Genomic DNA, 56,536 nt, shown 5'->3' on the forward strand with positions numbered 1-56,536 from the left:
GTCATCGTTGCCGCCGCCGGCAACCGCGTGGGCGGCAACGTACAGGTGGGGGCGCCGGCAACCATCCCGGGCGTCCTGACGGTGGCAGGGCTGGACCGCAAGGGTGCTGCCAGTGTGGACGCCTCATCCCAGGGCATCAGCATCGGCGTGGCCGCGCCGGCGGAAAACCTGATCGGCGGCATGCCCGCCGGCGGCTATGCGGAATGGGCCGGCACCTCCGGTTCCACGCCCATCGTGTCCGGCGTGGCGGCGTTGATCCGCTCCAAGTGGCCTGAAATGACAGCCAGCCAGGTCATCAACCGGATTGTCACCACGGCCAAGGACGCCGGTGCGCCGGGCAAGGACCCCATCTACGGTTATGGCGTGCTCAACGCCGAGGCGGCGCTGAAGGATGACGTGCCCGAAACCAAGGTGAACCCGCTGGGTACCGTAGCTGACTGGATTAGGGTCCACCGCCGGGGTGAGCCCGCCGCCAGCACGCCCGCTGTAGCACCCGGCGACAGCCCTACGAGTGCGCCGCCCACGCTCCCAGCTGCCACGATACCCGTGGCCGAGGCCCCGTCCCGGCTGGACAGTGCCGTACCGGCGATGGTGGTCATCGGCTTCGGACTGCTGTTCGCGGCCATCGTCGCAGGTGCCGCATTCCAGCTTCGAAGGGCATCCCGTAATCCCCGGCGCATGCCCGACGAACCGGAGACCGGGGTACTGGACGCGGTGGACTCCGGCGGAACGTAACGGGCGGCCATTAGTTAGTGAAGATTTTCACAAACTAATGTATTCTTAAATCATGGCAACAACCCCACAGCTCCAGGACCGTCCCAGGGTACTCGTCGTCGGCGGCGGGTACGTCGGCCTGTACGTAGCCCTCAAACTGCAGAACAAGATCGCGAATGCCGGTGGCATCGTCACTGTCGTTGATCCGCTGCCCTACATGACTTACCAGCCCTTCCTGCCGGAAGTAGCCGGCGGAAACATTGAGGCGCGCCACGCTGTCGTCTCCCACCGCCAGCACCTGAAGCAGACGGAACTCATCCAGGGCCGCGTCACGTCGATCGACCATGCGAACCGGACAGCCGTGGTTGCCCCTTCCGACGGCGGCGCGAACTTTGAGGTGCCGTACTTCGACGTCGTCATTGCCGCTGGCGCCATTACCCGCACCTTCCCGATCAAGGGCCTGGCGGACAAGGGCATCGGCCTCAAGACCATCGAGGAAGCCGTTGCACTCCGCAACAAGGTCCTCGAGCGGATCGAAGCCGGTTCCACCATCACTGATCCCGCAGCACGCGCCCGTGCCCTCACCTTCGTGGTGGTTGGCGGCGGCTTCGCCGGCATCGAGTGCATCACCGAGATGGAAGACCTCGCCCGCGCGGCCGTCAAGAACAACCCCCGCGTCAAGCAGGAGGAAGTCCGCTTCGTCCTGGTTGAAGCCATGGGCCGCATCATGCCCGAGGTCACGGCCAAGCAGGCCGACTGGGTCGTTGAGCACCTGCGCAGCCGCGGCATCGAGGTGCTGCTGAACACCTCGCTGGACAGCGCCGAGGGCTCCCTGAAGCTCATCAACCTTCCGGACAAGACCCCGGCACAGGAATTCGAAGCAGACACCCTCGTCTGGACTGCCGGCGTGCAGGCCAACCCGATGGTCCGCTCCACCGACTTCCCGCTCGAGCCGCGCGGACGCGTCCGCGTCCTTCCGGACCTGCGCGTCGCGGGTGACGAAGGCATCATCGAGAACGCCTGGGCTGCCGGCGACATCGCCGCCGTGCCGGACCTCACGGGCAGCGGCCTGCCGGACGGTACCTGTGTACCGAACGCGCAGCACGCACTTCGCCAGGCCAAGCGCCTCGCCAAGAACCTGTGGGCCTCCCGCTGGGACAAGGAGCTCAAGGACTACAAGCACAAGAACCTGGGCGCCGTTGCCGGTTTCGGCGAATGGAAGGGCGTTGCCAACATCAACCTCCTGGGCCGCATCGGTCTCAAGGGCCCCCTGGCCTGGCTGGCGCACCGTGGCTACCACGGCCTGGCCATGCCCACGGTTGAGCGCAAGATCCGCGTCATCTTCGGCTGGATCCTCTCCTTCATCATGGGCCGCGACACTACGCAGCTGATCGACCTGGACAACCCGCGCGGCGCATTCGTCGCCGCCGCCGCTCCGGCACCCAAGCCGGCTGCAGCTCCGGCCGCACCGGCCGCTGAAAAGCCGGCTGAGTCCGGCAGCGCCGGAAGCAACAGCCAGCAGAAGCAGACCGTGTCGGCTGACAACAAGTAGCACGCGAAAGCCGTCGACGGCGGCCGTTCCCGGGGGAACGGCCGCCGTTGTTGTTTAATGGCCCCATGACTGGTGAAAAGGACATCCGGACCCTCTTGGCATCCATCCACCCCATCCTGCGGGAGGGTGAGTACGTCTACGCCCTCTGGCCGTACGGCAGACCGCTTGTTGCCGGCATCGAAGCCGCCGTCCGGGAAGCGGAAGGCCTCACGGTGGTGCTGCCGCGGGCGGAGGCGGACAAGCTGGAGCTTCCCTACGACTTTGTTGCCGCGTGGATCACGCTCGAGGTGCATTCATCCCTCGAAGCCATTGGCCTCACGGCTGCAGTCAGCGCGGCGCTCACGGACGCCCGCATCAGCTGCAACGTCCTGGCCGGATTCCACCACGATCATCTCCTGGTTCCGGTGGCCGACGCAGACCGCGCCCTGGAGATACTCCACGAATTTGCGGCCGAAAGCTCGGACCAGCCTGCGCCCGAGCTCGTCCTGCGCAGTGAGCGGCCGGAGGACAGACCGGCCATACTGGAGCTGACGGCGGCGGCCTTCTCGGTCTCGCCGGCAACCGGGCTCCCCGTCGACGGCGAACCCGTGGAAGTCGGGCTGCTGAAGGAACTCTTCGACTGCGAAGAGTATCTGCCCCAGTTCAGCATCGTTGCCGAACAGGCAGGCGAAGTGGTGGGCCATGTCATCAGCACCCGGGGTTGGGTGGGTGACCTCGAGCTGCTGGGCCTTGGCCCCATCGGAGTGGTGCCCCGGCTGCAGCGCCACGGCATCGGCTCCGCACTCATGCAGGAAACCGTGTCGCGTGCCAATGCCGCGGGGGAGCGGGGGATTGCCTTGCTGGGCGGCCCGGAGTATTACTCCCGTTTCGGATTCGTGCCGTCGGTCTCCCTGGGCATCGAACCGCCGGAGGAGCGGTGGGATGAACACTTCCAGCTGCTCCCGCTAGCCGTTTGGCCCGGAGGTGTCCATGGAAGGTTCCGGTATGCCGCGCCCTTCGAACGGCTCTGACGGGATACCATTGACCGGGCGCCCCAGTAGCCCAATTGGCAGAGGCAGCGGACTTAAAATCCGCGTGTTGTGGGTTCGAGTCCCACCTGGGGTACTTTCCTTTTCTTGACGCGCCGTCCTTCCGTGCGCCCTCCTCCGGCGGGATCATGCCGCTTTCCTGCACCTCCGCATCGTGGTTTCCCATATGCAACGACTGTTATAAGGATGTGACCATAGTCACTTATGTTCGCGTGAAAATTGCACTAGCTTGAAGTTAAATCAGGAACACCTGGTAATTCGCATCAAAGGCCGTTCGCACCTTTCGATCGAGGAGACTCTAAATGATTTCACTCCCCCAGGCGGCGCCCCGAGTCGCTAAGCTGACAGCGCTTAGCATCGGCGTCGCCCTTCTGGCTACGGCTTGTGGCGGTTCGTCCACCCCGAGTTCGACAGGCTCCACCACCCCGGCAGCCTCTGGCATTGCGTGCCCGGCGCCCAGCGCCAGCGGCGGCGCCACCACCGCGCCAGGTGCCGGCGGCTCGGTTCCCGCCTCGACCACCACCACCGAAACACCGCTCAAGATTGGATCGCTCCTGCCGACAACGGGGTCGCTGGCGTTCCTCGGCCCGCCCGAAATTGCCGGCGTCAACCTTGGCATCAAGGAAGTTAATGACGCAGGCGGCGTACTGGGCAAGCCCGTTGAGGTTATCCACCGCGACTCCGGCGACACCAAGACGGACATCGCCACGCAGTCCACCACGGCACTGCTCGGCAGCGGCGTCAGCGCAATCGTCGGTGCTGCGTCCTCAGGCGTTTCCAAGACCGTCATCAACCAGATCACCGGTGCCGGCGTTATCCAGTTCTCGCCGGCGAACACGTCCCCTGACTTCACTACCTGGGATGACAAGGGCCTCTACTGGCGCACGGCTCCCTCGGACGTGCTGCAGGGCAAGGTCCTCGGCAACTACATGGCGACCTGTGGCGCACAGACCGTGGGCATGATCGTCCTGAACGATGCGTACGGCACCGGCCTGGCGAAGAACGTCAAGTCCGCTTTCGAAGCTGCCGGCGGCAAGGTTGTGGCCGAGGAGCTCTTCAACGAAGGCGACTCGCAGTTCAGCAGCCAGGTGGACAAGGTCATCGCCTCCAAGCCCGACGCCATTGCCCTGATCACCTTCGACCAGGCCAAGAGCATCGTTCCCCTGATGACCGGCAAGGGCATCAAGGCGACCCAGATGTTCATGGTGGACGGCAACACTTCAGATTACAGCAAGGATTTCCAGGCCGGCACGCTGAAGGGCGCCCAGGGCACCATCCCGGGCACCTTCGCCAAGGATGACTTCAAGAAGAAGCTGCTGGCCATTGACCCGGCCCTGAAGGACTACAGCTACGCAGGCGAGTCCTACGACGCCGTCAACCTGATCGCCCTGGCAGCCGAGGCCGCCAAGAGCACCAAGGGCACTGACATCGCCAAGCAGCTCAAGGCAGTATCCGAAGCCGGCGAGAAGTGCACCGACTTCGCATCCTGTGTCACGCTGCTCCGCAACGGCAAGGACATCGACTACGACGGCCAGTCCGGTCCGGTGTCCTTCTCAGACGCCGGTGACCCGACGGAAGCCTACATCGGCATCTACGAGTACCAGGATGACAACACCTACAAGCCGTCCAAGGAAGAATTCGGCAAGCTGTAAAGCCGCCTCAACCTAGACAGCACGAAAGCCCCCGTCCAGCCGGACGGGGGCTTTCTGTTGCGTGGGGAACGAGTGCAGACGCCGAGCAAGTGGCTGCAGGGCGCCCGCGAGGGCAGCGCCGGTCCAGGAACACAGAAAGGGCCGCCACCACGCGGTGACGGCCCTTCTGCAGCTCCTGAAGGCGGCCTAGACTTCGTCCGCCAAGGTGCCGAGGTAGAGCTGGATGACCTTGGGGTCCTTCATGAGCTCCCGGCCGGTGCCCGTGTACGCGTCTTTGCCCTGGTCCAGCACGTAGGCCCGGTCGCAGATCTGCAGGCAGCGGCGGGCGTTCTGCTCCACCATGATCACCGAAACACCGGCACGGTTGATCTCGTGTACACGCAGGAAGGTCTCATCCTGCTTGACGGGGGAGAGGCCGGCCGACGGCTCGTCGAGCAGCAGGACGGCGGGCTCCATCATCAGTGCACGTCCCATGGCCACCATCTGGCGTTCACCGCCGGAGAGTGAGCCGGCCCGCTGGGCGCGACGCTTGGCGAGCTCGGGGAACAGGCTGGCGACGAATTCGAACCGTTCGGCGAAATCCTTGGGCCGCTGGAACATGCCCATCTGCATGTTCTCCTCAATGGTCAAAGTCGCGAACACGTTGTTGTTCTGCGGGACGAAGCCCACGCCCTTGGACACGAGTTTGTTGGCCTTCAGCCCGGTGATGTCCTGCCCCCGGACTATGACAGAGCCCGAGTGCACCTTCACCAGGCCGAACATCGCCTTCAACAGCGTGGACTTGCCGGCGCCGTTGGGGCCGATGATGCCGATCAGTTCGCCTTTGCGGGCCTCGATGCTGCAGCTGTTGAGGATGTTGACGCCGGGAATGTAGCCTGCCACCAGGTTGGTGACCTTGACGACCGCTTGTTCCGCTGCGGCCGGTGTGGCGGCCGCAGCCGCGCTGGTGGCACTCATTCGGTCTCCTTCTTCCTGGGTTCGGTTTCGTCCGACTCTCCGGCGACGACGTCGATGGCAATGATGCCGGCGTCTTCGGTGCCGACGATCGACTCCTCGTCGGCCACCAGCTCGGCTGCCAGCTCCTTGATGCCTTCAGCGTCGCCCAGGTCCACATCGTGGTGGGCGCCCAGGTATGCGTCGATCACCGCGGGGTTCTTCATTACGTCGACCGGCGGACCTTCGGCAACGATCTTGCCTTCGGCCATGACCACTACCCAGTCGGCAATGTGGCGCACCATGTTCATGTCGTGCTCCACGAAAAGCACGGTCATGCCTTCCGCTTTGAGGTTCTTGATGTGGTCCAGGAGGGACTGGGTCAGGGCCGGGTTAACGCCTGCCATGGGCTCATCCAGCATTACCAGCTTGGGCCTGACCATCAGCGAACGCGCCATTTCAAGGAGCTTGCGCTGGCCTCCGGACAGCGACGCCGCGTAGTCGTCCTTCTTGGTGTCCAGCTTGAACTTCTCCAGCAGGACGTTGGCCTGTGCGGTGATCTCCTTTTCCCGGCCGCCCCAGAGGCCCTTGAACAGGGCCTTCGAGAGCCGCTCGCCGGGCTGTTCCGAGCCACCCAGCCGCATGTTTTCCATCACGGTGAGCTTGCCCATAACCTTGGTCAGCTGGAACGTGCGGACCATCCCCATCCGGGCCACCTTGTAGGGGGAGACGCCGGCGAGGCTGTTGCCTTCGAACTGCCATTTGCCCGAGTTCGGCATATCGAACCCGGTGAGGAGGTTGAACAGCGTGGTTTTGCCTGCACCGTTGGGTCCGATCAGGGCGGTGATCTTGTGCCGGGGGATCTCGAGGTACTCGACGTCGACCGCGTTGATGCCGCCGAAGCTGCGGGTCACGTTTTCGGCCACGACGATGGGGTCCCGCTTTTTGCAGCCGGGAGCCGTTTCCCCGGCGGCGATCGGCCGGGAGTCCGTCATGTAGTCGATTTTTTCGGTATTGCCTTGTGACGGAACATTGAGTTGTTCGCTCATGCGAATGCCAGCTCCTTCTTGTTGCCAAAGACACCCTGGGGCCTGAAGATCATCAGCAGCATCAGTGCGACACCCACGAGGATGTAGCGCAGCTGACCGGCCTGGACGGTGTTCAGCCAGGTCACGGCGCCGGATTCAATGAGGCCGTAGAGGATGCCCTGGGTAAGTGACAGCACCACCCAGAAAATCATGGCGCCAACCACCGGGCCCAGCACAGTCCCGAGACCGCCCAGCAGCAGGCAGGTGTACAGGAAGAACGTCAGCTCCGTGCCGTAGTTGGCCGGCTGGACAGCGCCGCGGGGAAGCGTGAAGATCATGCCGGCCAAGGCACCGAGGACTCCGCCGATGACCAGGGCCTGCATCTTGTAGGCGTACACGTTCTTGCCGAGTGATCGCACGGCGTTTTCGTCCTCACGGATTCCCTTGAGGACGCGTCCCCATGGGCTCCGCATCAGGAGCCATACCAGCGTGCAGCAGACGATCACAAGTCCCCAGCCGACTGCTCGGATGAAGAAGTCCCTGTTGTTCATGCCGAGATAGGAGCCCTCGGGGAACGGGTTCATGGAGTAGAACCCTCCTTCGAAGGCGGCCAGGCCGTTGGCGGAACCGGTCACGGAGGTCAGCTGGTTGGTGGTGACGATGTAGCGGACGATTTCCGCTGCCGCGATGGTGACGATGGCCAGGTAATCAGCGCGCAGGCGCAGGGTTGGAATACCCAGCAGCAGCGCGAAGATCGACGAGCAGACGATGGCGATGAGCAGGCCGATGAAGAACGGCACGCCGAAGCTCAGTGTGGAGATGGCGAACCCGTAGGCGCCCACCGCCATGAAGCCAGCCTGGCCGAAGTTCAGCAGGCCGGAGTAGCCGAAGTGAACGGCGAGGCCGAGGGCGGCAAGCGCGTACGCCGCCGTCGTCGGGCTGAACAGTTCACCGGCGGCGCTGGAAAATATAAATCCGAAGTCCATGGCTGTCTCCTAACCCACGCGCTCGCGACGGCCCAGGATGCCCTGCGGCCGGAACAAGAGGACAACAATCATGATGAACAGTGCTCCCACATACTTAAGGTCGGCGGCGAGGCCGAACACGGTGGTCAGCTCCACGAAGATGCCGACGATGACGGATCCGATCAGTGCACCGAATACGGTGCCCAGGCCGCCAAGGGTCACGCCTGCGAAGATGAGCAGCAGGATCTGTGAACCCATGTCGAAGGTAACGCCCGGCCGGTAGTAGGCCCACAGGATGCCGCCGAGGGAGGCCAGCATGCCGCCGGCGACCCAGACAATCCGGATCACGTTGTCGACGTCGATGCCGGAGGCTGCCGCGAGGGCAGGATTGTCGGCGACCGCACGGGTCGCCTTGCCCAGCCGGGTCTTCAGCAGGATGATGCCGATCAGGGCGATCACGACGGCACTGATGATCAGCGACCACAGGTTGTTGGGCGAGATGGATATGGGCCCGATCTGGATCTCGGTGCTTTGTGCGTACGGCAGCTGCTGGGTGGATCCGCCGAAGTAGAACTGAATGACGTAGCGGACTGCCAGTGCGAGGCCGATGCTGACGATCATCATCGGCACCAGGCCGGTTCCGCGGCGGCGCAGCGGCTTCCACAGACCGGCGTCCTGGACGTAGCCGAACAGTCCGCCGCCCAGCAGGGCAAGGATGATCGCCAGCCAGAACGGAAGGCTCATGGCGTTGAAGGCGAAGACCAGGACAGCGCCGAAGGTAACCATTTCGCCATGGGCAAAGTTGGTGAGCCCCGTGGTTCCGAAGATCAGCGAGAGTCCGACGGAGGCCAGCGCCAGCAAAAGGCCGAAGCTGAGACCGGCCACGAGCCTGTTGAGCAGGTTCTGGCCGAAGTCCTGTTGCTGGACGACGATGCCTTTGCCGAAGGCGAAGATCACGGAGAGATTGGAAGTCTGGCTGAAGGTGACGTTACGAGGATTTTCCTGGCCGTCGGCGAGCTTAATGCCTTCGGGGAGCGTGGATTCGTCCAGCTCCACTTCATAGGTGCCCTGGACCGGGACTCCGATGGTCCAGGAACCGTTGGCGCCTGATTTTGCGGTCCCGGTGAAATCACCGCTTTTGGCGGTGATAGTAACGTCAGCGATAGGTGCGCGGGCATCGTCCCGCAGGAAGCCGCTGATGCTGTTCTGGAACTGCTGGTTCGACGGGGATGGTGTCGGCGAGGGGGTGGTGGCCTGCGATGCCGGGGCAACGACGAGCAGAATTGCGACGACGGCGGCGAAAATAGCCCCCACAGCCTTCAGCAATCCGCCGCGCCGTCTGTGCGACAGGCCTCTCGGTGTGCTTCTCAAAATGAAAACCTCCACATGGGGGTGGTCTGGGTTGCGCCTTTACAACCACTGCGAACGGAGCAGGAGACCGATCGTGGCGCCGAATATGCGGTAGACAAACCGAATATCTTGTGATGTTGGTCACCCTGCTTGGGCTTATGTTACAGCTAGCAGACGCCAAAGAAGCGCCGTGTAGGCACGCCTAAGATAGCGATCGGATAACAACCGTGAAGCCCAGCCTGAGAATTAATTCAGTTCAGCTAAAGAAAACTTTTGTTGAGTCTGCGTGTTCCTAAACAGTCGTCCCGCCTGCCGGGGGTGGGGACGGGCCGGGGAAACGTCCCCTGGCGGCGGTGGGCCATGTCACGGTTGGGTTTCGGGTGCACCCGCGGGGGAACTATCCCTGCCGCCCGTACGTGGAAATTGGTACCTTGAACTATAAGGATCACCACCTACCCCCTTTATTTGGAGGACACCCGCAATGGCACTTGGCGGAAACCCGATCTTCAACGGAAAGAATTTCCGTGGAGCCACCCAGGCACCGCCTGTTCCGCAGGCTCAGTACGGCCAGAACCCCTACGGTCAGCAGTACGGCCAGGCCCCTGGCCGCGCCCCGGGCCAGGTCATGGACGCGCAGGGCGGCTGGATGGCCCAGCAGCAGAACATGACCCATGATCAGCTGCAGCAGATGTACAACCAGCCGGCAGCCGGCCCGGCCGAAACCGGGCGGATGACTTTTGACGACGTCATCATCAAGACGGCCGCGTGCCTCGGCGTGCTGATCGCCGGCGCGGCTGTGACGCTGTTCGTGAGCATGTCGCTGGCCTCCCTGCTGATGATCGTCGGCGCACTGGGCGGCTTCGTCCTGGCGCTCGTCAACACCTTCAAGAAGCAGCCGTCGCCGGCGCTGATCCTGGCGTACGCGGGGCTGGAAGGACTCTTCCTCGGCGGGCTCACCCGCGTCCTGGACACGATGTACCCGGGAGTCGGCCTGCAGGCCGTCGTCGGAACGCTGTCCGTCTTCGCGGTGACGCTGCTCCTGTTCAAGAGCGGCAAGGTACGTGCCACACCCAAGGCCATGAAGTTCTTCTTGATCGCCATGGTCGGCTACGCCCTGTTCTCCGTGGTGAACCTCGTCATGATGATGACGGGCCTGACGAGTGAACCCTTCGGCCTGCGCAGTGGAATTATTGGCGTTGCCATCGGCATCCTGGCCATCGGCCTGGCCGCGTTCTCCCTGGTCATGGACTTCACCAGCATCGATGAAGGTGTCCGCAACGGAGCCCCGGAACGGTTCTCCTGGACCGCAGCTTTCGGCCTCACTGTCACCCTGGTCTGGCTGTACGTGGAGATCATCCGCCTGTTGGCGATCCTCCGCGGCGACGAGTAGGACCCAAGCCGGCGAACGCCGTCGTGCTTCAGTTGGAAAGGTCCCGCCAAACGGCGGGGCCCTTTCCCTTGGTGGCGAGTTTCCTTTCGGCTTAGCTAAGCCGCTCGAACACCACTGCCATTCCCTGGCCGCCGCCAACACAGAGCGTGGCGAGCCCGAGCGTGGCATCGCGCTCCCTGAGTCCGTTCAGCAGTGTGGTGGTCATGCGGACTCCGGTCATGCCGAACGGATGCCCGAGGGCAATGGCCCCGCCGTGGACGTTGAGCCGTGCATGGTCGATGCCAAGTTCACGGGCGCTGGCCACCACCTGCACGGCGAACGCCTCGTTGAGTTCCACGAGGTCGATGTCCCCGATTGCCAGCCGCGCACGCTTGAGTGCCACGCGGGTGGCTTCGACGGGGCCCATGCCCATAAGTTCGGGGGAAAGGGCGCTGACGCCCGTGGACACAATCCGTGCCAGCGGCTCCAGTCCGAGTTCACGGGCACGGTTACCGCTCATCACCACCACGGCGGCTGCCCCGTCATTCAGCGGACACGCGTTGCCGGCGGTCACCGTCCCCTCGCTGCGGAACACGGGCTGGAGCGCGGCAACTGCTTCGAGGGTGACTCCGGCGCGCGGGGAGTCGTCCAGCGTCACGACGGTGCCGTCGCGGCGGGTGTACGGGGTGATCTCGCGGGCAAAGAATTCCGAGGCTATGGCCGCCTCGGCGCGGTTCTGGCTCAGGACCGCCCAGGCATCCTGCTCGGCCCGGCTGATCCCGTAGGTGGTGGCCACGTTTTCCGCGGTCTGTCCCATTGCGATGTAGATGTCCGGCATGCGGCCGCCCAGCCGCGGATCGGTCCAGGGCGTGTTGGATGCAGCCCGCGCCTCGGTACGCCGCCGGGCTGAGTCGAAGAGCGGGTTGTGCGTGCCGGCGTCGGTTTCGCCCGCGCCGGCCCAGTTGGGGTAGCGGGACACGGCCTCGACGCCGGCAGCCACGAACGCGTCACCTTCGCCCGCCTTGATGGCGTGGAAGGCCATGCGGATGGTCTGCAGGCTGGAGGCGCAGAACCGGTTGATGGTGGCCGCCGGAACGCCGTCCAGGCCTGCAAGGATGGTGACCACCCTGGCCATGTTGGAGCCTGCTTCACCGCTCGGTTCGGCGCAGCCCAGGTACAGGTCGTCCAGGCCGGTGCCGTCCGCGCCGTGGGGATCGAAGGACGGGATCTTGTCCAGCGCGGCCGTGACCATCGCCACGGCCAGGTCATCCGGCCGCTCGTCCTTCAGGGACCCCTTGAAAGCGCGTCCGATCGGGCTTCTGGCGGCGGAAACAATGACAGCTTCTGACATGCGCCCAGCCTACGCCCGAGCTACACGAGCCGCATCGCCCCGGCCGCCGGAGTAACGGTGAATATATCCGGCTTCCGGTACCCTGCGCGGGAGAAAGCCTGTTCGACGGCGGTGCGCACCTTTTGCTCCGCCGACAGGGGGGTGAGGGCGATCGCCGCGCCGCCGAATCCGCCGCCTGTCATGCGCGCGCCGATGGCTCCGCTGGTGCGGGAGGTGTCCACCGCCAGGTCCAGTTCGGGGCACGAAATCTCGAAGTCGTCCCGCATGGATCGGTGGCTGGCATCGAGCAGGGGCCCGATGGAGCCCGGTCCGGCGCTGCCGAGCAGTTCCACGGTCTGCAGGACGCGGTCGTTCTCGGTTACGACGTGGCGGACCCTGCGGAATGTGACCTCGTCCAGGAGCCCGGCGGCTTCGTCAAGGTCCTCAACGCCCACATCGCGGAGCGCCTTGACGCCCAGCACTTCGGCCCCGAGCTCGCATGAAGCGCGGCGGGAGGCATAGCCGCCGTCGGAGTGCGAATGGGAAACCTTTGTGTCGATCACCAGCAGGACCAGCCCGGCCGGTTCGGTCTCGAACGGGACGAGCCGGACACTTTGGTCCCTGCAGTCGAGGAAGACGGCGTGGTCCTTGGCGCCGCGCAGTGAGGCGGACTGGTCCATGATGCCGGTGGGGGCTCCGACGAAGTCGTTCTCGGCGCGCTGGGTGGCCAGGACCATTTCCTCGTCCTTGAGCCCGGCGCCCGTCAGGTCGTTGAGGGCTGAGATCACGGCGCACTCAATGGCGTGGGACGAGGAGAGTCCGGCGCCGAGGGGAACGTTGGAATCCAGCAGCAGGTCAAGGCCAGGCACCTCAATGCCGCGCTCCTGCAGCGCCCAGATGACGCCGAGGGGGTACTTGGTCCAGCCCTTGGCCCGTGAACCGTCCAGCGACGCGGTGTCCGCCGTCGTCATGCCCTGGTCGCCGTATGTGGACAGCAGGCGGAGGGTCGAATCGGGGCGGACGCGGACCGCCACCCGGGCTGTCCTGTCGATGGCGAACGGGAGGACGAAGCCGTCGTTGTAGTCGGTGTGCTCGCCGATCAGGTTCACGCGGCCCGGCGCCTGCCAGACACCGTCCGGGGCGGAACCGAAGGCGTCCTGGAACCGTGCCGCGAGGTCACTGCTGCCCAGGTCGCCGTTGCTGAGTGGGGCGGTCATGCGTGTGCGCCTTCCGGGAGTGGGTTGAGTGCTGCTGCGGGAACCGTAACGGTGCGTAGCCGCTCCGCCACCAGTTCGGGGGTGGTGTCATTAATGAAAGCACCCATGGCCGCTTCGGAGCCGGCCAGGTATTTGAGCTTATCCTCCGCCCGGCGGGGGGAGGTCAGCTGCAGGTGGAGGTAGCCTGCCGGGCGCAAGAGCTCATCGAGCGGGGCCTGGTGCCAGGCGGAGATGTAAGGAGTGGGCGTGGGGTAGAGGGCATCGAGCCGTTTGAGCAGATCGAGGTACACGTGCGCCAGTTCGTCTTTTTCCTCTCCGCTGAGCGCTGCGAGGTCCGGCACTTGGCGATGCGGAACCAGGTGCACCTCCAGCGGCCAGCGGGCCGCGAACGGGACGTACGCGCTGAAATTCTCGCCCTCCAGGACCATGCGGCTTCCGTCCTCGCGTTCCGACCGCAGGAGCGAGCCGGTCAGCGTCCGCCGGCCGTCGGCGTCGTCGTAGAATTTCCGGGCGGCTGCGCCCATCACTGCCGCGCGCGGAGTGACGTAGGGGTAGGCGTAGATCTGGCCGTGCGGGTGGTGCAGGGTCACGCCGATATCTGCGCCGCGGTTCTCGAACGGGAATACCTGCTGGATGCCCGGCAGTGCGTTGAGTGCCCCGGTGCGGTGCGCCCAGGCCTCCACGACGGTGCGTGCCCGCGTTTCGCTCAGCCCGCTGAAGGACCCGGTGTGGTCGGGGGTGAAGGACACCACTTCGCAACGGCCGAAGGCCGTGCCGGTGGTTCCCCAGCCGGCGTTGCCCGGAACCGGCCCCAGCGCCGGCCCCAGCGAGGGGAAACGGTTCTCGAACACGACGGCGTCGTAGTCCGGCGCCGGGATCTCCGAGGGGTTGGCCGGAGTCGTCGGGCAGATGGGGCACTGGTCCGCCGGGGGCAGGTGCGTGCGGCTCTGGCGGTGCGCGGCCACGGCCACCCACTCGCCGGTCAGTGCATCAAACCTGACTTCGCCCGGCTCGCTCCTGGCCGGCAGCTCGCGGCGGTCGGGGGTCTCCTCCGGCCTGCGCGCACTCTTTCCGGGCGTGGCGTCATCGAAATAGAGCAGCTCCCGGCCATCGGCGAGGTTGGTGCTGGTGATGTGTGTCATACGTCTTGTCCTTTGCGAGCGGCTGCCATCGGAGCCCCGCCCTGGGGGCGGAACGGCTGGCATTTCCAATTCTCCCATAAAACGATCAAAAAGAAATAGTTTCGAACAAAAGTTAACATGCCTGCCTTGTGTGGTTCCGGCAGGATAAGGCGGCAGGCGTGAGCAGGTACGGTTGTGCCCATGACTTCGAGCACCCCTCATTCACGCCGCTATGCGTCCGGCGGCCAGTACGAGCTCCGTCGCGGTGATGCCCTGGCTGTGGTTACGGAGCTGGCCGCCGGCCTGCGGCTCTACACGCGCGGCGGCGTCCAGCTGACGGAAACGTACGGGGACGCGGACATCCCGCCGGGAGCCACCGGGATCACGCTGGCGCCCTGGGCCAACCGGGTGGAGGACGGGGTCTGGTACCTGGACGGCAGGAAGCAGCAGCTGGACATCACCGAAGTGTCCCGGAACAACGCCAGCCACGGCCTGTTGCGCAACACCTCGTACGTGCTCGTGGACGAGTCCGAGTTTTCGGTGACGCTGGAAGCCCCGATCTTCCCCCAGCATGGATACCCCTTCCTGGTCCGGCACCGCGTGCAGTACGAGCTGGCCGAGGACCTGGGCCTGGTGGTCCGCCAGACGCTCCTCAACGATTCCCAGTCGTCCGCACCCTTCGTTCTCGGGTCCCACCCCTACCTCAGGCTTGGTGACGTGCCTGCCGAGGATTTGGTCCTCACAGTGGGCGCCGGCAGCCGGCTTGTTGCGGACGAACGCCTCATACCCCGCAGCGCGGAGCCCGTCAGCGGGGAACTGGACCTGCGCGGCGGCCGGACCGTTGCCGAACTGGACATCGACGTCGCCTACACGGACCTGGTGCTCGACCGCGGCGTGGCGCGCCAGACGCTGCAGGCGTCCGACGGCCGCAGCGTGAGCCTCTGGCAGGACGAATCGTGCGGCTACGTCCATGTCTTCGTCACGGACAAGTTCCCCGGCAGGCCAAAGGCTGTGGCTATCGAGCCCATGACCGGCCCGGCAAATGCGTTCAACAGCGGCGACGGCCTGCGCTGGCTGGCAGCGGGGGAGTCCTTCACCATGACCTGGGGCATCAGCGCGTCCCTGTAGTCCGGTGCTTCCGCCAACCGTGCCTTCCGTGCCGGGGCCCGGCAGCTGGTGGCCGTGGCGGTTTCCCATCGGGGCTCAGCTGGGGAAGTATAAGGCTATGACGCCAGCAGAGGACGCCGCACCAAACCATAGCCCCGATGCTCAACCCGATGCTAAAACAGCAGGGTTGCCCGACGCCGCAGCGGCTGCCGCACCTGCGCCTCCGTTGCGGGTGCTGACGGACCGCGAACTGGACCAGGACATTCCCTACGGTGTGCGGATCGCCGCCTCGTGGGCCTGGCGGCTGGGGCTCATTCTCCTGGTCAGCGCCGCGCTGATCTGGCTGCTGAGCAAGATTAGCTTCCTCATCATCCCCGTGATGGTGGCAGCCCTGCTGGCCGGCCTGCTGAGCCCCATCACACGATGGCTCAAGGCCCGGCGGGTCCCGAGCGGCGGCGCCGTCGCCATCACCGTGCTGGGCTTCCTCGGCCTCATCGGCGGCTCCCTGGCGCTCGTGGGACGGCAGCTTGTCCGGGGATTCAGCGAACTGTGGAGCGAGGCGCTGACCGGGATCCAGCAGATCCAGGGCTGGCTGGCGGAAGGTCCGCTGCACCTGACGGCCGCCCAAATCGACCAGTATCTGCAGGACGCCACGGCCGCACTGCAGAACAACAGCAGCAGCATCCTCAGCGGCGCCCTATCATTCGGAAGCACGGCCGGGCATTTTGCTGCTGGACTCATCCTCGCCTTGTTCATCCTGATCTTCTTCCTCCTTGAAGGTGACCGGATTTGGGGTTTCCTGGTCCGGCTGCTGCCACGGAAAGCCCGCGCCGCCACCTTCGGTGCCGGCCGCAAGGGCTGGACGTCGATGGTCAGCTACGCCCGCATCCAGATGTTCGTGGCTTTTGTGGACGCCGTGGGAATTGGCGTGGGCGCAGCCATCATTGGGGTGCCGCTGGCGCTTCCGCTGGGAGTTCTGGTCTTCATAGGCTCCTTCATCCCCATCGTGGGCGCCCTGGTCACCGGAGCCGTGGCCGTGCTCCTTGCCCTCGTGGCGAACGGCTGGGTCAACGCGCTTGTCATGCTAGGGATCGTGCTGCTGGTCCAGCAGCTGGAGAGCCACATCCTGCAGCCGCTCGTTATGGGCAAGGCCGTGGCCCTGCACCCGGTGGCGGTCATTCTGTCCGTGGCGGCCGGTTCCTACCTCGCCGGAATCCCGGGCGCACTCTTCTCGGTGCCCATCCTTGCCGTAGCAAACTCGGCGATTCGATATATTGCTGCCAGAACGTGGGAACATGAAGGAGTGCTGGCTGCGGTGGGCCCGGATGTAACCGGGGACTCCGGATCCAGCCAAGACAACACCTTCAAGGATGTCTACCTTCCCGGTGCGAATCCGGGCCGCGGCAATGGAGCCGCACAGTCAACGGGTACTCCCGCCGGACATGCCGGCCCGGACGCCCCAGCCGAATTCCCCAAAGGAGACTAGTTCGTGAAAACCCTCAATAGCCTGCCCGTCACGCTGGACAATGTCCTGGAGGCGCAAAAGCTGCTTGAGGGGATTATTACCCGGACCCCGGTGGAATCGTCCCGGGCGTTGGGCAGCATGGTGGGCGGCGACGTCTTCTTCAAGTGCGAAAACCTCCAACGGGCCGGCTCGTTCAAGGTCCGCGGCGCCTACGTCCGAATGGCCAAACTTGCGGCCGAGGAGAAAAAGCGCGGCGTGGTGGCGGCCTCGGCCGGAAACCATGCGCAAGGCGTCGCCGTGGCAGCGAAGAGCCTGGGCATCAAGGCCCGGATCTACATGCCGCTGGGTGTGGCCCTGCCCAAGCTGGCGGCCACCCGCAGTCACGGCGCCGAAGTGGTCCTGCACGGGCATAACGTGGACGAAGCACTCGCCGAAGCCCAGCGCTATGCCGATGAAACCGGCGCTGTTTTTGTCCACCCGTTCGACAACGTGGACGTCGTTGCCGGCCAGGGCACGGTGGGGCTGGAAATCCTGGAGCAGATCCCCAACGTTGACACCATCCTGATGGGCGTCGGCGGCGGCGGGCTGCTGGCCGGCGTGGCGGTTGCAGTGAAGGCACGGGCCCGGGAGCTGGGCCGGGACATCCGGATCATCGGTGTCCAGGCCGAAAACGCCGCGGCCTACCCGCCGTCCCTGGCCGCGGACGCCCTGGTGCCGTTGAAGAAGGTCTCCACGATGGCTGACGGCATTGCCGTGGGCCGTCCCGGGCAACTGCCCTTCAGCATCATCCGGGAACTCGTGGACGACGTCGTGACCGTCAGCGAGGATTCCCTCGCCCGCGCGCTGATCTTCCTGCTCGAACGCGCCAAGATGGTGGTGGAACCGGCCGGTGCCGTGGGCGTGGCCGCCCTGATGGACGGCAAGATCGAGAATCCCGGCACCACGGCGGTGATCCTCTCCGGCGGCAACATCGACCCCATGCTCATGCTCAAGGTGATCCAGCGGGGCCTTTCCGCTGCAGGCCGGTTCATGACGGTGCGCATGATGCTGGATGACCGGCCGGGTTCGCTGGCCACCATCGCCCGGATCATCGCCGAGAACGATGCCAACGTCACAGGCCTGGACCACACCCGCGTGGGCGGCTCCATCAGCATGGGAGATGTGTCCATCACCGTCAACCTGGAAACCAAGGGCCACGAGCACTGTGAGCAGGTCCTGGGCGCACTCCGTGCCGAGGGTTTCCAGCCGATCGTGGTCCACTAGGGACCATGGTGCTTGACGCTTCGGGGGGACAAGCGCAAACGAGGCATACCCCTGCCGCACGCGCACAGGGCGGGCTGCTGGTGCTGGGGCTCTTCATTGTGCTGCTGTTCGCGATCGAACTGGTTAATGCTGCCACGTTCCATTCCCTGAACAGGACGTTCGGCCTCCGGCCGCGAAGCGCCGACGGCCTGCTGGACATCCTCACGTTCCCGCTGTTCCACGCCAACCTCGGCCATGTGGTCTCCAACGCACTGCCGCTGATCATCTTCGGCTTCCTCGTTTTTCTGTCCGGGCTCAGGGTCTTCCTCACGGCAGTGGCCTTCAGCTGGTTCGGCTCAGGTTTGTTAGTCTGGCTGATCGGCGGCTGGGGGATCACAGTGGGCGCCTCAGGCCTGGTCTTCGGCTTTTTCGCGTTCCTGCTGGTGCGCGGGTTCTTCAATCGCAACTGGTGGCAGATAGCGCTGTCGGTGGTCCTGTTCCTCACCTACGGCGGAATCCTGTTCGGCGTCCTCCCCGGCGTGGCAGGCTTTGTCTCGTGGCAGGCCCACCTGGGCGGTGCCCTCGGCGGCGTCGCCGCGGCCATGCTGCTGAAGCCCCGGCGCGTTCCGCAGCAACGCCAGGCGACGGAAAGATAAGCCTTAACGAACGACGCCGGCCGTCCCCGCGAAGGGGAGGGCCGGCGTCGTTCGTTATAAGGCTATTGCCGCGGTTCCGGAGCTGAAGCCCCTAGCCTGCGTACGGCTTGGCGGACATGATCTCCACCGTGATGTCCTTACCGTTCGGTGCGGTGTAGCTGAGCTTGTCGCCCTCTTTGTGGCCAACGATGGCGGAACCCAAGGGGGACTTTTCGCTGAAGACATCAAGGTCCGAGTCGCCCGCGATCTCGCGGGAGCCAAGAAGGAACGTCTCCTCGTCTCCGGCGATCTTTGCCACGACGATCATTCCGGGCTCGACAATTCCGTCGTCGGCCGGGGACTCGCCCACGTGCGCGTCGCGGAGAAGGGCGGTGAGCTGGCGGATGCGGGCCTCGATCTTGCCCTGCTCCTCCTTGGCGGCGTGGTATCCGCCGTTTTCCTTGAGGTCGCCTTCCTGGCGTGCAGCTTCGATTTTCTGGACGATTTCCGCCCGGCCGGCGCCGGAGAGGTGGTCCAGCTCTGCCTTCAGGCGGTCAAAAGCTTCCTGGGTAAGCCAAGCTGCAGTTGCGCTGTTGGTGGTAGACACGGACTTCTCCTTTTTCGTGGTCAAACAAGTTTGAGGTCAAACAAGCAAAGACCCCGCCACGGTGGCCACTTGTGGGACTCAGTAACCAGCTCAGCGGGGTAAAGGTATTGGTCCATTGTAGTCAATGCAGTGGACAAACCAAAGAAGGCCTGCGGTGTGGGTCACAGCCGGACTCCGGAAGCGGGACGGGAACTGTGGCCGGCTACTTGTTCGCGTCCGGAATCCAGCAGCTGTCCACCACGCCGGAAACTGAGAGGGACTCCGTCCGCACCACCGCGCGGTGGACCGTGGTGCGTCCGCCGTCGGCGGTGGCGTCAGCCGGGTTCGGTCCGATATCCACTACTTTCCAGCCGACCACGGCGAATTTGGAGTCCAGTGCCTTGACAGCGCATTTGACGCCGGTGGCGGGATCCTTGGTGACCTGGAAATCGATCTCCGCCTGGGTGGCGTCCGTGGTGCTGTAGCCGATGTCCTTGAACGTCACGGTTTCGGTGTTCAGGGAGGTGGAGATCCATGCCATGAAACCTATCCCGGCAGCCAGTGCAGCTATTCCGATGTTTCGCTTTGCCTTCCCGGAGAGGGCACGCTTTTGGCCCCCGTATCGATTGGCTAGGGTGGTACTTGCCGGCGCGGATGTGGCCGGCTGATCCTCGGAAGTCACCATTCCAGTTTAGTGTGGATCTGAAGGGGAAAATTCCGTCCCCGCACCCGTTGACCCGCAACCTTGAAATCCGAAGAAAGTGAGCCGTTTCAGATGACAGCGTCCGCAAGCCAGTCAAAGCCGCTCCGCCTGCTGGCCGTTCACGCTCACCCTGACGACGAATCGAGCAAGGGCGCAGCCACCATGGCAATGTACGCCGCGGCAGGAATCGACGTCATGGTGGCCACCTGCACGGACGGATCGCGGGGCGACATCCAGAACCCTGCCGTGGAGAACGAGGCGCACCCCAGGCGCGACATGGCCGGCGCCCGGCGCCTGGAAATGGATAACGCCGCCAAGGTGCTGGGCATCCGCCAGCGCTGGCTCGGGTTTGTGGACTCCGGCCTGCCCGAAGGTGACCCGCTTCCGCCGCTGCCGCCAGGCTCGTTCGCCCTCCAACCGCTGGAACGGGCGGCTGCTCCGCTGGTCAGGCTGGTGCGCGATTTCAAGCCGCAGGTGATCGTGAGCTACGACGAAAACGGCGGCTATCCGCACCCGGACCACATCATGGCCCACCGAGTGGCGGTCGAGGCCTTCGAAGCCGCCGGCGATCCGGAACGCTACGAGGGTATTGGCGAGCCCTGGGCGCCGAGCAAGCTTTACTATGACCGCGCCTTCAGCCCTGACCGCTTCCGTGCCCTCCACTTTGCACTGGAAGAGGCGGGACTGCAGTCGCCCTACGCCGAACGGCTCGCAGCTTGGCTCGAGGCTGATGCGGAAGGCCACACGCTGCCGGCCCCGACGCATCCCACCACCACGCAGATTGACTGCGGGGACTATTTTGAAGCCCGGGATGATGCGCTCCGCGCCCACCGGACCCAGGTGGACCCCCTGGGATTCTTTTTCGCCGTGTCCCCGGACATGCAGCGCCGCGCCTGGCCCTGGGAGGACTACACCCTGATCCAGTCCCGGGTTCCCGTGGAACTGCCGGAAAAGGATCTCTTTGCAGGGCTAAGATAGAGCCAAGCCCATTTCTATGACCCGTAGAAGTCAGGGCCATCAATACGTTCCACAGAAGGTTTAACCGTGCATCACTTGCTCATCGCCCTCGCGACGGCCCCGGCACCCAGCCCCACGCCGTCCCTGCGCCCGGGCCTCTCAGAAGACCAGGTGACTCCGGGCATGTGGGGCTTCATCATGACGGCCTTCTTTGTCCTGGCCACCACGCTGCTGATCGTGGACATGGTGCGCCGCATCCGCCGCGTCCGCTACCGCGCACAGGTCGAGGAAGAACGTATGGCTGCATTGGCTGCCGGAGATCAGGACACGCTGGAGGCACCGGGAACCGGCGATTCCGGCACCCAGTCTTCCGGCACCCAGTCCTCCGGCACCCAGGGCGGTGCCGGCCTCCGGACGGAATCAAACGGTGATGAAGGCCGCGGACGCAGCTAGCGGCGGAGCTGGCCAGGGGGGAGCCGGCGCAGTCCGGCCCGGCGCAACCAATGCCCTGGGCGGGGAACCTTCCGCGTACCTGAGGCAGCACGCCACCAACCCGGTCCACTGGCGGCCCTTCGGCGATGAGGCGTTCGGCTTCGCAGAGGAACGCGACGTCCCCGTCTTCCTGTCCATCGGCTATGCCGCGTGCCACTGGTGCCATGTGATGGCGCACGAATCATTCGAGGACCAGGAAACAGCGGACTTCCTCAACGCCAACTTCGTGGCCATCAAGGTGGACAGGGAGGAGCGTCCGGATGTGGACGCCGTGTACATGGCCGCAACCCAGGCCATAAGCGGCGAAGGCGGCTGGCCGATGTCCGTTTTCCTCACACCGGACGGACGCGCCTTCCACGCCGGAACCTACTTCCCGCCCCGGCCTATGCCCGGCCGGCCCTCGTTCCGCCAGGTGCTTGAGGCGGTCCGCGATGCCTGGCTGGAACGGCGTGAGGGCGTCGAGCAAAACGCCGAGTCGCTGGCACGGGGGATGGCCGAATCCCAACTTGCGGCTGCCGTCCAGTTGACCGGTTCGCCGGATCCTGTGGACGCCGGCCTGCTCTCCGAAGCAGTCCGCGTCCTGGCCCGTTCCGAAGACCCGGACGACGGCGGATTCGGCACCGCGCCGAAGTTCCCGCCGTCGCCCGTGTTGGAATTCCTGGTCCGGCACGCTGCGGTGGCGTCGGAAACCTCGGATGCGGCCACGGACATGGCGGGCCGGACGCTCGCCGCGATGGCCCGTTCGGCGCTTTTCGACCAGCTGGACGGCGGCTTTGCCCGGTACTCCGTGACCCGGGACTGGTCCGTGCCGCACTTTGAAAAAATGCTTTACGACAATGCCCAGCTGCTGCGTGCCTATGTCCACTGGGCCCGGCTCGGAGGCGATTCCGTGTTCCCCGCCAGCGAGGCGGCGGATGTTGCCGCCCGCACTGCGGACTGGATGATCCAGGCACTTGGCGTCGCCGGTGCAGGGCAAGCGGAGGCGTTCGCCTCGTCACTGGACGCCGACACCGTGGTGGACGGCCGGCACCACGAGGGGGCCAGCTACCTCTGGACACCGGCGGAACTGCAGGACGTCCTGGGACCTGACGACGGCGCCGCTGCGGCGCGGCTGATGAATGTCCGGGCCGGGGGTACCGTGACGGCGTCGGCTTCTCCGCTGCATCCGGGGTGCCGGCTCGACGATGCCGGGAGCGCCCTGTGGGACGGGATCCGGCCGCGCCTCCTGGCCGCGCGTTCCGGGCGTCCGCAGCCCGCCAGGGACGACAAAGTGGTGGCCGGCTGGAACGGGCTGGCCGTCGCCGCGCTGGCCGAAGCAGGGGCGGTCCTTGACCGGCCCGACCTGGTGGCTGCGGCCGGGCAGGCTGCCGTTTACCTTGAGCGGGTCCACTGGCAGGCTCCGGGCGCAGGGGGCCAGGGCGCAGAACCCGGCACCCTGGTGCGGGTGTCGCATGCCGGCCAGGCGAGGGGGATCGGCGGCCTGCTCGAAGACTATGCCTTCTGCGTCGACGGACTCCTGACCCTGTACGGCGTCACGGGTGCCGAGCGCTGGTACCGGCTGGCAGAAGACATCCTGGAGGCCGCCTGCCTGAGGTTTGGTGCGGACGGAACACTGGTGGACACTGCCGGGGAGTCCTCCCAGGTGTTCAACGCACAGGGGCAACGGGCCGGCCTTGAACCCTTCGACAACGCCACACCCAGCGGCGCGGCGGCGTTTGCCGGAGCCCTGCTGAGCTACTCGGCACTCTCCGGTTCAGCCGACCACCGGATCATGGCAGGAAACATACTCGCGCTGCTCCCGCCGCTGGCAACGCGTGCGCCCCGGGCGGCAGGATGGCTCCTGGCGACGGCGCAGGCCGCGCTGGCGGGCCCCGTGGAGGCCGCCGTCGTCGGACCTGCCGGCCCGGTGCGGGCGGCCCTCCACCGCGCCGTGCTGCTGTCCGCCAGCCCCGGACTGGTGGTTGCCGTGGCGGCCGACGCCGGTGGGCCGCCTGCCGGTCCTGTCCCGTCCGCCGTGCCGCTGCTGGAGGGCAGGACAGCGGCGCCCGACGGGTCGCCGCAGGTGTTCCTCTGCCGCGGGATGGTGTGTGACCGCCCGGTGGGAACCGTGGCCGAACTGCTGGAGCGGCTGGCTGCGGGTCCGCCTTAGGCGGGTCGGCCGATGACCGCGATGGCGATGGCGATGAAGTGTGCCGCAAAGGCGAACACCGTGAACGCGTGGAAGAGCTCGTGGAAGCCGAAGTGGTGGTAGCTGAAGTTTGGCTTCTTGAGCGCGTAGAAAACGGCCCCGGCTATGTAAAGAGCGCCTCCCACGCAGATCAGGACGGCGGCGGCAATGCTGGCCGCGAAAAAGTCCGGCAGGTAGAACAGTGCGCCGCAGCCCAGGGCGATGTAGATGGGCACATAGAGCCAGCGCGGCGCATGGGTCCACAGCAGCCGGAACAGGACCCCCAGGATGGCGCCGGACCAGATGACCCACAGCAGCACCACAGCCTTGGGACGTTCCAGCAGGGCCCACGCCAGCGGCGTGTAGCTGCCTGCGATCACCAGCATGATGTTGGTGTGGTCGAGGCGCTTGAGGACGATCTTGACGCCGGGCGACCAGTTGCCGCGGTGGTACACGGCACTGATCCCGAACAGCAGCACCCCCGTCACGGCGTAGACCGCAGAGGCGATTTTCAGGTCGGCAGTGGGGGCCAGCAGGATCAGGACAAGCCCCGCAGCGAGAGCCAACGGTGCGGTCACGGTGTGGATCCAGCCACGCCATTTCGGCTTGATCATCAGGAGTTCCGCGATGCGGACTGCCGCATCGTCCATCGGGCTTGATTTCCGACCGTTGCCTGCTCCCGACCCCGGGTGGGGAGTATTGCTTTCCATTGCTCAAGAATAAACTACGTTCCAGTAAGTTACTTTTCAGTAACTCCTGGGGTGGCTGAATGGTGGCACTCCGTGCACCGTGTGCCGGTTGCGGGCAGGTAGCCTAGGAATGCACTGCCGTCGTACATCAAGGAAGTCAGGTGAGTCTCCGGATGGAGTGGCCCGGGATCCTCTATGGCTTCTACGAACGCAAGCTCCTGCGCTCGCTGGACAAGGACCGAATCCCCAGACACATCGGCGTGATGGTGGACGGAAACCGCCGCTGGGCCAAGCAGTTCAATGCGCCCACCAGCCAGGGACACCAGGCAGGGGCGGACAAGATCCACGAGTTCCTCGGCTGGTGCCAGGAACTGGGCGTCAAAGTGGTCACGCTCTACATGCTCTCCACCGACAACATGAGCCGCTCCGGCGAGGAGCTGGACCTGCTGATGGGCATCATCGCGAACACCCTCGACCGGCTGGATGAGGATGCGGACATCTCCGTCCATGCCATGGGCGCACCGGAACTGCTTCCCGACTACCTGGCCGACCGGCTCAACAAGCTCACGGCCCGGACCCCGGCACATGAAAAAATCCACGTCAACGTCGCTGTGGGTTACGGCGGACGGCGTGAAATCGTGGACGCCGTCCGGGAACTCCTCCACGATGCCGTGGCCAGGGGCAAGGACATTGGCAAGCTCGCGGATGAACTTACCGTCGATGACATCTCGCGGTTCCTGTACACCCGGGGGCAACCGGACCCGGACCTGGTGATCCGTACGTCGGGGGAGCAGCGGCTGTCCGGCTTCCTGATGTGGCAAAGCGCCTACAGCGAGTTCTACTTCTGCGAGGCGCTCTGGCCGGCCTTCCGCAAAGTGGACTTCCTGCGGGCATTGCGCGACTACGCCGGCAGGCAGCGGCGCTTCGGCTCCTGACGGCGGCTTGCCTGCAGGGAAGGCGTGTCATGGCCGGTTCACGCGGAGTTCACGTGACCGCAATAAGAATCGCCGACGAATGGTTTGGGAAACAAAGCCGCGGGGAATTACGTTGATTCCATTAGCAGGCAAAATGCCGGCTAATCGGGGAGGCCAGTACATGGAGCGGATTTTCGCACCGGATGTATGGGAGGCCGGAACCGGCCTCGTGGCCGATCCGCCTCACCTATAAAATATCCGGGCGTGCGCCCCGGGGCTGGAGTCGATGTGGCTATTTCTGAACAACTGCCCGACGTCATTTCCGACCAGGGAGAGAAAGCTACCTCTCGCGCCAAGCGAGCCACCTCACAGACCGGTGCAGCGAATCATCACGCTGCGGCCGGTCTTGCTGTATCCGGCGAAAAGGCCGGAACAGACGACACTCTGTGGACCTTCGTCATCGACACCTCGGTATTGCTCTCGGACCCCCGCGCGCTGCTGCGTTTCGCGGAACACGAAGTCGTTGTCCCGATCGTGGTCATCACGGAGCTTGAGGGCAAACGGCACGACCCCGAGTTGGGATACTTCGCCCGCAAGGCGCTGAGGCTCCTGGACGACCTCCGGGTCCAGCATGGCGGGCTCGACCATCCCATTCCGCTGGGCGACGACGGCGGCACCCTCGTGGTGGAGATGAACCACATTTCCGCTGAGGTGCTGCCCGCAGGCTTCCGCGGCGGGGACAACGACAGCCGGATCCTCGCCGTCGCCAAGAACCTCGCCAACGAAGGCCGCAACGTCACAGTGGTCTCCAAAGACCTGCCAATGCGCGTCAAGGCCTCGGCCATGGGACTGCTCGCCGACGAGTACCGCAATGAACTGGTGAAGGACTCCGGCTGGACCGGGGTGGCCGAGATTGAAGCGAGCGAAGTGGAGGTCTCCACCCTCTACGGCCACGAACCCGTCTTCATTCCGGCGGCGGCAGAGATGCCCGTCAACACCGGCCTGGTGCTGCTCTCCAACCGGGGTTCCGCGCTGGGCCGCGTGGGCGCGGACAAACAGGTCCGGCTGGTCAAGGGGGACCGTGACGTGTTCGGGCTGCACGGCCGCTCCGCGGAACAGCGGCTGGCCATCGACATGCTGATGGACCCGTCCGTCGGCATCGTGTCGATCGGCGGCCGCGCGGGCACCGGAAAGTCCGCGCTGGCGCTGTGTGCCGGCCTCGAGGCCGTGCTGGAACGCCGCGAACACCGCAAAGTGATCGTCTTCCGGCCGCTGTACGCCGTGGGCGGCCAAGAGCTCGGCTACCTCCCCGGCTCCGAAGCGGAGAAGATGAACCCGTGGGCGCAGGCCGTCTTTGACACCCTCGGAGCCCTGGTCAGCCAGGAAGTCGTCGAGGAAGTCATGGACCGCGGCATGCTGGAAGTCATGCCGCTGACCCATATCCGCGGCCGCTCGCTCCATGATGCGTTCGTGATCGTCGATGAAGCGCAGTCGCTCGAGAAGAACGTGCTCCTGACAGTGATGAGCCGGATCGGCCAGAACTCGAAGATCGTCCTGACCCACGACGTTGCCCAGCGCGACAACCTGCGGGTCGGCCGGCACGACGGCGTTGCCGCCGTGGTCGAAACCCTTAAGGGGCACCCGCTCTTCGGGCACATCACCCTCACGCGGTCCGAGCGCTCGCCGATCGCGGCACTCGTCACGGAACTGCTTGAAGGTGCGGAAATCTAGTACCAGGACTAGTGAAGGGCCGTGGCCGGATTCGCCCGGCCGCGGCCCTTCGCCTACAGCCCCAGGTACTTGGCCGTGGCTTCGTGGCCTTCCACTTTCAGCGTCCAGTCGGGGCGTTTGAAGGTTTCAGGGGTCACCCGGACCCTCTGGACGTCCTGCCTGATGCCGCCCCAAGCCGAACGGGTGACACCGTTCAGCCCGTAGCCGAGGGAGCGGGAGACGCCCAGGGATTTTTCGTTCCAGGCGGCTGCCTCGGACTCGGCGACCTCCGCTTTCAGGTGGTCAAAGGCGTAGCTGACGACGGCGGCGCGCATTTCCTTGCCGAGGCCCCGGCCGTGCACGGACTTCCGGAGCCAGGAGCCCGTGGTGACTGTCCGCAGGGTGGCGAAATCCTTGGCCTCGATGTCCTGGCAGCCGATGATCCCGCCATCGTGCCAGATGCCAAGCAGCATTGTCCAGGCTTCGGGGGAAACCCCGGCGCGGCAGCGCCAGTACCACTGCGCGATGTTGGGGCCCAGCTTCTCAGCGGGAAATTCGTTCCACGGCGTGCTGAAGGGGCTGCGGCCCGGTTCGCTGATGCCCGAGAGCGCGGCTTCGACGGCCGCAGGGATGTCGTCGTCCCGGATCGGCCGCAGCACAAGCCGGGGCGTGGTCAGGGTGAGGCCCAGGGGCGGCCAGATGGCGGAGAGGTCGGTCATCAGGGAAGCTTAGCCTCTGGGCAGCGCTCAGCCGGTCACGTTCCGCGGTGAGATGTCCCAGCTGATGTGGCGGCGGACGTCCGTCAGGTTCATGGATTCCGCGAGGAAAAGGTCATCCAGCATGTACTCATCCGCGGCCAGGATCCGGAGCCAATGGCCAAGATCCTTGGATTCGTCTTCCAGGGAGCGGCTTGAAACGCACACTCCGGTGCCGAGGTCGATCCTTATGAGGTTGCGTCCAGGGCGGCACAGCGGCGCTTCGCGGTCTGAGGGCGTGTAGGCGGCGTTGGGAACCACGATGGTTTCCAGCGCAGGGCGGCCCTCGTGGTCCACGGCGGTGATGGTGCCGAGTTCCACCGCGTTCGTGTTCGGAAATTCGATCGGGACGGGGGCGTTGCCGGCCAGCTCCACCGGGTCCAGCGCCGCGGCAAAGCGACCGTTTCCGAAGCAGGGTTCGCCGTAGGCAGCCTCCGGGCGGCGCCGGACCAGTCCGCCGTCGTCGTACACGGGGGTGACCAGATGCGGAGGCAACAGCCACGACTTCCGTGTGGAACTGACGTAGAACCCGTCCTTTGAATCGTTGATGCCCGTGGTGCTGTGCAGCACCACACCGGCGGCGGACTCCAGCCGGAGGGCGCCGGGCCGGCGAAGCCACGCACGCACGGTGTTGTCGGGGTCAGCGCCGGGTCCGTCGACGTACTCGAATCGGAGGGTTTGCCATTTCCAGGGCGACGAACGGCAGAGGTTCCGGAACTTCGTGGCCATGTCTGCGGGCCTATTCTGTTGACCGGTTTCCCCCTGGCGCCTCGCGTCCCATGTCGACATATCCACAGTTTACGCGCGGGCTCAGCGGCGGGGCGGGAAAATCCAGTAGCATCCGAGGGTGATCCAACGACTGGGCGAACTTTGGGTATCCACTCCGCTGGCCTTCTGGCTGGTACTGGCGGCCTGCGCCTACTTCGGCGTGATGGCCGTACGGCTTACCGTCATCGACGTCAGGCACCACCTGCTGCCCAACAGGATTGTGTTCCCGTCCTACGCCGTGGGCGGCGTGCTGCTGCTGGCGGCGGCAGTCACCGTCCTGGTGGCCGGCGCCGACGTCGAGGCTGTGCCCGACGGCGCCGCCCGGCTTTTCGGGATCCCGGGGGTCCGCATCCTTGCAGGGGGAGTGGTGCTGTGGCTCTTCTACTTCATCCTGCGCCTGGTCTACCCGCCGGGGATGGGGTTCGGCGACGTGAAACTCGCCGGGGTGCTGGGAATGTATCTCGGCTACCTCGGCTGGGGCCACGTGTTCGCCGGTACCTTCGCCGCCTTCCTCCTTGGCGGGCTCTGGAGCCTTGGCCTGCTCGCTGCCCGGCGTGGCACGCTAAAATCCGACATTCCGTTCGGCCCCTTCATGCTGGCCGGCTCCGCCGCCGCGATGCTGCTCCTGCCTGCGGGCTGAGGCCAGCGCAGACTTTGCTGCGGTTAGGCTGAAGCTATGCCAGCACCTGATTTCGTCCTCAAACTCCGCGAAAAAATAGGCCATGACCCGCTGTGGATTCCCGCCGTGCGGGGAGTTGTCTTCAACGGGGACGGCCACGTCCTGCTGGGCCAGCGCTCAGATAACGGCAGGTGGGCCCTGATCTCCGGAATGCTGGAGCCTGGCGAGCACCCCGCTCCCGGGCTGGTGCGGGAGATCTTCGAAGAGACCGCCGTCGTTGCTGAAACGGAGCGTATGCTGTCGGTCGGCGTTGTGGGCCCCGTGACCTTCCCCAACGGCGATGTGTGCGACTTCCTGGACATCGTGTTCCGCTGCCGCCACGTCTCCGGTGAAGCGCGGGTGAACGACGACGAATCCCTGGCCGTGGGCTGGTTCCCGCTGGACGGGCTGCCGGAACTCAGGCCCGGAGACCGGGAGTGCATCCGGCGGGCGCTGCTGCCGGAGGACACCGTCCACTACGAACCCTGAGCCCCCGGCAGCGCCTTCCTTCGGTGGTTTTCTAGACTGCGGCGGACTGCCTCTCAGCTTCGAGGCGCTCCGCCTCTTCGCCGCCCACAGCCTCGCCGCGGGCCACCATGCCGGCCGTGTCGGAGAGCGGGATCTGCTTCAGGGTCAGTGCCAGCACCAGCGCGATGCCCAGGAACGGCAGCAGGTACCAGAACACAGGTGCCAGCGAATCGGCGTAGGCGTTCACGATGGCGTCCCGGAGCTGTTCCGGCAGCTGGCTCAGGGCCTGCGGGTCCAGGGTCTGCGTGGACTGCGCGGCCTGGTCGGCGGAAGCACCGGCCCCGGTGAAGGCGTTGGTCAGGGACTCGGCCAGCCGCGAGGTGAAGATGGAGCCGAACACGGCCACGCCCAGGGACGCGCCCACTTCGCGGAAATAGTTGTTGGTGCTGGTGGCCGTGCCGATCTGCTCGGCGGGCACGGAGTTCTGCACCACCAGGACGATGACCTGCATGATGGAGCCCAGGCCGGCGCCGAAGACGAACAGCTGGACGCAGATGACCCAGATGGGGGTGTCGGCGGTCAGGGTGGTCAGCCAGAGCATGGCGGCCATCGTGAGGGCGGCGCCCATGATGGGGAACATCTTGTACTTGCCGGTCTTGGAGATCCGGATGCCCGAGTAGATGGCCATGCCCATGAGGCCCGCCATCATGGGCAGCATGAGCAGCCCGGATTCAGCGGCGGAGGTCCCGGAGGACATCTGCAGGAACGTGGGGACGAACGCGATGGCTGCAAACATGCCCAGGCCCAGCGTGAAGCCGATAGCGGTGGAGTTCACGAAAATCCGGTTCTTGAACAGGCCCAGCGGAATGATGGGATCCTCGGCCCGGCGTTCCACCATGACGAACGCAGCAGCGGCCACGACCAGGCCGGCACCGAACGCCCAGGTCAGCGGCGAATCCCAGCCTTCGTCCTTCTTGCCGCCGAAGTCGGTGAAGAAGATCAGGCACGTGGTGGCCGCGGAGAGCAGCAGGACGCCGAGGACGTCGATCCGCTTCTCAGCCTTCTTGTTCGGCAGGGTCAAAGTGAACCACGCGATGGCGAACGCGGCGATGCCGATGGGGATGTTGATGTAAAAGGCCCATTCCCAGGTCAGGTGGTCAACGAAGTAGCCGCCCAGCAGGGGGCCTGCGACGGCGGAGAGGCCGAAGATTGCCCCGAGCGGACCCATGTACTTGCCGCGGTCCTTGGCCGGGACGATGTCGGCGATGATGGCCTGCGAGAGGATCATCAGGCCGCCGCCACCCAGGCCCTGGATGGCGCGGAAGATCACAAAGCCCCAGAAATCCGTAGCGATGGCGCAGCCCACCGAGGCGAGGGTGAACAGTGCGATGGCGACGAGGAACAGGTTGCGGCGGCCCAGGACGTCACCGAACTTGCCGTAGATGGGCATCACGATGGTGGTGGCCAGCAGGTAGGCGGTGGTGATCCAGGCCTGGTGTTCCACGCCGCCGAGCTTGCCCACGATGGTGGGCATCGCGGTGGAGACGATGGTCTGGTCCAGGCTGGAGAGCAGCATCCCGGCGATCAGGGCCGAGAAAATGATCCAGATGCGTTTCTGGGTCAGCAGCAGCGGCTCGGCTGCTGCCTTGGGGCTGACGGCGGTGCTCATTGGTGTCCTTCTGCGAAGAGTTGTTCAGGGAGGTTGAGGGGTTGTGAAAAGAGCAGGCGCGCGGAGGAGATGTTTTCCAGCAGCAGGTCCTGAAAGGACCGGGCGTTGTCTTCGGAGAAATAGGCCATGCTGGTGTGCCGGGCAATGCTGCCCAGGGCCACCACCGCCATCCGGACCACCGGATGGTCCGGGGCCACGCCTTCACGGGCGGCGAGGACGCGGGCAAAGTGGGCTTCCCGTTCCTCCGTGGCGCCGATAATTTTGAGCATCAGCTGGGGCTCTTTCTTGATGACGCCGATCAGCTGCCGGGTCTCCTCTTCTGAGGAACTCATCCGTTCCGACATCTTCAGTGCCAGCCCGACCAGGTCCTGGAGGAGGGTGGGGGAGATCTCGCCGGAACGCGAGCCGGCGCCGCCGCGGATGAAGTCGGTGAAGACCTCCTCGGGGAGTTCGTCGTCCACGTGGCCGAGGATGGCGTCCTCTTTCGACGGGAAGTAGTTGAAGAAAGTCCGGCGCGAGATGCCCGCCTGTTCGCACACTTCCTCGACGGTGTAGCCGTTGAGGCCCCGCTCGGCCGTCAGCGACCGCGCGATGGCGCTGATGGAACCGCGCGTGGCTGCCCGCTTGCGCTCCCGCAGGCCGCCGTCGCTAATTGCACTATTATTCACAAAGTAAAGTTTTGCACCAATTCTGGATTAGTGCAATATCTCTGCGCGAGCGGACACTTGCGACCCCAACCCACCACGGCTCCCTTTAACGCCAGCGGCCGCCCGCCTTCGCTGGGAAGGTGGGCGGCCGCTGTCGTACTTAGGCGGTGGGGACTTATGCCTTGTGAGGCGGGCGGGTCATGGACATGACGTCCAGGGCGGTGTCCAGCTGCTCTTCGGTCAAATCGCCGCGCTCCAGGAAACCCATGGCGACGACGGTCTCGCGGATGGTCAAACCCTCAGCCACGGCCTTTTTGGCGATCTTGGCGGCGTTCTCGTAGCCGATGAACTTGTTCAGCGGGGTGACGATGGACGGCGAGGCCTCGGCGAGGAAGCGTGCGCGCTCGACGTTGGCGGTGATGCCGTCGATCATCTTGTCGGCCATGACGCGGCTGGTGTTGGCCAGCAGGCGCACGGATTCGAGCAGGTTGGCGGCCATGACGGGGATGCCGACGTTCAGTTCGAAGGCGCCGTTGGTGCCGGACCAGGCAATGGCGGTGTCGTTGCCGATGACCTGGGCGCACACCATGATGGACGCCTCGCAGATGACTGGGTTGACCTTGCCCGGCATGATCGAGGAGCCCGGCTGGAGGTCCGGGATGGCGATTTCGCCGAGGCCGGTGTTGGGGCCGGAGCCCATCCAGCGGAGGTCGTTGTTGATCTTCATGAAGGAGATCGCGATGTTGCGCAGCTGGCTGGAGGCTTCGATGAGGCCGTCGCGGTTGGCCTGGGCTTCGAAGTGGTCGCGTGCTTCGGTCAGCGGCAGGCCGGTGTCGGTGGCGAGCAGTTCGATGACGCGCTCCGGGAAGCCGGCAGGGGTGTTGATGCCGGTGCCCACAGCGGTTCCGCCGAGGGGAACTTCAGCCACGCGGGGGAGCGAGGCGTTGATGCGCTCGATGCCGTAGCGGACCTGCGCGGCGTAGCCGCCGAACTCCTGGCCCAGGGTCACCGGGGTGGCGTCCATGAGGTGTGTGCGGCCGGACTTGACCACGTCCTTGAACTCCACGGCCTTGCGCTCCAGTGACTCGGCGAGGTAGCCGAGGGCCGGGATGAGGTCGTTGATCAGCGCCGATGTGGCCGCAACGTGCACCGAGGTGGGGAAGACGTCGTTGGAGGACTGCGAAGCGTTGACGTGGTCGTTGGGGTGGACCACCTTGTCGCTGCCGGCAGCCTTGAGGGCACGGGAGGCAAGCTCGGCGAGGACCTCGTTGGTGTTCATGTTCGAGGACGTGCCGGAGCCGGTCTGGAAGACGTCGATGGGGAAATCGCCGTCGTACTTCCCGGCGGCTACCTCATCGGCGGCATCCGCGATCGCCTTGGCCAGCTCGCCGTCGAGCACTCCAAGTTCTGCGTTGGCCTGGGCGGCAGCCTTCTTGACCCGGGCGAGGGCCTCGATGTGTGCGCGTTCCAGGGTTTTGCCGGAAATGGGGAAGTTTTCAACTGCACGCTGCGTCTGTGCACGGTACAGGGCGTTCACGGGGACGCGGACTTCGCCCATCGTGTCATGTTCAATGCGGAATTCTTCAGTGGAAGTCATGGGGCTAGCTTAGGGCGATTGGCGGCCGGGGCTAAAACCGTGAAGTGCCCCGGGCCGTCACTTAGAGCTCGCCGATTCCCGAAACGAGGTCCGCCCGGCCGTCCGCGAGGCTGTACGACAATCCAATGACTGCGGCCCGGCCCGTTTCAATTGCGGCGGAAATCACACGCGAGCTGTCCACCAGCCGCTGCGAGGTCTGCTTGACGTGCTCGACCACCATCTCGTTGACTTCGGTCTCGTTGTTGCGGAGGGAGGTCAGGACGGACGGCGTGATCCGCTCGACGAGGTCGCGGATGAAGCCGACCGGCATCTGGCCGGTTTCGACGGCGGACTTCGTAGCGCTGACCGCTCCGCAGCTGTCGTGCCCCAGGATCACAATCAGCGGAACACCCAGCACGCTGATGCTGTATTCGAGCGAGCCGAGCACGGCGTCGTCAATCACCTGGCCGGCGGTGCGGACGACGAAGGCGTCGCCCAGGCCGAGGTCGAAGATGATTTCTGCCGCGAGGCGGGAATCCGAACAGCCGAAGATGACTGCGAAAGGGTGCTGGTTCTCCACGAGCGAGGAACGCCGGGACGCGTCCTGGTTGGGGTGGGAGGATTCGCCGGCGACGAAGCGTTCATTTCCTTCGCGCAGTCGCCGCCAAGCCAGCGCGGGAGTCAGGTTAGTAGCCACGGGGCTACTTTACGGTGAAGGGGTGGCCGAATGTGAAACCGTGGCGGCCGGGTTACTTTCCAGTGACTTCACGACGGCGTCAGCCAGGACCGCGAACTCGTCGAGTTGCGCCGTGCCGGTCAGGACAACGGTGGTGCCTTTGTGTTCGAGCACCATGCTCTTCTCGCCTTTGCCGGTATCCCGGAGCTCCCAGTCGAGGCCGCCGGCGTTGCGGCTTCCTGTGACCGGGGCGTTCTTTGTCTGCTGGAGCAGCCACGTGGGATTTGCCCGTGCGGTCTGGACGAGGCCGATGAATGATTCCTTGGGCGTGAGGTAGCCGACCTCCCACACGGGCACCCCGCTACCCGCTCCGGACTCCCAGCGGGCGTAATTCGGACTGAATGTGTCGCCGGTCCCGGGCGCTACCGGTGTGAATCCCGCCACACCGGCCGCGTTTTGGGCGATGGCGCTGACGTCGACGTTGGGCCGGTAGCCCTCGGACTTTGGCGAGGGGTTCATCAAGACGATGGGGAGAAATGCGGCGACGCTCACGACCAGCGCGATGAGCATGCCGATGACCGAGGCGTTGGCCCTTTTCGCCGCCGCAGCGCGGATAACTGGCTTAACCACGGGCGCATCGGCAGCGCCGGCGGTGCCCGCGGGGGAGCCGGTGCCGGGCGTCTGGGTGTCGGGGGTGGACTTGTCTTGCGTTTCGCTCACGCTTCTATAGTCGCCCATGGGAAGGCTGTTCTCACATTCGTGCCGTTCCTTCGGTGAGGAAACGCCGTGTTTCACGGGGTGGTCATCCCATGACCTTCGGATGCTCCCGCGACTATGATCAGTACCAGAGGAATCACCGTGACGGACTGATACCGGCCGTACGGGTTCAATGATCGCCACTCGAAGAAGAGGTTCACGTGTCACCAGCGCCTATGACCCAGCAGTATTCCACGATTTCCCCGTCGCTTGCCGTTGGCATTGACGAGCCGGACCGCAACCTTGCCCTGGAACTTGTCCGCGTCACCGAAGCCGCCGCAATTGCCGGTGGCCACTGGGTGGGCTTCGGCGATAAGAACAAGGCTGACGGCGCAGCAGTCGACGCCATGCGCTCCTTCCTTCAGACCGTCCACTTCAATGGTGTTGTGGTCATCGGTGAAGGTGAGAAGGACGAAGCTCCCATGCTTTTCAATGGCGAGCACGTAGGTGACGGCACCGGCCCCGAGTGCGATGTCGCCGTCGACCCCATTGACGGAACCCGCCTGACTGCCCTGGGCATCAACAACGCCCTCGCCGTCCTGGCCGTCGCCGAGCGCGGCTCCATGTTCGACCCCTCCGCCGTGTTCTACATGGAGAAGCTCGTCACGGGCCCGGAAGCGGCGGACATGGTCGACCTGCGACTCCCCGTCAAGCAGAACCTGCATTTAATCGCCAAGGCGAAGGGCGTTAAGGTCAACCAGCTGAACGTCATGATCCTGGACCGGGACCGCCACCGTCCCCTCGTGGAGGAAATCCGCGAAGCCGGTGCCCGGACCAAGTTCATCATGGACGGCGACGTCGCCGGCGCCATTGCTGCGGCCCGCTCCGGCACCGGCGTTGACGCGCTCATGGGCATCGGCGGAACACCGGAAGGCATTGTGGCGGCCTGCGCCATCAAGTCCCTCGGCGGCGTCATCCAGGGCCGCCTCTGGCCCACGAGCGATGACGAGAAGCAGAAGGCCATCGACGCCGGGCACGACCTCGATCGTGTGCTTTCCACGAACGACCTCGTCTCCAGCGACAACTGCTACTTCGCAGCCACGGGCATCACCGACGGCGACCTCCTCCGTGGCGTGCGCTACTCCAAGGACAAGGTCCTGACCCAGTCGATCGTCATGCGCTCCAAGTCCGGCACCATCCGCTTCGTGGACGGCGAGCACCAGGCCAGCAAGTGGGAAGGCTACGCCCGCAAGAGCTAGTCCCTCCGCTTTTCAGCGCGAACTGGCAGCAAATGCCCTCAAATCCAACTTCTGAGGGCATTAGCTGCCAGTTCGCGTTTAAGCCTAAATCCCATCCTGTGGATAACCGTTGGCACAGTCGTATTTCGGTTGAGAATGGACCATGTCACGGACGCCGATGCCACCTCAGCTACCGCATGGATCCTTCCTCGTCACCGACGCGGATGAGCTGGGGCTCAGCCGAAAACAGCTGAGCCGCGCTGGCATCTTCACGCCGTCCCGCGGGGTCAGGCTGCCCTTGGCCAGCACCGGGAGTGCGGCCGACAACGTCCGTGCTTATACCCGCCTCGACCCGGGCTGCGTGCTTACCCACTCGGCGGCTGCCCGGCTCTGGCGCATCTGCGTGCCGGGCTGGCTGGACGCCGATTGGCGGATCCACATCGCCCGCCCGGCCGACAGCTCTAAACCGCGCCGGCGAAATGTGGTGGGCCACCAATTGTCGTTCAAAGACGGCGAAGTAATGATGTTCGACGGCGTGCGCCTCACCTCGCCTGCACGCACCTGGCTGGACCTGGCGTCGGTGTTGGGCTTCGACGAACTGGTCGCGGCCGGCGACTCGGTCGTTGTCGAACACGGCGAAGATTTTCCGCTGCCGCGTCAACCGCTTGCCGCTGTCCCCGACCTACAGCGGATTATCAGCCAACACCCGGGGATGCGCGGTGTGAAGAAGGCGCGGCTCGCCTTGGATCTGGTCCGCGTCGGAGCGGACTCGGCCCCCGAAACCATGTTGCGCCTCGCCCTGGTTCGGGCCGGACTTCCCGAGCCTGCCTTGAATGTGGTGTTGCGCAACGGTCTTGGTCATCCGGTGGTCTGGCCCGACGCGGCCTACCCCGAGCACCGTATAGCGCTTCAGTATGACGGTCTTCACCACGGCGATCCGGACCAGTACCGCCGCGACATAAAACGCCAGTCGTTGACCGAAAGCCTGGGCTGGCGGGAGCTCCGGGTCGACAAGCACGACCTCGAAGGTGATAGGCCCGCCGTCGTCGACAGGGTCAGGGCCCTGTTGGACCCGTTCGGCGCGAAGACTCTGCGGCGAACTGGCAGCTGATGCCCCCGAATGGTGAATTTGAGGGCATCAGCTGCCAGTTCCCGCTCGGGGGGAGGTCGCGTGGATCGGTTACCGGCGGGGCGGGTCAGTTACGGAGGTCGCGGAGTTTTTCGCGGGCCTTCCGGGCCAGCTGGTAGGCGCCGTAGCGGAATTTCTTCACGGGCAGGTCCCAGGTCCCCGGGTAGGCGATTTCGCGCCCCCCGAATGACTTCTTGAACCCCGTGAACCCGGCCCATTTGTGGTTCGGCTGGTCCTCCGGTGCCACACCCCAGAGGTCCACGTATTTCAGGCCCTTCTCCTTGGCATCCGCCATGAGCGTGACCAGGAGCGGGATGCCGGCGCTAAGCTTCCGGTGCGAGTCGTCCAGGGCCGCGTGGGCATAGGTACGGGTGTCGGCGGAATCGTAGGCCAGGGCCGCGGCGATGGGGCCGCCGTGGCGTTCGGCGATGAACAGAGTGGCCGCACCTGCAGGCATGAGGGAACGGGCCACCTGGCTCAGGTACTCATCGCTCTGCGGCTTGAACCCGCTCCTTTTGGCCGTCATGTGCAGGAAATTCAACAGCACGCGGATGTCCTCCGGATCCTGCGACGTCCGGAAAGTCACGTCCTTCTTGTGGATGTTCCGGTAGAGGTTCCGATTCACGGGTTTCATGGCGGCGAGGACGTCCTTGAAGTCCTGCTCCAGGTCCACGATCCAGCTCAGTTCCGGCTGCTGGCTGACCGGAGCGGGCTGCAGGCCGCGGCTCCGCAGCACGGTTCCGGACGCAGCAGCGTCGAAGCCGGCACTGACAGGTTCGATCCGGACAAAGGCTGCCCCGCTTTTCCGGGCCACCGCCACGAGAGCCGCCAGCGCGTCGTCGAACGCTTCCAGGGAAGCCGCTACCGGACCGTACGGGGCGTAGAGGACCTTCCCCGCCGGGTTCTTCTCCTCAACGGCCAGGAAGCTCCATCCGGGACCCGACTGTTCGTGGACCGTGCGCCCGAGCGACCGCTGGAAATCCGCCCACTGCGGGGTCTGCAGGAAGTACTCCACCGGATCAGGACCCGACGGCGGTGGTCACGGCAAAGGCAACGGCTCGCCCGGTGGCGCTGGCAACCGGGTGTACGTTGACCGGAGCCTCGGACGCAGGGAGGAAGGCGCTGGTCCCGCGGTCCAGGTGGAGGTCGCCCTTGGGGGAGTCCAGCAGGACCGAGCCGGACACCACCATGATCACGGCTGCGCCGGACTGCGCCAACGGAACGGCGGCGCCGTCGGGCTCCAACACGATCCGCTGCAGCTGGAATTCGCGGAACGGCGGACGGTAGAGTTCCTGGCCCAGCGCGGACACCTCAGCGTCCAGCATCGGCACTCCCACCGACTCGAACTCAACAGTGGCCAGGAGCTCGGGAACATCCACGAACTTTGGGGTGAGGCCGCCGCGGAGCACGTTGTCCGACGACGCCATCACCTCGATTCCGAGGCCGTGCAGGTAGGCGTGGATATTGCCTGCCGGGAGGTAAACGGCCTCGCCGGGCGCCAGCGAGATCCGGTTCAGCAACAGCGAGATGAGTACACCGGGATCGCCGGGGTAGTGGCCATGCAGGCTGACCGCCGTCGACAGCTCGGTCTGGTACGGGGTCATCGGCAGCCCGGCCTTGAGGGCCGCCACGAGTTCCCGCACCGCATGCGAGACGGCGTGGCCGCCGCCGATGAGCCTGGTGAAAGCAGCCTTCAGGGCATCGTGCTCAACCGGCGCGGAGAGGTCCGCCACAACTTCCAGGAACACCTGCGGAACTTCAGCCGACATCTCACGCATGGACGCTGTCAGGTGTTCAAAAAGCGCACGGGACGACGCGGCGGGGCGGAACCCGCACAGCGCCTCGAACGGTGTGAGGGCGAAGATCATCTCCGGCTTGTGGTTGTCATCCTTGTAGTTGCGCTCCGCGGCGGAACGGTCGACGCCGGCAGCCTCCTCGCGGGCAAACCCCGTCCGTGCCTGGTCCAGCGTGGGGTGCACCTGGAGGGACAGGGGGCTCTCGGCGGCCAGGACCTTGAGCAGGAACGGCAGGCGGGGGCCGAACTCGGCCACGCAGGCGCTGCCCAAGTGGTGTTCGGGATCGGAACTGATCAGTTCATCCAAAGCCAGCGGCCCGCCGTCGGCCGCGGTGGCCACGGACGGCGAGTCCGGGTGGGCGCCCACCCACAGCTCCGCTTCCGGGCCGCCGGAGGCCTGCCTGCCCAGCAGGCCGGCGATGGCGGTGGTTGATCCCCAGGCGTAGGGCCGGAGGACATTCTCAATTTCGTACACGGCCTGGTGTCCTTATCTCGTTGCAGCAGGTTGGCTGCTGCAGATTCATCGATGCGTGCTGGCGCCTGGACGGCGGAAGGAAGGTGGAGCCGTCCACCTACAGCGGGCGGCACTGGCCGTTCGTGGCCACGAGGTCCCGGATTGCCTGCTCGTTGCCCTCACGCTTGAACTGGTTGAGCATCTCTTCGGTGATGGGCTCGCCATCGGGGGTCGTGGTCACCGGTGTGAAGTCCGACGCCGACGGCGAGGGAGCCGGCTGGGTCAGGGGAGCCAGCGGTGGGGCCGCCATAACCGGGCCTGCGGCCGTTCCGGGCTGCACGATGGCGTCATCCACGCCGGTATCCCCGGCTGCCCCCGCCGGCTTTTCGGACTGGGCGGCGAGCAGCTGGTCAACCTTCTCGTGGATCTGGTCGAAGTCCGGCACAGTGGAGAACGAGGCGTCGAAGTCCGGCGGCCCGATGGTCAGCCGGCTGACTTCCTTGCCCTTGGCCTTCATGGCCAGGTCGACGAAGCTGCCGAGCTGGCTCGCGGAAATGTTGGAGTCCACCACCTTCGTGCCCGCGTTCGCGATGTCCTCAAACTTGGAGAGCAGCGTTGCCGGGTCCAGCTGCTTCAGCATGGCCTGCTGGACGCACTGCTGCCGCTGGATACGCGCGTAGTCGTCCACGAACTCCCGGGAGCGTCCGTACCAAAGGGCGTGGTAGCCGTCCAGATGCTGATCGCCGGCCGGGATCCAGCCTGTTGGCATCCCGTGGATACCGTTGGCCTCATCCACCATGTCGCCGCTCAGCGGCACCCAGCCGCCGGCCTTGATCCTGATGCCGCCCATGGCATCGATGAGCTTCGCGAACCCCTCCATGTCAACGAGGACGTAGGCCTGGACTGTGATGCCCAGGGAACCTGACACGGCCTCGAGCGTTGCCTGGGCACCGGGATCCGCCACGCCGGGGTAGAGGTCCGTGTGCTCGTTAGTCACTTCGGTATTGATGGCGTTGATCAGGCATTCGTCGCCGCAGTTGTAACCGTCAGGGTAGATCTGACGCATGGGGGAGCCCTCGCTGAACTGGGCATTCTGCAGGTTGCGGGGCACCGAAATGATGGCGGTCTGTCCGGTCTTGGCATCGACGCTGAGGACGGAGAGGCTGTCCGGACGGCGGCCCGTGCGGTCGTCGCCGGCGTCGCCGCCCATCATCAGGAAGTTGTAGCGGCCGTCCACCGGGTCGATCGCCGGGCCTCCGGCGAAGATGCTGTCGATCGCGTTCCGGCTTACGTTCAGCACGTAGGCCGCATAGCCCAGGGTGCCGCTGCTGAGCACCATCGCCAGGACCAGGGCGACGCCGACGATGGGCCGCATCCCGGGGGCCAGCAGGACCGGCCGGATAAGCCTGAGCGTGTTGACGAACAGCGCTGCCCAGCCCAGGGCGAGGGCAACGAGGATGACGATGATCAGGAGTGAAGCCACCGTGTTGGTGAGGATCCCGATGAGGAGGGTGCGGTTTGCCAGCAGCAGCACCAGTGCCACGATCACCAGGCTCCAGACAGCGAGTGTCACCCGCAGCGCGATCCTTCCCAGTTTGCGGTCGCCGGCCACGATCTGGGCACTCCCGGGGACGAACAGGGTCAGCAGCAGCAGGACAAACGCACGCTTCGTCCTGACGGGCGCCGGAGCGTTCACGGGGTTACGGACGGGGTCCGTAAGCGCCTGCTGCGGGGCCTGGGGACGGGATTGGCTGGTGGTCATCTGCTTGATTCCTAACGGCTACCCCGGAGAACGACGTTGCCGTCGGAGAACACTTCGCTGACTTTGTGGCGCAGGTTCGCGCCCTTGCGGGTTGCCACGTCGTTGAGCTCCTGGGCGAATTCGATCAGCTCGCCGCGCAGGCGGACGGCGAGGTCGTCCGTCCCGGAGGCCAGCATCCGGACGGCCAGCAGGCCGGCGTTTCGTGCGCCCGCGATCGACACGGTGGCCACCGGCACGCCGGCGGGCATCTGGACGATGGACAGCAGCGAGTCCATGCCGTCGAGCGTCTTCAGCGGGACGGGAACGCCGATGACCGGCAGCGGGGTCACGGAAGCCAGCATGCCGGGCAGGTGCGCCGCGCCGCCGGCTCCGGCGATGATGACGCGCAGACCGCGCTCGTGGGCGGTCTGGCCGTAGCGGATCATTTCGGTGGGCATCCGGTGGGCCGAGACCACATCGGCTTCGAAGGGGATCCCGAATTCGGCCAGGGCCTCCGCCGCAGCTTCCATGACCGGCCAGTCCGAGTCGGACCCCATGACGAGGCCCACGATCGGCGCGGCTGAATCCGTGTCAGCGGCGTGGATTGATGCTGTGCGTGTGCTCATGCGGTCTCCTCGGAGTCTTGCGATGTCCGGGCCGGTGCCCGGCCGTCACGGATGATGCTGGCGACGGTCGTGGCACGCTGCCGGACGGAATCAACGTCAGCGGCCGAGGCCCCCACCAGGTTGACGTGGCCGATCTTCCGGCCGGGCCGGACCGATTTGCCGTAGCAATGGATCTTCGCGGCGGGTTCGGTGGCCATGGCCTGCGGAAAGGCAGAGTACAGCTCCTGGTTCTCGCCGCCGAGGAAATTCTTCATCACTACCACCGGGCCCAGGGCGTCCGTGGCGCCGAGGGGCAGGTTCAGTACTGCGCGCAGGTGCTGCTCGAACTGGCTCGTCACCGATCCGTCCTGCGTCCAGTGGCCGGTGTTGTGCGGACGCATGGCGAGTTCGTTGATGAGGAAGCCGGAGCCAGCCCCAGGAGTCTCGAAGAGTTCCACGGCCATGACGCCGGTGACGCCGAGTTCGTTGGCGATGCGGATCGCTGCGTCTTCGGCAGCTGCCGCCACCTCGAGGGGGATGTCCTGGGCAGGGGCAATCACTTCGTCGCAGACGCCGTCCACCTGGATGGTGTGGACAACGGGCCACGCGCGTGATTCACCGTCCGGAGTCCTGGCAACGAGCGCAGACAGCTCACGGCTGAACTCGACCTTGGCCTCCGCCAGCAGCGGAGTCATGGCCGCAAACCAATCCGCGGTGTCCGCGGCTTCCGCTACGGACCCGACGATGCGGACGCCTTTGCCGTCATAACCGCCGCGGGGTGTCTTCAGCACCACCGGCCAGCCGGTGTCCTCGCCAAAGGCAACCAGCGCGTCGACGTCGGCAACCGAGGCCCACACCGGGTTCGGCAGCTCCAGCCGGTCGATGGCCGCGCGCATCACCAGCTTGTCCTGCGCGTGGACCAGGGCGTCCGGGCCGGGCTGTACATTGACGCCGGCCTCTTGCAGCGCCCGCAGGTGGTCGTTGGGGACGTGTTCATGGTCAAACGTCATGACGTCCAGCCCTCTGGAGAACTCCAGCAGGGCGTCAAGATCCTTGTAGTCACCTACCGGCGACGTCGGCACAGCGGAGACTGCGGATACGTCCTCGCCTTCGGCCAGGACACGGAGTTCAAAGCCCAAGGCCGTTGCGGCGGGGGCCATCATGCGGGCAAGTTGGCCGCCGCCAACTACGCCGATTACTGGAAAAGTCACAAGAGCCAGCCTACAGAAGAGCGGGGGCGTTCCGGGCTTTCGCATCGTTTCGGCCCGGATTTTGCGTCATTTCGGCGCCCGCACCCCGCTGCCTTGCGGGGCTGTCGGGACTCCTCCCAGCTTTACGGGCTAAAATGGGTCCTTGGCCCTGTGGCCTGAAATCTCAGACGGCCATGGAGGGTCATGATTTACACACTTGCAGAACGATTGCGCGGACTCGCCTCACTCTTCTGGCGTGAGGTGGCAAAGTTCGGCGCCGTCGGCGGTGTCGCCTTCGTTATCGATAACGGCCTGACCTACTACCTGATGCACGGTCCGATGACGGACAGCGAAGCAAAAGCCAGATTTGTGGGCGCTACGGTCGCTACGATTTTCTCCTGGATCGCCAACCGCTTCTGGACCTTCCGGCATCGCCGCCAGGACAACGTGATCCGTGAGTTCTTTATGTTCATCCTGATCAACGGCATCGGTATCGGCATCTCCACCGGGTTCACGGCCCTCGCCAAGTATTCCTTCGGCATCACGGACAAGAACATGCTGTTCCTGGCCGGGGTGGCCGGCATCCTGGTGGCCACGGTGGTGCGCTTCTTCGCTTACCGCTTCCTCGTCTTCAACAAGGAACTCGACGAAGAGCCGGCATTCTCGCACGACCACGAGATCATCGAGCTGCACCACCACCAGAACAAGCACGCAGTCCACGTTCCCGGCAGCGAGCCGGAAGCAAGGCTCAAGGACCCGGACCTCCCCAGCCCGGACCGGATGAACTAGCGGGGCCTATGCTCCCTTTACGCGTTCGTCGCTGAGGAGCTTGTCGGTCACCTTGACGTCAGGGTGGACAAGCACAACGGAACCGTCGTTGTGCCAGGCGCCCAGCGCCTGGACCAGGGCAGCCTCGAGGCCGTCCGCGGCGCGGACCAGCAACCGCACTCCGGCGTCGTGGGCCGCCGCGAAGCCAGTGAGCAGGTCCGAGTGCACATGGGCCGTGCCGGCTGCTGACATGACCGCCCGCCCGGAAGCTTCCGGATCGACATGGGCCATAAAAACGTCACCGTGCGAGCGAACCTCGGCGCCGAAGTCAACGACGCCGGGCGGCAGCTCTCCGGGCCAGCGCATTGCCAGGGCCGGAAGCGGCACTGCGATAACGGCGTCGAACCCCGACTCCTGGTTGGCGGATTCCGGTGAGTGGGTGGCGAGGAGTTCGGCGTCGCCGGAGTCCAGCACAACCTCCATCCCAAGCTGCCAGGCGGCAAGGGCCAGGATCACTGACTTCCAGTGCGCCGGAAGGTCCAGCCGCAGCCGCATCCCGGGTTCGGCGTCGAGTTCGTCCTGCAGCAGGTTGCTGGTCTTGGCGACCCAGTTGTCCAGAACGCGGCCGGACAGCTCCACCCTCTCGGCGTCAGGTCCGTACCAGGTCAGTCGCGGGGACGTGGAGTGGCCGGAACGCAGTGCAGTCATCAAGTCGATCGCGGGGATGCTCATGCCAACATCTTGCCACGGTGCCCGTGGGCGCGGGAGGTGCGTCCGAGGGCAGGGCAGGAAGCCTGGGGGCCGGGGCGCAGCGTCCGGCCCCATGTGATCTCCGACACGTGCTGATAACTAACTTTGTTAGCCTAAATGAAGCGCGGAGGACGGAAGCCCCGGGATTCCCGGGAAATTCCCAGAAAACTAGTCAGTAGGCTGTCAAAATCGCGGTGATTGCGGCGAGTCGGCCAAAAAACCCCGGGCGTGGCGTGGCGGCGGATTGTGTCCCGGGTTGATTATTATCCCGCTGCCGCTTGACTACCAACGACTTACACACGTGTAATTAGTTATCGAAAGCCATTGCGCAAATACAGGCCACACAACCGAGTGTCCAGGTATTCACAGCAGAGGCAGCAACATCAGGAGGGACGCCATAATGGGGCAAGTTGAGCGTATCCATGAAGATGCCGTCGTCGCCGGTCAAGCGTCGGCAAAGTACCGTTCGCGGGGCGTGCCAAGCGATTGGTATGTAGATCCGGCCGATCCGGATGCTGCCGAGCGGTACAACCAAAGCACCAACGATTCAGTGCAGGACCAGGCCACGGCCTTCCTGGCAGCGCATGAGGCGCTGCTGGCTGGCAACCCGGACCAGGACAATGATCTGCATGATCCTCCGATGGAACTGCAGACCCTTCATTCGGAAACCACCGCGCAGCCGGTCTGGATCGGCCTTCCCTTCCAACAGGACTTCGACGACGAAGGCGAACTTGGATGGCAGACGGACGCACTGTGCGCCCAGACTGATCCGGAGGCTTTCTTCCCCGAAAAGGGAGGCTCCACCCGTGACGCCAAGAAGGTCTGCGGCGCCTGCAACGTTCGCTCACAGTGCCTGGAATACGCGCTGTCGAATGACGAACGCTTTGGCATTTGGGGAGGCCTCTCCGAGCGCGAGCGCCGTCGGCTGAGGAAGCGGGCAGTCTAATTCTTCAAGTAGTACATGTCACCGCCGTTGTGGTCGCCCACAACGGCGGTGACTATCTCCCCATGACCCTGGCGGCTTTGTCGGAGCAGACCCGTCCGGTGGACGCTTTTATCGGCGTCGATACCGGCTCGCGGGACAATTCCGTGGCTCTGCTTAACGACGCGTTCGGCGAAGCCAATGTCACCACCTTCCAGCAGGGGAGGAGCGGGATGGGGGACGCGGTCAAGGCCGGCCTGGCCGCCCTGGACCCCTGGGATCCTGACCGGCCCGGGGCCGACACGGAGTGGGTCTGGCTGCTGCACGACGATGCAGCACCCGCCCCGGAGGCCCTCGCCGAACTGCTCCATGCCGTGGAGCGGGCACCGTCTGTGACAGTGGCAGGCTGCAAGCAACTGGACTGGAACGCCAGGCGCCGCCTGATCGACGTCGGGCTTTCCACCAGCCGCTGGGCTGAGCGGCTGACCCTTATCGAGGCGGACGAACTTGACCAAGGGCAGTACGACGGCCGCAGCGATACCTTTGCGGTCAACTCCGCCGGCATGCTGGTGCGCCGGGACGTCTGGGAAGAACTGGGCGGCTTTGACCCCGGACTGCCCGGCACCGGGGACGACGTCGACTTCTGCTGGCGCAACCGGCTGGCCGGACACCGCGTGGTGGTGGTGCCGACCGCACGGATGTTCCACGTTTCGCACCGGCCGCATGCGCTGGGGAGCGCCAGTGCCGCCCGCAAAGCCCAGGTTCACCTGCGCCTCAAGCACGCCGTGTGGTGGAAGGTGCCGCTGCACGCGGCGGGAGCGCTGCTCGGGAGCCTGTTCAAGCTCGTCCTGAGCATTGCCGTCAAGGACCCCGGCCACGGATTCTCCCAGCTCGTGGCGACGTTCGTGGCACTGGGCCGGCCCGGTGCCGTGATCCGCGGACGCCGGGAAGCTGCACGGACCCGGAAGATCCGCCGCTCTGTCATCAAAGGACTCCAGACCCCGCGGCGTGAGGTCTGGGCGCACCGGCGTTCCCTCATAGAAGCCCTGGGCGCCGACGATTCGGCCGAGGACGCCGCCAGGACCGATCCGCTGGCCGAACAGCCGAGCGGTGACTCCACGGACGATTTCGCCGCACTGACCACCTCCGACCGCGGCTGGGTGGGCAGCGGTGCCCTGCTCGCTGTGTTCCTGACGGCGGCGGCCTCGCTGATTGGGCTCTCCGGATTTTTCCGCGCCGAAGCCGTCTCCGGCGGAGCGCTGATTCCGCTCTCCTCAAAGGTCTCGGACATCTGGTACCACGCCACCGGCTGGTGGATCGGGCTGGGCGCCGGACTGCCCGGCCACGGCGACCCTTTCGCTTTCCTCCTGTGGATCCTCGGCCTTGCCGGCGGAGGCGACGCGAACAGCGCCCTGGCCTGGCTTCTGCTACTCGCCATGCCGCTGTCCGGCCTCGCTGCGTGGTTCGCCGCCGGCGGCGTGACCACGCGCCGGCGGTTCCGCCTCGTGGCAGCCCTCGTGTGGGGCGGCGCGCCCGCCCTGCAGATCGCATTGAACCAGGGGCGGCTGGGAGCACTCGTTGCGCACATCATGGTGCCGCTGCTGGTACTGGCGCTGCTGCGTGCCACCGGCACCGCCCGCGGTCAGGGACGCTTTGCCGTTCCCGAAGCAGGGGACCGGCGGTTCACGGAAAAGCCTCCCACCAAACCGGGTGTCAACGGGACACCGTCCTGGACGGCCGCTGCGGCGGCGGGCCTGGCACTTGCCGTTGTGGCAGCAGCGGCACCGTCGCTGCTGCTTCCGTCCGCCCTCGTGGTTGTCCTGGCCGGAATCTTCCTGGGCAGGCGCGGCCGCACTGTATGGTGGGCACTGTTTCCCAGCGCCGCACTTTTCGTTCCGTTCGGTGTTTCCGTGCTTGACCGTCCCCGGGCGCTGCTGGCAGACCCCGGCGTGCCGCTCGGTTTTGATGGCGCGCCGTTGTGGCAGCAGATTCTGGGACAGCCGCTCCATTTCGATACCGACGGCGGCCTGGCCGGCCTTCCGATGTTCGACGGATCCGCCGTCCCGTGGGCCTTGCTCCTGGCCCTGCTGGTCGGGGCTCCGGTCCTGGCCCTCGCGACGGCGGCGCTGTTTGTCCCGGGTAAGCGCACCCGTGTGGCCCGCGCCTTGTGGGTAGCCGGACTGATCATCCTCGCCGGCGGCTGGCTCGCCGGCCACGTCGCCACCGGCGCCAGCGCCGACATGCTCGTCACGCCTTTCACGGGACCTGCCGTGTCCGCAGCCGGATTCGCGCTGCTGGGCGCTGCCCTGATCGGGGCCGACGGGCTGCTCTGCTTCGCTGAGCAGCCGGCCGCCGCCCCGGCCGCCCGCAGGATCGCCCTCAAGTCAGTCTCCGTGCTTGCCATGGTGCTGCTCCTCGCCGGACCCGTGGCCGGCTTGACCGCCTGGGCCGCGCAGAACCTTTTGCAGTCAGCATCCGGGGCTGCGCCTGCACCGGTGGGAACCTCACCGTTGGGAACCCCCCGGCAGATCGTTCCTACGGCCGCCCGCACTCTTCCCGCCACGGCCATCGACCGCGGCCAGGGGCCGGAGCAGGCAAGGACGCTGGTTATCGACACGGTGGAGGACGGCACCTTTGATGCCTCCATCGTGAGGGGCGCCGGCACCACCCTGGACGGCCTGTCCACCATCGCGGCCGCCCGCAACATCATGGGCGACCCCGGCGCGGAAACCGTCAGGGATGACGACGCCGTCACGGCAGCCCTGCGCAGCGTCGTGGCCACCGTGGTCGCCGGCCAGGGCGTTGACCCACGTCCGGAACTGGAACGCCTCGGAGCCGGATTCGTTGTCCTCCGGGCCTCGGACACCGCTGCGCAGCTGACCGCGAGCCGGATGGACGCCGTGCCCGGGCTGGTGGCTGTGGGGCAGACCAACGTCGGCTGGCTCTGGCGGATCAGCCCGCTGAACCAGCCGGTCATCGACGCCGCGGACGTTGCCCACCGGGTACGCATCGTTGACGGCTCCGGCGCCGCGATCGGTCTCGTCCCGTCCGGCCTGGAATCCGTTGACGCCGCTGTCCCGGAAGGACCTGAAGGCCGGCTCGTGGTCCTCGCCGAACGCGCCGATCCGGGATGGTCCGCGTGGATGGATGGCCGCCGCCTGACATCCACCACGTCCGGCTGGTCCCAGGCATTCACGCTCCCCGCCCAGGCCGGCCAGCTCACCATCCGCTACGAAAACCAGTGGGCGGTGTGGACCGCTGTCGTCCAGGCAGTGGTCATCGGCCTGACGGTACTGCTCGCCGTCCCCATGCCTGCCCGCCGGCCGAACACCGGCCTCTCCCGGGACGAAGGCTCCCTGCGTAAGGAACATCAGCATGCATAAGGACGAGAACGACGGCGTACCGGAAGCAAGCCGGGACGGCGTGACCGCCGCGGCGGGTGCCGACGTCCCGGCGGACGGCTCTGACGCAGGGGTCAACGAAGCGGTGCCCGCTCCGGCGGCCGCCCGCCTGAAGCGGTTCACCGGACGCGGAAAATCCGTCCGCGGAACGGTTGCCGGACTCGCCTCCGCAGTGGTGATCGTGGCCGCAGCGGGAAGCCTGGTAGCGGCGGCGTCGATGGCGCCGCAAAGCGCCGGCAGCCGCAAGCTCGAAGCGCCGCTGGCGGCGGTCCCCGCGGGAAGCAATGTGGGGATCTGCCCCGGCCCGGCCCGGCTTCTGGAAGGCACTCCCGTGGGCACAGACCCGCAGTTCAGCCCGGAGTCGGCCACAGCCAGGAGTTTGGTCGACGCCGCCGTGCTGAGCACCAATACCGGTGTGCTGCCCGGTAGCAGGCTGGCCGAGCTGAACGGCACCACCCTCACCGAAATCGCCAAGGACCCCGGCACGCCCACCGCCGCGGCTGCGCCTGCCCCGCTGCTGGTAGGCGTCGTGTCCCAACGGGCGGTGGACTCCGTCAGTGTCCTGAGCGCGGACGCCGTGGGTAACCAGCAGGCCACGGCCGGAGCCGTCATGAGCTACACCGCCACCGACGGCGACCTCCAGGGCTCGGCCGCCGCGGGCTGTCAGCAGCCGGCCAACGATCTGTGGCTGGTCGGCGCGAACACTGCGCTGGGCCGGACCGCGGTACTGAACCTCAGCAACGCCTCCAGCACCCCGGCCACCGTCAGCCTGGACCTGTACGGCGCGCAGGGCCAGATTCAGGCGCCCGGCAGCAGGGGGCTCCTGGTGGCACCGGGGACTACCCGTTCAATAGTGCTGGCCGGGCTGGTTCCGGATCAGGAGAAGCTGAGTATCCACGCACGCAGCGCCGGAGGACCGGTCACAGCCGTCGTCCAGCAAAGCACCCTTCGGGGGCTCACTCCGGGCGGCGTGGACTTCATTGTGCCCGGAGCGGCCCCGGCAACCCGGCAGGTGATGTCCGGGGTGGACATCCAGGATCCGGCTTCCGCCAGGGCCCTCGCTGCCAAACAGGGTTTTGCCGACGCCGCAGCGGCCCTGCAGATTGCTGTTCCCGGTCCGGCCGATGCCGTGGTCGAAATCAGGCTCTATGGACGCGACGGCCAAAAGGCACTGCCGGGCGGCGGCGTGGTTACGGCCAAGGGCGGGTCCGTTACCGAGGTTTCCCTCGCCGGTGTCCCGGCCGGCCAGTACACCGTGGCAGCCAGCGCCGATGTTTCGTTTGCCGCTGCTGCCCGGGTCACCCGCGGGCTGAAGTCGGACAGCGCCACGGACTTCGCATGGTCGCCGTCGTCAGCCAGGCTCGGCAGCCAGCATGTGGTCGCCGTGCCGCGCAGCGGAGAGCGGTACCTGGTCCTGGGGGCTCCCGATGACCGGGCCAAGATCACCTATACGCCGATCACGGCCGACGGCAAGCTCCGTGCAGCCGCCACCGCAGACCTTGCCGGCGGTACAACGGCGCTCGTTAAGCTGCCGGACGAAGTGGGCGGGGCACCCGTGCTCGGATACGTTGTGTCAGCATCCGGGGACGCCGCTTACGGCGCGGTGCTGCTGGAGCAGGAAGGGCGCGCGGACGTCGCCACGGCCGCAGTGGCACCCGGCGCAGCTGGCCAGGAGCAGGTCGCGGTAAAACTGGGCTACTAGCGGAAGGCTAGTAGCGGCGTCGGTAGACGGGGTCCAGTGTCTCCGGAGCGACCCCCAGCATTTCGGCGGTGCGTTCCACCACGACGTCGTGCACCAGGTCCTGGAGCTCCTCCCGGCCGGAGCAGGCGTTCTCGATGACCCGGCGGTAGAGCGTGATCACCGGACCTTCATCGGCGGTGGCGGGTTCATACAGGCCCATGGGTGCGGGGGACCGGTCCGCAACCAGCTGTTCGAGGCCCTGCGGGATCTCGTCAACGGCAAACCTGACACCGTCCAGCGGCTTCCCCCAGATGTCATGCAGACGCTGGGCGGAGTCCATGACCATCTCGTCGAAGTGGTCCGAGCGGGTGCGGTATCCGGGCAGGGTGGGCAGCATCAGTTCGCCGCGCAGGCCACGGCCATGGCGGTTCCTGCGGCGCTCTCGAAAGCTCTTCCCGCGGACCGCTTCCGCGGGCGTGGCGCTGTCCGCCGGCTGGCCGGCTCCCGGGTCAGCCAACCGGACCGTAAAACCCGGAACGTGGTGCGATTGCTGCATACACTGACTCTAAACCCGCCGCATGAAATACGCGACATAACCCGAAACGCCACACGGGCCATCGGGACTGCCTGCGGCGCCACGGACCGTAATGCACGGCGGCGCCTTAAACGGGGAGTAGTCTGTGATGTCGTGGGTGCTATTCGTCAATGTTCAAGATCGGCCTGCCGCAAGTCAGCGGTGGCAACTTTGACGTACGTATATGCGGACTCCACGGCTGTTCTGGGTCCGCTGGCCACGTACGCGGAACCGCATTGTTACGATTTGTGCGAACAGCACGCCGGGTCGCTGACGGTGCCGAGGGGCTGGGAAGTCCTGCGCCTGGCCATGCCGGCAACGCCGCCGCAGCCAGGCCCCGATGACCTTTTGGCCCTCGCCAACGCCGTCCGGGAGGCGGCGCTGCGGCCGTCCGCCGCGGACACAGTGCCGGGCCAGCGGTCCGCCCACGCCGCGCTCGAGGCTCCTCCCGTGGGGGAAGGCACGCGACGCGGGCACCTGCGCATCCTCCGCGAACCGTCCTAAGCAGCGTCCGTCCTAAAGCGCGGCACCGCCGGGAAGCTTGTACGCTGGAAGCTGCAAATCCATCGGCCACCGGTGCGCCTGCTGCGGCGCCCATCAGGAGCATCCACTATGCCAAAGATCAGTCCTGACCTGTTGTCTGTCCTGCGTTGCCCCGTTACCGGCTCCACGCTGGTCCAGGAAGGCGATGAACTCGTCTCGACCGCCGCCGGTGAGTCCGGGGAAAAGCTGCGTTATGCCATCGAGGACGGCATCCCGCTGCTCCTGCCGCCGGAACTGCTTTCCGCCGCTACCGCCGCATCTTCGGACCAGCACGACGGCGGGCGCGCTTCCGCCGCGTCCGGTTCCGCATCCTCCAGTTCCGCCGCGGCGGGCCCCGCCAGCGCCGAATAACTGACCGGCCGGCCCATCGCGCGCCCGCCCGGCACCCGAACTTCCCATAGTTCGCCGAAGGGCCGCGTCATCCCTCCGTTCCAGAATCTCCCCGGATACAACACAAGGACTCACATGACTTTCGACTTCAAGGTTGCCGACATCTCCCTGGCCGAGGCCGGCCGCCACCAGATCCGCCTTGCGGAACACGAGATGCCCGGCCTCATGTCCCTGCGCGAAGAGTTCGGTGCCAGCCAGCCGCTCAAGGGCGCCCGGATTGCCGGATCCCTCCACATGACGGTCCAGACCGCCGTGCTGATCGAAACCCTCACCGCGTTGGGCGCCGAGGTCCGCTGGGCTTCCTGCAACATCTTCTCCACCCAGGACGAAGCCGCAGCCGCCGTTGTGGTGGGCAAGGGAACGGTTGAGGACCCGCAGGGTGTCCCCGTGTTCGCTTGGAAGGGCGAGACCCTCGAGGAATACTGGTGGACCGCCGAGCAGATCCTCACCTGGCCCGGCGCGGACAGCAACCCGGACCTTGGCCCGAACATGATCCTCGACGACGGCGGCGACGCCACCATGCTGGTGCACAAGGGGGTCGAGTTCGAAGCCCTCGGATCCGTGCCGGCCGCAGCGGAGGACGAGTCCGACGAGGGCCGCGTCTTCCTTGACGTGCTGACGGCCTCCCTCACCCAGGACCCGCAGAAGTGGACCCGCATCGGCTCCCGCCTGCTCGGTGTCACGGAAGAGACCACCACCGGCGTGCACCGCCTCTACCAGCTGGCTGAGCAGGGCAAGCTGCTCTTCCCGGCGATCAACGTCAACGACTCGGTGACCAAGAGCAAGTTCGACAACAAGTACGGCATCCGCCACTCGCTGCCGGACGGCATCAACCGCGCCACGGACGTCCTGATGGGCGGCAAGGTCGCCGTCGTCTGCGGTTATGGTGATGTGGGCAAGGGCGCGGCGGAAGCCTTCCGCGGGCAGGGCTCCCGCGTGATTGTCACGGAAATCGATCCGATCTGCGCGCTGCAGGCGGCCATGGACGGCTACCAGGTAGCGACGCTGGAGAGCGTCCTCAGCGAGGGCCACATCTTCATCACCACCACCGGGAACAAGGACGTCATCATGGCCGAGCACATGGCCGGCATGCGCGACAAGGCAATCGTGGGCAACATCGGCCACTTCGACAACGAAATCGACATGGCCGGGCTGGCACGGATTCCGGGCATCAAGAAGGTGGAAATCAAACCGCAGGTGCACGAATGGGTTTTTGATGCAGACCCCGACACGGGAAAGGGCAGTCGCTCCATCATCGTCCTCTCGGAAGGCCGCCTCCTGAACCTGGGCAACGCCACCGGCCACCCGTCCTTCGTGATGAGCAACTCCTTCGCGAACCAGACGATTGCGCAGATTGAACTGTTCACCAAGCGGGACCAGCCCGAGGGTGAGCGGGAGTACGAGAAGCAGGTTTACGTACTGCCGAAGATCCTTGACGAGAAGGTTGCCAGGCTGCACCTGGACGCGCTGGGAGTCGAGCTGACGGAACTGTCCAAGGAGCAGGCCTCGTACCTGGACTTGGACGTCGCCGGTCCGTACAAGCCGGACCACTACCGCTACTAAAAGCCACAGCCGGCAAGCCGGCGGCAAGCACCATGGAAGAAGGGCCCCGGAACAGAAGCCGGGGCCCTTCGGCGTGACTGTAGTGTTGCGGGTTTCCCCGAGAACTCCAAGGACTTTGGCCTAAGCTGTGGCCATGATGATTGCAACGGTCCCTGAACTGTGACGGCACGGAAACCCTGGACGACCGGCGGGAAAGTCCTGCTGCTTGGCGCCGTCTGCGTGCTTGCCGCCGGCGGGGGCCTTTTCGCCGCCGTGGCCCCGGGAGCCAGCCGTGCCGCCTTTGAATCGGAGGCGGGCTCGGCCGAACGTACGACGCCGGGACTCGCGGCACCGGTGGTAGCCCCCTTGCAGCTGACGGCGTCGCCGGCCGACGGCGCGCAGCAGGTAAATCCGGCAGCACCGGTATCGCTGCAGGTCACCAACGGAACCGTTGAACGCGTTGCCCTCACGGGCGTCGACGGCGCAGCCATTGAGGGGAGCCTCAGCCCGGACGGCACAGGCTGGTCAGCCGCCGGACCCCTGCAGTTCAACAGCAGCTACACGTACAGCTTCGTGGTGACCGACGCGGCCGGCCGCAAGACAAGCACCACCCGCACTTTCACCACCGTCTCAACCGCGAATGAAGCGGATGCCGCCGTTTATCCGCTGGATGGAATGAAGGTGGGCGTTGCGCAGCCGCTGCAGATCACGTTCAGCGAACCCGTGCTGAACAAAGACGCAGTGGAGAAAGCCATCAAGGTCTCCGCGACGTCCGGCCAGGTGGGCGACTTCCACTGGTTCAGCGACACCATGGTCCGGTACCGGGCCGAGAATTTCTGGGCTGCCAACAGCACCGTGACCATGGACATGCGGCTCTTCGGCGTCGACCTCGGCAACGGCCAGATCGGAAACTTCAACAAGAAGGTCACCGTCCACATCGGCGACAAGAAGGTGGCCGTGGCCGATGCCACGGCCCACACCTTCTCGGTGAACGTCAATGACGAGCCTGCCGGCTCCTGGCCCGCCACCATGGGTGACACCCGGTTCCCGTCGGCCCGGGGCTTCCTCGTGTTCATGGAGAAGTACCGCGTGGAGCACATGTCTGCCGCCAGTATTGGGCTAAAGCCGGGCGACCCGGCATACTACGGCGAGCTTGACGTTAACTACGCCACCCGCCTCACGTCCAGCGGTGAATTTATCCACCAGGCCACGGACTCCGCGATGCCATACATCGGCGTGACCAACCTTTCGCACGGCTGCATCGGACTTGGCCCGGACGCGGCCAAATGGGTCTTCGACAACATGACCACCGGGGACGTCGTCCAGGTGGTCAACACCGAGGGTGAGAACGCCAACTTTTACGACGGATTCGGTGATTGGAACATCCCCTGGCCGCAGTACGCCAATTGACCCCGCCGCAGTACGGTAAAATCGTCTGGTCAGTGCTGGACGCTGAACGAGACTGCACACGGTACTGGGGCTAATCACGGGCCTGTCGGGGGACATGGAGAAGGTCATGACTGAAGTCCGCAAGCGTAAAACCATGAAGATACTGGGCGTCGCCGCCATCTGCGCAGCGGTGGCTGCCGGCGGCATCGGCGTTGCCACGGCCCCCAGCTGGGCTGAGCCCGTTTTCCAGTCAGAGTCTTCAAGCCCGGTCCGCAACGAACCGGGGCTGGCTGCGCCGGTCGTCAAGGCCGTGGAGCTCGGCGTGACCCCCACGGACGGCGCTGCGGGAGTCAACCCCGCCGTCGTGCCCTCCGTCAAAGCAGTCAACGGGACGGTGAAGGACGTCGTCCTGGCAACTGCAGGGGGCGAGCCGGTCAAGGGCACCCTGAGCGCCGACGGTTCCACCTGGACCGCCCTGGACCCGCTGGAGTTCGACGCCAGCTACGAGTACGCCTTCACGATCGTGGACCAGGCGGGCCGCGAAACCAAGAAGAACCAGACGTTCACCACGGTGGCCAAGGCCAACGAGGCCGACGCCGCCGTGTACCCGCAAAACGGGTCCACCGTGGGCTCGGGCCAGCCTATCGAAATCATCTTTTCCGAGCCGGTCCTGAACAAGGAAGCCATGGAGAAGGCCGTTGCTGTCACTGCGTCTTCGGGCCAGGCGGTCGCCTGGCGCTGGTATTCCGACCAGCGCGTGCGCATCCGGCCGGAGGCGTTCTGGGCCTCCGGAAGCCAGGTCACTGTGGACCTGAAGCTGTTCGGTGTGGATTTCGGGAACAAGATGGTCGGCAACGTCGACACGAAAGTCAGTTTCAAGGTCGGCCCGCAGCGCGTCGCCATCGTCGACGACGTCACCAAAACCATGAACGTGTATTTTGACGGCCAGCTCGTGAAGACCGCCCCCGTGACCCTGGGCGACGCGGGGTGGCTCTCACCCACCGGGTACGCCGTGATCATGGAACAGGAACGCCACTCGAAGTTCAATGCCGGCAGCATCGGCCTCAAGCCCGGTGACAAGGGCTACTACCCGCCGCTGACCGTGGAATACGCCAACAGGCTGACCTCGTCCGGCGTTTACGTCCACCAGGCGCTGGAGTCTGCCTGGAGCTACGTGGGCAGGGTCAACGTCTCGCATGGTTGCGTCGGCCTGCTGCCGGCGGATGCGGCCTGGTTCTTCAACAACATGAAGACGGGCGACGTCGTCCAGACCCTTAATACGGGCGCCCCGCCGGTGGAGCCGCTCGAGGGCTACGGCGACTGGAATATTCCCTGGGCGCAGTACGCCAAGCGATAGCGCCTGCGGCCTAGGAGACTGCTGAATTAGTGGGCTTCTTGGCTGCTGGCCATTGGTTTTCTTCTTATGGCAGCGGTGTGAGTCTGACCGTACGGGATCTGATGGGGCTTCCGCGCAGGTCGGTGACCGTCCGTGAGGGCTTTGCGGGCCTCGTGTGGGCTTCTCCTGATCCTGGCAGGTGGGGCGGTTGTCTTTCAGGCCAGTGCCCAGGTCCCGTTGTTCTCGCGG

51 protein-coding genes and 1 tRNA gene (1 of these 52 running past the window's edge) are annotated in these 56,536 nt (G+C 65.7%); 28 read left to right on the plus strand and 24 right to left on the minus strand.

Annotated features, from left to right (window positions below):
• The 5 genes from J7I79_RS18165 to J7I79_RS18185 all read left to right on the plus strand — a co-directional run.
• Positions 1–735: the 3' portion of a S8 family serine peptidase gene (locus J7I79_RS18165; RefSeq protein ID WP_214955545.1), read on the plus strand. Its footprint begins 639 nt before the window's first position; 735 of the gene's 1,374 nt are visible here — the last part of the coding sequence; its start codon lies off the left edge, out of view; the stop codon is at positions 733–735.
• A 52-nt stretch (positions 736–787) separates the two neighbouring features.
• Positions 788–2,266, plus strand: a complete 1,479-nt coding sequence (locus J7I79_RS18170; RefSeq protein ID WP_214955547.1) for an NAD(P)/FAD-dependent oxidoreductase — start codon at positions 788–790, stop codon at positions 2,264–2,266.
• 65 nt (positions 2,267–2,331) lie between these two features.
• Positions 2,332–3,276: an N-acetyltransferase gene (locus J7I79_RS18175; protein ID WP_214955549.1), complete on the plus strand. Its 945-nt coding sequence runs from the start codon at positions 2,332–2,334 to the stop codon at positions 3,274–3,276.
• A gap of 20 nt (positions 3,277–3,296) precedes the next feature.
• Positions 3,297–3,370 (plus strand) — tRNA-Leu (locus J7I79_RS18180).
• Positions 3,371–3,596: 226 nt separating this feature from the next.
• Complete coding sequence (locus tag J7I79_RS18185) at positions 3,597–4,946, plus strand: ABC transporter substrate-binding protein (RefSeq protein ID WP_214955552.1); 1,350 nt, start codon at positions 3,597–3,599, stop codon at positions 4,944–4,946.
• 186 nt (positions 4,947–5,132) lie between these two features.
• Here J7I79_RS18185 and J7I79_RS18190 read toward each other — a convergent pair whose 3' ends face one another.
• From J7I79_RS18190 to J7I79_RS18205, 4 genes are read right to left on the minus strand one after another with little or no spacing between them, the layout of a single operon-like run.
• Positions 5,133–5,903: an ABC transporter ATP-binding protein gene (locus J7I79_RS18190; protein ID WP_214955555.1), complete on the minus strand. Its 771-nt coding sequence runs from the start codon at positions 5,901–5,903 to the stop codon at positions 5,133–5,135.
• Positions 5,900–6,928, minus strand: a complete 1,029-nt coding sequence (locus tag J7I79_RS18195) for an ABC transporter ATP-binding protein (RefSeq protein ID WP_214955556.1) — start codon at positions 6,926–6,928, stop codon at positions 5,900–5,902. The genes J7I79_RS18190 and J7I79_RS18195 overlap by 4 nt, the downstream gene beginning before the upstream one ends.
• Entirely contained in the window at positions 6,925–7,893 is a 969-nt protein-coding gene (locus J7I79_RS18200; protein ID WP_214955557.1) for a branched-chain amino acid ABC transporter permease, read from the minus strand. Before J7I79_RS18200 ends, J7I79_RS18195 begins: the two co-directional genes overlap by 4 nt.
• Before the next feature lie 9 nt (positions 7,894–7,902).
• Positions 7,903–9,186 (minus strand): branched-chain amino acid ABC transporter permease, encoded by a 1,284-nt coding sequence (locus J7I79_RS18205; protein ID WP_214955559.1) that lies wholly within the window; start codon positions 9,184–9,186, stop codon positions 7,903–7,905.
• Positions 9,187–9,703: 517 nt separating this feature from the next.
• On the opposite strand from J7I79_RS18205, the gene J7I79_RS18210 reads away from it, so the two are divergent.
• On the plus strand, positions 9,704–10,612 hold the full coding sequence (locus J7I79_RS18210) for a Bax inhibitor-1/YccA family protein (RefSeq protein WP_214955561.1): 909 nt from the start codon (positions 9,704–9,706) through the stop codon (positions 10,610–10,612).
• A 91-nt stretch (positions 10,613–10,703) separates the two neighbouring features.
• On the opposite strand, the gene J7I79_RS18215 is transcribed toward J7I79_RS18210, so the two are convergent.
• From J7I79_RS18215 to galT, 3 genes are read right to left on the minus strand one after another with little or no spacing between them, the layout of a single operon-like run.
• Positions 10,704–11,942 (minus strand): acetyl-CoA C-acetyltransferase, encoded by a 1,239-nt coding sequence (locus tag J7I79_RS18215; protein ID WP_214955563.1) that lies wholly within the window; start codon positions 11,940–11,942, stop codon positions 10,704–10,706.
• A 20-nt stretch (positions 11,943–11,962) separates the two neighbouring features.
• The gene (gene galK, locus J7I79_RS18220) at positions 11,963–13,138 is read right to left on the minus strand and encodes a galactokinase (RefSeq protein WP_214955565.1); all 1,176 of its coding nucleotides are present in this window, start codon (positions 13,136–13,138) and stop codon (positions 11,963–11,965) included.
• Positions 13,135–14,280 carry a galactose-1-phosphate uridylyltransferase gene (gene galT, locus J7I79_RS18225; RefSeq protein WP_214955572.1) on the minus strand — a complete coding sequence of 382 codons (1,146 nt, stop codon included), beginning with the start codon at positions 14,278–14,280 and terminating at the stop codon, positions 13,135–13,137. Before galT ends, galK begins: the two co-directional genes overlap by 4 nt.
• Before the next feature lie 180 nt (positions 14,281–14,460).
• Between galT and J7I79_RS18230 the strand changes: the two genes are divergently transcribed.
• The 4 genes from J7I79_RS18230 to J7I79_RS18245 all read left to right on the plus strand — a co-directional run bounded on the left by J7I79_RS18230 (position 14,461) and on the right by J7I79_RS18245 (position 18,729).
• Positions 14,461–15,387: an aldose 1-epimerase family protein gene (locus J7I79_RS18230; protein ID WP_214955574.1), complete on the plus strand. Its 927-nt coding sequence runs from the start codon at positions 14,461–14,463 to the stop codon at positions 15,385–15,387.
• A gap of 97 nt (positions 15,388–15,484) precedes the next feature.
• The gene (locus tag J7I79_RS18235; RefSeq protein ID WP_251042975.1) at positions 15,485–16,852 is read left to right on the plus strand and encodes an AI-2E family transporter; all 1,368 of its coding nucleotides are present in this window, start codon (positions 15,485–15,487) and stop codon (positions 16,850–16,852) included.
• 3 nt (positions 16,853–16,855) lie between these two features.
• The gene (gene ilvA, locus J7I79_RS18240) at positions 16,856–18,094 is read left to right on the plus strand and encodes a threonine ammonia-lyase (RefSeq protein WP_214955576.1); all 1,239 of its coding nucleotides are present in this window, start codon (positions 16,856–16,858) and stop codon (positions 18,092–18,094) included.
• A gap of 5 nt (positions 18,095–18,099) precedes the next feature.
• The gene (locus J7I79_RS18245; RefSeq protein ID WP_214955578.1) at positions 18,100–18,729 is read left to right on the plus strand and encodes a rhomboid family intramembrane serine protease; all 630 of its coding nucleotides are present in this window, start codon (positions 18,100–18,102) and stop codon (positions 18,727–18,729) included.
• Between the two features lie 91 nt (positions 18,730–18,820).
• Here the strand turns inward: J7I79_RS18245 and greA are convergent, their stop codons facing one another.
• Together greA and J7I79_RS18255 are read right to left on the minus strand one after the other, a co-directional pair.
• Positions 18,821–19,315 carry a transcription elongation factor GreA gene (gene greA / locus J7I79_RS18250; protein ID WP_104172736.1) on the minus strand — a complete coding sequence of 165 codons (495 nt, stop codon included), beginning with the start codon at positions 19,313–19,315 and terminating at the stop codon, positions 18,821–18,823.
• A gap of 202 nt (positions 19,316–19,517) precedes the next feature.
• Positions 19,518–19,979: a DUF4307 domain-containing protein gene (locus J7I79_RS18255; RefSeq protein WP_285291476.1), complete on the minus strand. Its 462-nt coding sequence runs from the start codon at positions 19,977–19,979 to the stop codon at positions 19,518–19,520.
• Positions 19,980–20,069: 90 nt separating this feature from the next.
• On the opposite strand from J7I79_RS18255, the gene mca reads away from it, so the two are divergent.
• From mca to J7I79_RS18270, 3 genes are all read left to right on the plus strand, one after another.
• Positions 20,070–20,975 carry a mycothiol conjugate amidase Mca gene (mca, locus tag J7I79_RS18260; protein ID WP_214955582.1) on the plus strand — a complete coding sequence of 302 codons (906 nt, stop codon included), beginning with the start codon at positions 20,070–20,072 and terminating at the stop codon, positions 20,973–20,975.
• A gap of 66 nt (positions 20,976–21,041) precedes the next feature.
• Positions 21,042–21,407: a hypothetical protein gene (locus J7I79_RS18265; RefSeq protein ID WP_214955584.1), complete on the plus strand. Its 366-nt coding sequence runs from the start codon at positions 21,042–21,044 to the stop codon at positions 21,405–21,407.
• Complete coding sequence (locus J7I79_RS18270) at positions 21,385–23,595, plus strand: thioredoxin domain-containing protein (protein WP_214955586.1); 2,211 nt, start codon at positions 21,385–21,387, stop codon at positions 23,593–23,595. Before J7I79_RS18265 ends, J7I79_RS18270 begins: the two co-directional genes overlap by 23 nt.
• On the opposite strand, the gene J7I79_RS18275 is transcribed toward J7I79_RS18270, so the two are convergent.
• Positions 23,592–24,263, minus strand: coding sequence for a hemolysin III family protein (locus J7I79_RS18275; RefSeq protein ID WP_214955593.1), 672 nt, complete (start codon positions 24,261–24,263; stop codon positions 23,592–23,594). The two genes, J7I79_RS18270 and J7I79_RS18275, sit on opposite strands and share 4 nt — an antisense overlap.
• A gap of 212 nt (positions 24,264–24,475) precedes the next feature.
• Here J7I79_RS18275 and J7I79_RS18280 point away from each other — a divergent pair, with 212 nt between their 5' ends.
• Together J7I79_RS18280 and J7I79_RS18285 are read left to right on the plus strand one after the other, a co-directional pair.
• A complete protein-coding gene (locus J7I79_RS18280) occupies positions 24,476–25,237 on the plus strand; it encodes an isoprenyl transferase (protein ID WP_104172732.1) in 762 nt (253 codons plus the stop codon).
• Positions 25,238–25,504: 267 nt separating this feature from the next.
• Positions 25,505–26,947, plus strand: coding sequence for a PhoH family protein (locus J7I79_RS18285; RefSeq protein ID WP_214955594.1), 1,443 nt, complete (start codon positions 25,505–25,507; stop codon positions 26,945–26,947).
• Between the two features lie 53 nt (positions 26,948–27,000).
• Here J7I79_RS18285 and J7I79_RS18290 read toward each other — a convergent pair whose 3' ends face one another.
• Complete coding sequence (locus tag J7I79_RS18290) at positions 27,001–27,645, minus strand: GNAT family N-acetyltransferase (RefSeq protein ID WP_214955597.1); 645 nt, start codon at positions 27,643–27,645, stop codon at positions 27,001–27,003.
• 27 nt (positions 27,646–27,672) lie between these two features.
• Complete coding sequence (locus J7I79_RS18295; protein ID WP_214955599.1) at positions 27,673–28,470, minus strand: hypothetical protein; 798 nt, start codon at positions 28,468–28,470, stop codon at positions 27,673–27,675.
• Positions 28,471–28,528: 58 nt separating this feature from the next.
• Here J7I79_RS18295 and J7I79_RS18300 point away from each other — a divergent pair, with 58 nt between their 5' ends.
• Positions 28,529–29,089, plus strand: coding sequence for an A24 family peptidase (locus J7I79_RS18300; RefSeq protein WP_214955601.1), 561 nt, complete (start codon positions 28,529–28,531; stop codon positions 29,087–29,089).
• A 36-nt stretch (positions 29,090–29,125) separates the two neighbouring features.
• Complete coding sequence (locus J7I79_RS18305; RefSeq protein WP_214955602.1) at positions 29,126–29,596, plus strand: NUDIX domain-containing protein; 471 nt, start codon at positions 29,126–29,128, stop codon at positions 29,594–29,596.
• Between the two features lie 31 nt (positions 29,597–29,627).
• On the opposite strand, the gene J7I79_RS18310 is transcribed toward J7I79_RS18305, so the two are convergent.
• The 5 genes from J7I79_RS18310 to J7I79_RS18330 form a co-directional block, all read right to left on the minus strand.
• Complete coding sequence (locus J7I79_RS18310) at positions 29,628–31,244, minus strand: MDR family MFS transporter (RefSeq protein ID WP_214955604.1); 1,617 nt, start codon at positions 31,242–31,244, stop codon at positions 29,628–29,630.
• A complete protein-coding gene (locus J7I79_RS18315) occupies positions 31,241–31,912 on the minus strand; it encodes a TetR/AcrR family transcriptional regulator (RefSeq protein ID WP_214955606.1) in 672 nt (223 codons plus the stop codon). The genes J7I79_RS18310 and J7I79_RS18315 overlap by 4 nt, the downstream gene beginning before the upstream one ends.
• A 154-nt stretch (positions 31,913–32,066) precedes the next feature.
• On the minus strand, positions 32,067–33,488 hold the full coding sequence (locus tag J7I79_RS18320) for a class II fumarate hydratase (protein WP_214955608.1): 1,422 nt from the start codon (positions 33,486–33,488) through the stop codon (positions 32,067–32,069).
• A gap of 61 nt (positions 33,489–33,549) precedes the next feature.
• The gene (locus tag J7I79_RS18325; protein ID WP_214955610.1) at positions 33,550–34,164 is read right to left on the minus strand and encodes a carbonic anhydrase; all 615 of its coding nucleotides are present in this window, start codon (positions 34,162–34,164) and stop codon (positions 33,550–33,552) included.
• 9 nt (positions 34,165–34,173) lie between these two features.
• The gene (locus J7I79_RS18330) at positions 34,174–34,881 is read right to left on the minus strand and encodes a DUF4245 domain-containing protein (protein ID WP_214955612.1); all 708 of its coding nucleotides are present in this window, start codon (positions 34,879–34,881) and stop codon (positions 34,174–34,176) included.
• A gap of 194 nt (positions 34,882–35,075) precedes the next feature.
• Between J7I79_RS18330 and glpX the strand changes: the two genes are divergently transcribed.
• Positions 35,076–36,098 carry a class II fructose-bisphosphatase gene (gene glpX / locus J7I79_RS18335; protein ID WP_028270439.1) on the plus strand — a complete coding sequence of 341 codons (1,023 nt, stop codon included), beginning with the start codon at positions 35,076–35,078 and terminating at the stop codon, positions 36,096–36,098.
• Between the two features lie 142 nt (positions 36,099–36,240).
• Positions 36,241–37,188 (plus strand): hypothetical protein, encoded by a 948-nt coding sequence (locus J7I79_RS18340; RefSeq protein ID WP_214955613.1) that lies wholly within the window; start codon positions 36,241–36,243, stop codon positions 37,186–37,188.
• An 85-nt stretch (positions 37,189–37,273) separates the two neighbouring features.
• Here J7I79_RS18340 and J7I79_RS18345 read toward each other — a convergent pair whose 3' ends face one another.
• The 5 genes from J7I79_RS18345 to J7I79_RS18365 all read right to left on the minus strand — a co-directional run bounded on the left by J7I79_RS18345 (position 37,274) and on the right by J7I79_RS18365 (position 42,964).
• Complete coding sequence (locus J7I79_RS18345; protein ID WP_214955615.1) at positions 37,274–38,221, minus strand: lipid II:glycine glycyltransferase FemX; 948 nt, start codon at positions 38,219–38,221, stop codon at positions 37,274–37,276.
• A 4-nt stretch (positions 38,222–38,225) separates the two neighbouring features.
• The gene (gene manA, locus J7I79_RS18350) at positions 38,226–39,476 is read right to left on the minus strand and encodes a mannose-6-phosphate isomerase, class I (RefSeq protein ID WP_214955617.1); all 1,251 of its coding nucleotides are present in this window, start codon (positions 39,474–39,476) and stop codon (positions 38,226–38,228) included.
• A 97-nt stretch (positions 39,477–39,573) separates the two neighbouring features.
• Complete coding sequence (locus tag J7I79_RS18355; protein WP_214955619.1) at positions 39,574–41,217, minus strand: LCP family protein; 1,644 nt, start codon at positions 41,215–41,217, stop codon at positions 39,574–39,576.
• Between the two features lie 11 nt (positions 41,218–41,228).
• A complete protein-coding gene (gene purE, locus J7I79_RS18360) occupies positions 41,229–41,822 on the minus strand; it encodes a 5-(carboxyamino)imidazole ribonucleotide mutase (RefSeq protein ID WP_104172717.1) in 594 nt (197 codons plus the stop codon).
• Positions 41,819–42,964: a 5-(carboxyamino)imidazole ribonucleotide synthase gene (locus J7I79_RS18365; protein ID WP_251043002.1), complete on the minus strand. Its 1,146-nt coding sequence runs from the start codon at positions 42,962–42,964 to the stop codon at positions 41,819–41,821. Before J7I79_RS18365 ends, purE begins: the two co-directional genes overlap by 4 nt.
• Positions 42,965–43,195: 231 nt before the next feature.
• Here J7I79_RS18365 and J7I79_RS18370 point away from each other — a divergent pair, with 231 nt between their 5' ends.
• A complete protein-coding gene (locus tag J7I79_RS18370) occupies positions 43,196–43,780 on the plus strand; it encodes a GtrA family protein (RefSeq protein WP_214955623.1) in 585 nt (194 codons plus the stop codon).
• Positions 43,781–43,786: 6 nt separating this feature from the next.
• Here J7I79_RS18370 and J7I79_RS18375 read toward each other — a convergent pair whose 3' ends face one another.
• A complete protein-coding gene (locus J7I79_RS18375) occupies positions 43,787–44,491 on the minus strand; it encodes a TIGR03089 family protein (RefSeq protein WP_214955625.1) in 705 nt (234 codons plus the stop codon).
• A 418-nt stretch (positions 44,492–44,909) separates the two neighbouring features.
• Between J7I79_RS18375 and J7I79_RS18380 the strand changes: the two genes are divergently transcribed.
• The 3 genes from J7I79_RS18380 to J7I79_RS18390 are packed head-to-tail and all read left to right on the plus strand — an operon-like array spanning position 44,910 to position 50,534.
• Positions 44,910–45,455, plus strand: a complete 546-nt coding sequence (locus J7I79_RS18380) for a WhiB family transcriptional regulator (RefSeq protein WP_214955627.1) — start codon at positions 44,910–44,912, stop codon at positions 45,453–45,455.
• A gap of 29 nt (positions 45,456–45,484) precedes the next feature.
• On the plus strand, positions 45,485–48,814 hold the full coding sequence (locus tag J7I79_RS18385) for a glycosyltransferase family 2 protein (RefSeq protein ID WP_214955629.1): 3,330 nt from the start codon (positions 45,485–45,487) through the stop codon (positions 48,812–48,814).
• Positions 48,807–50,534 (plus strand): DUF5719 family protein, encoded by a 1,728-nt coding sequence (locus J7I79_RS18390; RefSeq protein ID WP_214955631.1) that lies wholly within the window; start codon positions 48,807–48,809, stop codon positions 50,532–50,534. The genes J7I79_RS18385 and J7I79_RS18390 overlap by 8 nt, the downstream gene beginning before the upstream one ends.
• A gap of 7 nt (positions 50,535–50,541) precedes the next feature.
• Here the strand turns inward: J7I79_RS18390 and J7I79_RS18395 are convergent, their stop codons facing one another.
• Positions 50,542–51,069 (minus strand): metallopeptidase family protein, encoded by a 528-nt coding sequence (locus tag J7I79_RS18395; RefSeq protein WP_214955633.1) that lies wholly within the window; start codon positions 51,067–51,069, stop codon positions 50,542–50,544.
• 132 nt (positions 51,070–51,201) lie between these two features.
• Here J7I79_RS18395 and J7I79_RS18400 point away from each other — a divergent pair, with 132 nt between their 5' ends.
• The 5 genes from J7I79_RS18400 (at position 51,202) to J7I79_RS18420 (ending at position 56,308) form a co-directional block, all read left to right on the plus strand.
• Positions 51,202–51,591 (plus strand): DUF3499 domain-containing protein, encoded by a 390-nt coding sequence (locus tag J7I79_RS18400; protein ID WP_104172709.1) that lies wholly within the window; start codon positions 51,202–51,204, stop codon positions 51,589–51,591.
• Positions 51,592–51,699: 108 nt separating this feature from the next.
• Entirely contained in the window at positions 51,700–51,981 is a 282-nt protein-coding gene (locus tag J7I79_RS18405; RefSeq protein WP_104172708.1) for a Trm112 family protein, read from the plus strand.
• 114 nt (positions 51,982–52,095) lie between these two features.
• Positions 52,096–53,583: an adenosylhomocysteinase gene (gene ahcY, locus J7I79_RS18410; RefSeq protein ID WP_214955635.1), complete on the plus strand. Its 1,488-nt coding sequence runs from the start codon at positions 52,096–52,098 to the stop codon at positions 53,581–53,583.
• Between the two features lie 159 nt (positions 53,584–53,742).
• Positions 53,743–54,972, plus strand: coding sequence for an Ig-like domain-containing protein (locus J7I79_RS18415; RefSeq protein WP_214955637.1), 1,230 nt, complete (start codon positions 53,743–53,745; stop codon positions 54,970–54,972).
• A 106-nt stretch (positions 54,973–55,078) separates the two neighbouring features.
• Positions 55,079–56,308 (plus strand): Ig-like domain-containing protein, encoded by a 1,230-nt coding sequence (locus J7I79_RS18420; protein ID WP_251042979.1) that lies wholly within the window; start codon positions 55,079–55,081, stop codon positions 56,306–56,308.
• Positions 56,309–56,536: the final 228 nt, after the last annotated feature.

Origin of the sequence: Arthrobacter sp. ISL-69, assembly GCF_018613775.1 — a bacterium.
In the GTDB taxonomy this organism is placed as follows: domain Bacteria; phylum Actinomycetota; class Actinomycetes; order Actinomycetales; family Micrococcaceae; genus Arthrobacter.

What these genes read in the sequence shown, in the direction of transcription:
- J7I79_RS18170 (WP_214955547.1), top strand. Translation starts at nt 788, where the DNA reads ATGGCAACAACCCCACAGCTCCAGGACCGTCCCAGGGTACTCGTCGTC.
- J7I79_RS18175 (WP_214955549.1), top strand. Translation starts at nt 2,332, where the DNA reads ATGACTGGTGAAAAGGACATCCGGACCCTCTTGGCATCCATCCACCCC.
- J7I79_RS18185 (WP_214955552.1), top strand. Translation starts at nt 3,597, where the DNA reads ATGATTTCACTCCCCCAGGCGGCGCCCCGAGTCGCTAAGCTGACAGCG.
- J7I79_RS18190 (WP_214955555.1), bottom strand. Translation starts at nt 5,903, where the DNA reads ATGAGTGCCACCAGCGCGGCTGCGGCCGCCACACCGGCCGCAGCGGAA.
- J7I79_RS18195 (WP_214955556.1), bottom strand. Translation starts at nt 6,928, where the DNA reads ATGAGCGAACAACTCAATGTTCCGTCACAAGGCAATACCGAAAAAATC.
- J7I79_RS18200 (WP_214955557.1), bottom strand. Translation starts at nt 7,893, where the DNA reads ATGGACTTCGGATTTATATTTTCCAGCGCCGCCGGTGAACTGTTCAGC.
- J7I79_RS18210 (WP_214955561.1), top strand. Translation starts at nt 9,704, where the DNA reads ATGGCACTTGGCGGAAACCCGATCTTCAACGGAAAGAATTTCCGTGGA.
- J7I79_RS18215 (WP_214955563.1), bottom strand. Translation starts at nt 11,942, where the DNA reads ATGTCAGAAGCTGTCATTGTTTCCGCCGCCAGAAGCCCGATCGGACGC.
- galK (WP_214955565.1), bottom strand. Translation starts at nt 13,138, where the DNA reads ATGACCGCCCCACTCAGCAACGGCGACCTGGGCAGCAGTGACCTCGCG.
- galT (WP_214955572.1), bottom strand. Translation starts at nt 14,280, where the DNA reads ATGACACACATCACCAGCACCAACCTCGCCGATGGCCGGGAGCTGCTC.
- J7I79_RS18230 (WP_214955574.1), top strand. Translation starts at nt 14,461, where the DNA reads ATGACTTCGAGCACCCCTCATTCACGCCGCTATGCGTCCGGCGGCCAG.
- J7I79_RS18235 (WP_251042975.1), top strand. Translation starts at nt 15,485, where the DNA reads ATGACGCCAGCAGAGGACGCCGCACCAAACCATAGCCCCGATGCTCAA.
- J7I79_RS18245 (WP_214955578.1), top strand. Translation starts at nt 18,100, where the DNA reads ATGGTGCTTGACGCTTCGGGGGGACAAGCGCAAACGAGGCATACCCCT.
- J7I79_RS18255 (WP_285291476.1), bottom strand. Translation starts at nt 19,979, where the DNA reads ATGGTGACTTCCGAGGATCAGCCGGCCACATCCGCGCCGGCAAGTACC.
- mca (WP_214955582.1), top strand. Translation starts at nt 20,070, where the DNA reads ATGACAGCGTCCGCAAGCCAGTCAAAGCCGCTCCGCCTGCTGGCCGTT.
- J7I79_RS18270 (WP_214955586.1), top strand. Translation starts at nt 21,385, where the DNA reads ATGAAGGCCGCGGACGCAGCTAGCGGCGGAGCTGGCCAGGGGGGAGCC.
- J7I79_RS18275 (WP_214955593.1), bottom strand. Translation starts at nt 24,263, where the DNA reads ATGGACGATGCGGCAGTCCGCATCGCGGAACTCCTGATGATCAAGCCG.
- J7I79_RS18280 (WP_104172732.1), top strand. Translation starts at nt 24,476, where the DNA reads ATGGAGTGGCCCGGGATCCTCTATGGCTTCTACGAACGCAAGCTCCTG.
- J7I79_RS18290 (WP_214955597.1), bottom strand. Translation starts at nt 27,645, where the DNA reads ATGACCGACCTCTCCGCCATCTGGCCGCCCCTGGGCCTCACCCTGACC.
- J7I79_RS18295 (WP_214955599.1), bottom strand. Translation starts at nt 28,470, where the DNA reads ATGTCGACATGGGACGCGAGGCGCCAGGGGGAAACCGGTCAACAGAAT.
- J7I79_RS18305 (WP_214955602.1), top strand. Translation starts at nt 29,126, where the DNA reads ATGCCAGCACCTGATTTCGTCCTCAAACTCCGCGAAAAAATAGGCCAT.
- J7I79_RS18310 (WP_214955604.1), bottom strand. Translation starts at nt 31,244, where the DNA reads ATGAGCACCGCCGTCAGCCCCAAGGCAGCAGCCGAGCCGCTGCTGCTG.
- J7I79_RS18320 (WP_214955608.1), bottom strand. Translation starts at nt 33,488, where the DNA reads ATGACTTCCACTGAAGAATTCCGCATTGAACATGACACGATGGGCGAA.
- J7I79_RS18330 (WP_214955612.1), bottom strand. Translation starts at nt 34,881, where the DNA reads ATGGGCGACTATAGAAGCGTGAGCGAAACGCAAGACAAGTCCACCCCC.
- glpX (WP_028270439.1), top strand. Translation starts at nt 35,076, where the DNA reads ATGACCCAGCAGTATTCCACGATTTCCCCGTCGCTTGCCGTTGGCATT.
- J7I79_RS18340 (WP_214955613.1), top strand. Translation starts at nt 36,241, where the DNA reads ATGTCACGGACGCCGATGCCACCTCAGCTACCGCATGGATCCTTCCTC.
- J7I79_RS18355 (WP_214955619.1), bottom strand. Translation starts at nt 41,217, where the DNA reads ATGACCACCAGCCAATCCCGTCCCCAGGCCCCGCAGCAGGCGCTTACG.
- purE (WP_104172717.1), bottom strand. Translation starts at nt 41,822, where the DNA reads ATGAGCACACGCACAGCATCAATCCACGCCGCTGACACGGATTCAGCC.
- J7I79_RS18365 (WP_251043002.1), bottom strand. Translation starts at nt 42,964, where the DNA reads ATGATGGCCCCCGCCGCAACGGCCTTGGGCTTTGAACTCCGTGTCCTG.
- J7I79_RS18370 (WP_214955623.1), top strand. Translation starts at nt 43,196, where the DNA reads ATGATTTACACACTTGCAGAACGATTGCGCGGACTCGCCTCACTCTTC.
- J7I79_RS18375 (WP_214955625.1), bottom strand. Translation starts at nt 44,491, where the DNA reads ATGAGCATCCCCGCGATCGACTTGATGACTGCACTGCGTTCCGGCCAC.
- J7I79_RS18380 (WP_214955627.1), top strand. Translation starts at nt 44,910, where the DNA reads ATGGGGCAAGTTGAGCGTATCCATGAAGATGCCGTCGTCGCCGGTCAA.
- J7I79_RS18390 (WP_214955631.1), top strand. Translation starts at nt 48,807, where the DNA reads ATGCATAAGGACGAGAACGACGGCGTACCGGAAGCAAGCCGGGACGGC.
- J7I79_RS18395 (WP_214955633.1), bottom strand. Translation starts at nt 51,069, where the DNA reads ATGCAGCAATCGCACCACGTTCCGGGTTTTACGGTCCGGTTGGCTGAC.
- J7I79_RS18405 (WP_104172708.1), top strand. Translation starts at nt 51,700, where the DNA reads ATGCCAAAGATCAGTCCTGACCTGTTGTCTGTCCTGCGTTGCCCCGTT.
- ahcY (WP_214955635.1), top strand. Translation starts at nt 52,096, where the DNA reads ATGACTTTCGACTTCAAGGTTGCCGACATCTCCCTGGCCGAGGCCGGC.
- J7I79_RS18420 (WP_251042979.1), top strand. Translation starts at nt 55,079, where the DNA reads ATGACTGAAGTCCGCAAGCGTAAAACCATGAAGATACTGGGCGTCGCC.